Raw genomic sequence first — 55,647 nt, 5'->3', positions numbered from 1 at the left:
GCCCATGTGCTGCAGCTGGTCGAGAACGCCATCGCCCATATCTGCGAAGAACATTGAACGAAAAGGAAAAACCATGTCGAACTGCACCCATCCCCATCACGAAAACCACGACCACCAGCATGGCGCGGGTTGTGGCCATACCGCCGTCCGCCACGGCGATCATGTCGATTACCTGCATGACGGCCACCTGCACCATCCCCACGCCGACCATGTCGACGAGCATGTGATCGAGGTCAGCGCGGCGAACCCCGATACCTGCACCCCTGATCACCGATGCGCCAGCCATGAGCCGGACCACGTTCACGGGCCGGGCTGCAGGCATGAGGCCGTGCCCCATGGCGGTCACGTCGATTACCTGGTCGACGGCCACCTGCATCATCCGCACGGCGATCATTGCGACAACCACGGTCCCCTGGAAGTCGTCATTCGTTGACCGGGCGTGACGCCTGACGATACGCTCTCGGTTGCCATCGCAACCTGCGCGGCCTGGCCCGATCCCGGGCCGGGCCTTCTGCCGTTGATCGAGGCCCTGACCGCAAGGGGTTTCGACGTGACCTGCCTGCCCTGGCAGAGCGTCGATGAGCAGGCCTTCCTGACCGCGCGGGTCATCCTGCCGCTTTGTGCCTGGGACTATGCCGCCGCCCCGCGGGCGTTCCGCGACTGGATCGCCCGGATCGCGGCAGGGGGTGGCCGCTTTGCCAACGCGCTGGACCTGATGTTGTGGAACATGGACAAGTCCTACCTGCTGGACCTTGCCGCGCGCGGCGTTCCTGTGCCCCGGACCCATGTGATCGCCGATCCCTCTGCCGGGACGGTCGCGGCGCGGATGCGGGAAGAGGGCTGGGGCAGGGCGGTCCTGAAACCCGCCATCGGGCAGAGCGGGAACGGCGTCACGCTGCTTGAACTGGCCCGGATCGGGAACTGGCCGCAGATGCCGCCGGGCGCGCATGTCCTTCAGGAGTTTCAGGCCGATATCGGCGAGACGGGCGAGACCACGCTAACCTTTTTCGGCGGCGCATTCTCCCATGCCGTTCTGCGCCGTCCCGCTGCAGGAGAGTGGCGGGCGAACTCGCAATATGGCGTTGCGCTGGAACGGATCCGGCCCGACAAGGCCGTCATCGAGGTGGCCCGCCGCGCGCTTGCGGCGCTGCCCACGCCCCCGGCCTATGTGCGGGTGGATGGCATCGCCCGGCCAGGGCGTGAATTTCTGGTGACCGAGATCGAGCTGATCGAACCCGCGCTGTTCCTGCATCTCTGCCCCGGAAAGGCGGAAAGGATTGTGGATCTCCTCTGCTGCGCCGCCTGACGTCGCGGATCGCGCTGATCCTGGTCGCTACTTGCCGCCATTCTTGTCGTCTCTCGGCCTGACGTAGATCTCCAGCCGGTGGCCAACGATTTCGAAACCGTGTTCGCGGGCGATCCTGTCCTGCAACTGCTCGATCTCGTCGCAGCGGAATTCGATCACCTCGTCCGTCTCGACATTGATGAAATGGTCGTGGTGTTCCGAGCCGCTGGTTTCGTAGCGCGCGCGCCCGTCGGCGAAGCTGTGGCGTTCGATCAGCCCGCAGCTTTCGAGCGTGCTGACCGTGCGATAGACCGTGGCGATCGAGATCCCCGGCGCGATCTTGCTTACCCGCCGATGAAGTTCCTCGGCGTCGGGATGGTCGGCTGAATCGCTCAGAACCTGCAGGATCACCCGGCGCTGGCCGGTCAGGCGCATGCCCTTTTCCTTGCAGAGTTCGGCCAGCTTCTTTTCGAGATTCACGGTCATTCGCTCTATTTCGCCCTGTTGGTCCCCCGGCGGGTGAGCAGGCACGATAGCAGTTCGGCCTGCGGGGGTCATCACCCTATCCCGCCCGGCATCCGGGACCGTTCCGGCCGGCCTGGGTCGGGGTGTCCGCACCCTGCCGCCGCTGGGCCGGATGACGAAGCACGACGCGGCATAGGGCGACTGCCGCTGCGAATCCGTCGCTGGGGGTAAAGGTTAGCCCGGCGCCTGCCTTCAGCCCTTGGAGGCGCCGATTCCATCTCGGCCGCGATCAGGCCGTCAGGTCATCCATCCGCCTGCCCGCGTCGGGTGAGCAAATCGTCTCTATGGACCAGAACGGCGCATTTCGGCGCCCGTTCTTTCTGGCGAATGCCACAGCATTGTCGAAGGGGGCGTCCGCGCCGACGATCTGGAGCGTGCCGAGAAAGCGATAGTCGTCCAGCTTTTCGTGGTCGATCACCGCCACGGCGATCTTCGATCCGCTTTGCGTCGTCTTCGGCGTCTGGCCGCCGGTTTTTCGTCGAAGATCGGCGTGTCGTCATGGACCCACAGGCTGCGCTTGGGTCGATGGTCGGGATGCCGGTTTTCGTCACCGTCGCCTGGATCGGCGTCTGTTTCGCCAGCATGTCCTTCATCGCATCGGTCAGGGCCTTCATGCCCCTCGACCCTTCTGGCTTGGGTCAATGGTTCCCGGCCTGCATCCTGCGGGAGGTGCCGTCCTGGTCCGGCAATCCCGATGCCGACCGGGCGGATCAGTTGAGCAGGCGGCAATGCCCGCAGGCCGATTGCGCGATGCGGCGCAGATGCTCGACGGCATGATGGACCGAAAGCGCGGCGGCTTTCGCGCGGGCGACATGGCCGTCGATTTCCGCCCCGGTCGCGCCTTGCTTGCCGATATGCGCCGCCAGTTCGGCCAGGGCATATTTCAGATGCTGCGCACAGCTGATCCGCAACGCTATCGGGGCGGAGCGCCGGCTCGCGGTCCCGGTCAGCAGGTCGAAGGCGCGGGCAAGGGGTTCCGTCGCCTCGGCGTCCTTGCCCTCATGGACCAGAAGCGCCGCCAGGTTGTGGCACGAGACATTGACGATCACCGGCAGGGGAACGGTCAGCGCCTCGGGTCGTTGCAGCGCGAAAAGCCGCTCCGCCTCGGTCAGGGCCCGCATGTAGAGCGTCCTGGCCGCAGCATGTTCTCCGGCTGAAAACGCCTTGTTGGCGATGGCTGTCAGTTCGAGCCAGAGGTGGTCGCGGCCGGCCGGCGTCGCGGCGGCGGCGTTCATGGCATCGAGGTCTGTAAAGGCATTCATCGTCTTCTCCTTGGGAATGACCATGCCGGCGGCGCGACATCGCTCGGGCGGCGGGCGCCCTTCGGATCGGAAGGGGCGTCACCGTGTCTGTGCGCCGCGGCTTGCGCCCGGTCCGGCTTCCGACGCGGTGCGGCGGATGCGGCACAGCACGTCGATGCCCGCAAGCTCATAGCCCGGCGGGGCAGGGGGAAGCTCGGCGAGGTGGATCATCCCGGCCGGGATGTCGAGCAAGCGATCCTCTTCCTCGATGTAGAAATGATGGTGATCTTCGCCCTTCATCTCATACCAGACCGTGTTGCCATAGGCCGGCACGCGCCGCACCAACCCGGTTTCGCAAAAGCGTTTCAGGCTGCCATAGACCCTGCTCAGGGATCCCGGTGCGCCGCGGCTCTGCAATGCGTCGAAAAGATCTTCCGCCGAGACATGGCGCGGTGGCTGCCCGGACAGAATGTCCACGATGGCGAGCCGCTGGCGCGTCGCCTGCAGGCCCGCTTCGGCCAGGATGCTGCGGGCGCGGTGGGAACCGAATGGGCTGTCATCGCTGGCGGTCATTGGCGGCTCCGACTTTGTTGCGAGCAAGTCGCAACAATGGATGGCGAAAGCGCCGTCATTCGTCAAGCACAGATGTAAGTGAATTGCACTTGCAATATTGCTTCGAATCGATATTCCTTGCTGCGACTCGCTCGCAACTATGCTGCGGCTGGCCTTGCAGGCGGGCTTTCGACCATGGAAACAGGAAAGGAATTCCCATGTCTTCGACACTGGCGCGCCTGCTTGGTGCGGTGACGGCAACGGCGCTGATGGCGGGCGCCGCGACGGCCGAGGACAAGATGAAGGTGGTGACGACCTTCACCGTGATCGCCGACATGGCAAGACAGGTGGCGGGGGATGCCGCCGAGGTGGTGTCGATCACCAAGCCGGGGGCCGAGATCCACGGCTATGAGCCGACGCCGCAGGACATCATTGCCGCGCAGGATGCCGACCTGATCCTCTGGAACGGCATGAACCTGGAACTCTGGTTCGAGAAGTTCCTGGTCAACCTGGGCGATGTCCCCTCGGCCACGCTGACCGAGGGCATCGACCCGATCCCGATCGCCGCCGGCGCCTATGAAGGCAAACCCAATCCCCATGCCTGGATGGGTCTCGACAACGCGCTGATCTACATCGACAACATCACCGAGGCTTTCAGCGAACACGACCCGCAGAACGCGGCAAGCTATGTCAGGAACGCCAACGCCTACAAGAAGCAGCTTCGCGCCACGCTCGAGCCGCTGAAGGCCGAGATCGCCCGCATCCCCGAGGACCGGCGCTGGCTGGTGACCTGCGAAGGCGCCTTCAGCTATCTGGCCCGCGATTTCGGGATGCAGGAACTGTATCTCTGGCCGATGAACTCGGACCAGATGGGCACGCCGCAGCAGGTGCGTGCGGTGATCGACGGGGTGAAGGAGCATCAGATCCCCACCGTCTTCTGCGAAAGCACGGTGAATACCGCGCCCGCCGAACAGGTCGCGCGCGAAACGAGGGCGCATTACGGCGGCGTTCTTTACGTGGACAGCCTGTCCGAGTCGGACGGGCCGGTGCCGACCTACCTCGACCTGTTGAAGGTCACGTCCGAGACCGTGGCGAAAGGGCTCGCGGCCGGCGTGAGCTAAGGCCTGGCTTGCAAAAGGACTGCCCTGCCGCGGCGCCTTCCGCGCGGCGGGTTTCCCGTTCAAAGGGCGGCCGTCCCGTTCCGGCAGAAAGCGATGACCATGATGCGCGACGACAGAATGACCATGAGGGACAGCGATCCTGGGACGGACCCCGGCGGTGGCATCGTGGCGCGCGACGTGTCGGTAACCTACCGCAACGGCCTGACCGCGCTACGCAATGCCAGTTTCGCGATTCCCACGGGGACCGTCACCGCGCTGGTCGGCGTGAACGGTTCCGGGAAATCGACGCTTTTCAAGGCGATCATGGGTTTCGTGCCGGTGGCCAGGGGCGAGATCAGGCTGCTGGGCATGACGGTCCGCGAGGCGCTGCGTCGCAACCTGATCGCCTATGTGCCCCAGGCCGAGGAGGTGGACTGGTCCTTTCCGGTTCTGGTCGAGGACGTGGTGATGATGGGCCGCTACGGCCACATGGGTTTCCTGCGCCGCCCGTCGCAGACGGATCGCGACGCGGTGGATCGGGCTCTGGCCCGCGTCAGCATGCAGGACTACCGCCATCGCCAGATCGGAGAGCTGTCCGGCGGCCAGAAGAAGCGCGTCTTCCTGGCCCGCGCGCTGGCGCAGGACGGCCGCGTCATCCTGCTGGACGAGCCCTTCACCGGCGTCGACGTCAAGACCGAAGAGCAGATCGTGGCGCTGCTGCGCGAATTGAGGGACGAGGGGCGGGTGATGCTGGTCTCGACCCACAACCTGGGCTCGGTGCCGGAATTCTGCGACCGGGTGGTGCTGGTCAAGGGCACCGTGCTGGCCCATGGCCCGACCGAGACCACCTTCACCCGCGAAAACCTCGAGGCGGCCTTCGGCGGCGTGCTGCGCCATTTCACCCTGGGCGGGCAGGCGCTGCATGACGACGAGGACAGCCGCCACGTCACCATCCTGACCGACGACGAACGCCCGCTGGTGCAATATGGCGACCGCACCCACAGGCGCGAGGGCGTCCGATGAACCTGCTGCTTGAACCCTTCGGCTATCACTACATGACGAACGCCATGTGGGTCTCGGCGCTGGTCGGCGGGGTCTGCGCGTTCCTGTCGGCCTACCTCATGCTCAAGGGCTGGTCGCTGATCGGCGACGCGCTGTCCCATTCGGTCGTGCCGGGCGTGGCCGGCGCCTATATGCTGGGCCTGCCCTTCGCGCTTGGCGCCTTCATCTCGGGCGGGCTGGCGGCGGCGGTGATGCTGTTCCTGTCCGACCGCTCGGGGCTCAAGGTCGATGTGGTGATCGGCCTGATCTTCACCGCGTTCTTCGGGTTGGGGCTGTTCATGGTCTCGATCAACCCGATGGCGGTTTCCGTGCAGACCATCACCATGGGCAACATCCTGGCCATCACGCCCGAGGATACCTTGCAACTCGCCCTCATCGGCCTTGTTTCGCTGGCGGTGCTGGCGCTGAAATGGAAGGATCTGATGGTGGTCTTCTTCGACGAGGCCCATGCGCGTTCCATCGGATTGCGGCCGGGGCTGTTGAAGGGCGTGTTCTTCGTCCTGCTGTCGGCCTGCGTGGTGGCGGCGATGCAGACCGTGGGCGCGTTCCTGGTCATCGCCATGGTGGTGACGCCCGGCGCCACGGCCTATCTGCTCTGCGACCGCTTCCCGCGGCTGATCGCGCTTTCGGTCGCCATCGGCGCGGCCACCAGCTTCCTCGGCGCCTATCTCAGCTATTTCCTGGATGGCGCCACGGGCGGGATCATCGTCTTGCTGCAGACGCTGGTCTTTCTTGGCGCCTTCGTCTGGGCGCCCAAGCACGGGCTGCTGGCCGCCCGCGCCAAGGCCCGCGCGGCGCTTCTGGCAGAGGGAGGCGCGCAATGATCGACACGCTTCTGATGCCGTTCCAGTTCGGCTTCATGCAGAATGCCTTCCTGATCGCCGCCATCGTCTCGGTGCCGACGGCGCTGCTCTCGTGCTTCCTGGTGCTGAAGGGCTGGGCCCTGATGGGCGACGCCGTCAGCCATGCGGTGCTGCCCGGCGTGGTGCTGGCCTATATCTTCGGCTTTCCGCTGATCCTCGGGGCCTTCGGCGCCGGGATGGTGACGGCGCTGGCGACGGGCTATCTGTCGGCCAACAGCCGGGTCAAGCAGGACACGGTCATGGGCGTCGTCTTCTCGGGCATGTTCGGGCTGGGGATCGTCCTTTACACCTCGATCACCTCGGACGTGCATCTGGACCATATCCTGTTCGGCAACATGCTGGGGATCGTGCCGGCGGACCTGCGCACCGCGCTGTGGATCGCCGTGCCGGTTTCCGTCGTGCTGGCCCTGAAGTGGAAGGATCTGATGCTGCACGCTTTCGATCCGGTGCAGGCGCGGGCCTCTGGCCTGCCGGTCGGGCTGCTGCATTACGGGCTGCTGACCATCCTGTCGCTGGCCAGCGTCGCCACGATGACCGCCACGGGACTGATCCTGGCGGTGGGCCTCTTGATCGCGCCGGGGGCCATCGCCTTCCTGCTGGTGCGCAGCTTCGGACGGATGCTGATCGTGGCTGTCGCGGTCTGCATGGGGGCGATGCTGGCCGGGGTCCACGCCAGCTTCTTCCTGGACAGCGCACCGGCGCCGACCATCGTCCTGATCCTGACCGCGGCCTTCGTCGCGGCCCTCGTCCGGCGGACCTGGCAGATCAGGCGCGCCACGGCATCATTTGAGCTCACTTGAGTGTATATAGGGAAACGGCGGCGCACGAGGCACCGCCGTCACGGGGCTTTCGGTGCGAGGGGCGGGACCGCCCCGCCGCGTCAGAAGGTCGAGGTCAGCCCGATATAGAAGGCGCGCCCCGGTTCGTTGAAGGTGTTCGTTCCGTCGCTGGTATTGGTGCGCAGGATCCGCTTGTCGAAGAGGTTCGTCACCCCGGCCGACAGCCGCGCCGACTCGCTTACCGCCCAGTTAGCACCCAGGTTGACCAGCGTATAGCTGCCGCGGGTTTCGGGATCCTCGATCTCGTTGCCCATGCTGTTGCCGATCGTCGCCGGCTCGATCTTGCCGTAGTGGGTCGCACCCAGCGTCAGGGTCAGGTCAGGCGTGGCATACCAGTCGAGCGAGGCGTTGATCGTATAGTCCGGCACCAGGCTCAGCGGCTGGCCGTTCTCGTCCTCGGACTTGATCATCTTGGTGAAGTTCGTGTTGAAGGCGAAGCTTTCGCCCAGCGGGGTCGAGAAATTGCCCTCGATCCCCGAGATCACCGCGTTCTTCTGGTTTTCCCAGCGGAACAGACGGTTTGTCGTCGCATCCGGGTTGTGCTGGATCCGGCCCGAGGCGATGCGGTTGTCATAGTCGTTGTGGAACCAGGTCAGGCTGGCACTGATGTCGTTGTGACCGGCATAAGCGACGCCGATCTCCTTGTTCAGGCTGCGCTCGGCCTCCAGATCCGGGTTGCCCAGAACGTAGCAGGGACCGCTGAGGCGCACGCCGTCGACATAGGGGCAGCCATTGCCTCGGGTGACATAGACGTAGTTCGGGTTCAGCTGATACAGGTTCGGCGCCTTGAAGGCCCGCGCCACGCCCAGCTTCATCGTCCATTCGTCGTTGAAGGCATAGGTCGCGTTCAGGCTGGGCGACCATGCGCTGCCGAAATTGTCGTTATAATCGAAGCGCAGGCCGGGGGTCAGGGTCAGCTTGTCGTTCCATTGGATGTTCGCCTCGGCGTAAAGGCCGATGGTCTGCTGGTCGGTCTTGGGGTCGCGGTTCTCGCCGTCGGGATCGACGCCGGTATCGGGCACCAGCGACGGGTCGAGCCCGCCGCGGATCGACACGCCGTCCTCCATGAACTCGCCGCGATATTCGGCGCCGAAGGTCACGCGGCTGTCCCGGCCGGCAAGCTTCATCGGCAGGATCCATTCGCTCTTGGCGGTGATGTTGTCCAGCGTGATGGTGCTGAACGCCATCGCGTCGTTTTCCCCGTCGCCATCGGTATCGACGCAATTGGTGATCGCGCCTTCGCCTCCGCCGGCCGTGCCTTCGCAAAGCCGGGCATTGCGGGTGTTTTCCCATTGCAGATAGCTGAACGACTCGCCGAAATCGTACTCGCCGCGATGGGTCAGGGACAGGGCGCGGCGATACATGCGGTTGGTCTCGGTGCCGATCAGGTTGACGCCGTCCTGATCCTCTTTCACGCTGCCGAACATCGTGTCGCCGGCATAGATGTTGCCCTGGCGCGAGAAATTCGCCTCGAAGTCGATGACATGACCGGGCGCGACCTGCCAGCTCAGCAAGCCGCCCATATCCTTGTTCACCACGCCTTCGCGGCCCGCGAGGTTGAGATATTCCGGGTTGCCGTCGTCGTCCAGAACCGGACTTCCATCATCATCCAGCAAAGGAACGCGGTTGATGTCGGGGGCGTCGCCGTCGGTCTTGTTGTAGTTGCCGAACAGACGGAAGGTCAGGTTTTCACCCACGGGCCCAGCCAGCATGAAATTGTTGCGCACTGTGTCGCCTTCCTTGCGGCTTTCGGGCGAATTGTAATGCATCCCGACCTGGCCCGAGAAGGTCTCGGGGCGCTTGGTGATGATATTGACCACCCCGCCCGACGAGCCCGAGCCATAGCGCGCCGCCGCCGGACCGCGCAGCACCTCGATGCGCTCGATCATTTCGGCGGGCACCCAGTTCGAATCGCCGCGCGAATCCCGTTCGCCATTGCGGCTCATGCGGACCGAGTTGCGCGACATGACCGGCTTGCCGTCGATCAGGATCAGGGTGTTTTCCGGCCCCATGCCGCGAATGTCGATCTGGCGCTGGTTGCCGCGCTGGCCGCTGGCGGTGGCGCCGGTCAGGTTCACGCCGGGCATCTTGCGCACGACTTCGGAAATATCGTTGACCGGAGGGGCTTTCTCGATGTCCTCGGCTGTCACGGTCGAGGTGCCGAGCGCCTGCTTGGCCTGTTCCTCGGCGGTGATCACGATCGTTTCAAGGACGACCGTGTCTTCGGTGGTGGCCTCCTGTGCCAGGACGGAACCGGCGAAGACCGGCAGTGACATCAGCAGACAGAGTGCGGTGCCCGTGGTCGGGCGCGGGAAAAGCGTCGCCATCGCATGCTCCTGTTGGAAAGGGTCAGGGATGGCTGGCGTCTCGCGCGCTTGCCGGCTTCAACCATTTGTGAATTAAGTCTTCAACGCAAAGAATGCCGAGGCTGCGGCAATCGCGCCGCATCTGTGGCTGTTCTGCCACGGCCGAGCCTGCAAGAGCAGAGCTTTCGAAGTCTGGCCTCTGATTTTCGCAGCGTGGTGTCCGGCAGGAAATCGGTTTACAGGATTGGCGGCGAGGCAGGCAGCCTTGGACCGTTCGACCAAGGACAAGCCCTCCACCAGACGCAGCCCGGGCGTGCGGGCACTGCGGGTATTCTGGAAGCCTCGCCGTAACTGCGCGAATTGCGGCTTGAGGGCGATGAGGTCGCGTGGCGGAAATATGCAGGCGGCCACGACTATCTGGTCTGGCGTGGGGTGCCGGCGGATGGGCTGATCGCCCTCTTCGGCGCGGAGGGGGAGGTGGAGTTGCCCCGGCTGCCATCTGAGCAAGGCGGCCTGCGTTGTGCGAACTGCAGAGGTCAAGACCGACCGGATCGACCCGCCGTCGGCACGGATCTTCCGGCCGGCAATGCAGCCCCGCAGGGTTGCCAGGCGGGCCGCCCGCCGCCATCACGCGATTGACACAAGCGCCGAACAGTTGCAGTGCCATCGTAAGCGGGAGCGGCAGCGACAGGGGAGCACCCGTGCCGCCGATCCGGGTGCCGATGGTGGCCGTCGCCCCCGCAAGGACGCGCAATTCGCCGCCGCCCGCTTCTGTCTCCAGCATCCCGCCGCCGGCCAGGGCATAGCTGTCGGCGACGAATTGCAGGCCCTTGAAGGACAAATCGCCCTGGACTTCGACCAGCCCTCCGGTCTCGTTGAAGGCGCCGTGGCTGCCGGCCCAAGGCCATGGGGATGTCGCCGCCACGGTCCCGCCAGGCCAGGTTCGCCGCGCTCCAGACGCCGCTGCCGCCGCGCCAGATCTTCACCGCCGCATCGCCGCCGTGCCGACCACCAGGTCGACATGGCCGCCGCCGGTCACGATTTCATAGGTGCTTGTTCCCATTGCCGGCGTCGTCGCGATCCCAAGGCCATGGTCGGTCAGCCCGCCATAGCTCAGCAGCCGGTAATAGCCCAGGCCCGCGCCGCCCGCATTGGAAAGCCTGAGCACGCCGTCCAGGGTCAGCTGCCCGCCGACGGTGACGTGATCGCTTGTGCCGCCGCCGCTGGCCGGGCCGGAGGCGCCCAGGTCAAAGCCGAGGACGGAGCCGGTGCCGAGTTCCAGGTCGTCCGCGATCATCAGGGTGCCGATGCTGCCGCTTCCCAGTTGAAGCACGCCGCCGGCCACCAGGATGTCGCCGCTGTGGGTGTTGGTGCCGCTGAGGATCAAGGTGCCGCCGCCCTCTTTCACCAGCCCGCCCGTGCCCGAGATCGTGCCGCCGAAGCCCGTGTCGCTGCCGTCCCCGCCCGTGGTCAGCGTGCCCTGGCCAAGCGTGACGTCCCCGGCCCCGGAAAGCGAGCCGATGGTCTGGTCGAACCCGTCCAGGTCGAGCGAGGCCCCGGCATCGACGGCATGCGCGCCGAGGGTCGCAAAGCTGCCGGCAGCCCCCGCCTGCAGGCTGCCCCGAGAGGCATAGGCGCGGCCATGGCCGTTCGATCCGTTGCCCATGACGTTGACTCAGCCGGACTTGCCGGCCTCGCTGCCGATGACGCCGGGCTCTGTGTCCAGCCGGCCGCCCGCTTGGATCGCCAGCGTTCCGCCGCCGCCGTCGATGTCGATTGCATCCTGGGCGTTCACGCCCACGCAAGGCTCCAGGCCGCAAGCGGGGCGGCGGGATGCCGGGAAGCACGTCGCCGCAGGCGGGCCACGGTCTGCGCCAAGGCGACGGGGCTCTGCCCATGACCCTGCCGAGGACAAGGGCCAGCGCGGTCGAATACAGCGGATCGTAGACGGCCGATGCCCTACGCAGGCGGGCATTCGGGGCAACCCTCGCCAGCAGGGCCGTCGGAAGGGCATGTCGCGATGCCATCTGGCGGGCTTTCCCCCATCGTGTCGCCATTCATTGCGACCCTTCTGGCAAGGGAGCGTTAAGAGAAGGTTAAGCGGCATGCCGAAGCCCCGAGGCATTTCCGAAGGATTTGATCGATTCCGCACCCGCAGGGGCTTGCCGGGCGGGCCTCAGCCCGGTCCGGCATGGCTGAGGGGGCGGGACAGTTCGTGGCCGCGTTCGGCCAGCCTTGCCGACAGAAAGCCGATCACCGCGCGCACCCATTGCATCACCCGCAGGTCGCGGTGGCAGGTCAGCCAATAGGTCCGGGTCAGGCGGACCCGTTCGGGCAGTACGATCTGCAATTCGGGATATTTCGCGGCGATATACCAGGGCAGCACGCCGATCCCCAGCCCGCCCCGCACCGCCGCAAGCTGGTTGAAGATGCTGGAGCTTTTCACCCCGGCCCGGATCGCGGGATGGATCTCGCCCAGGTAGTCCAGGCCGGGGGCGAAGATCATCTCCTCGATATAGCCGACGAAGCGCAGCCGGGGCAGATCCTCGGGGCTGGCGATCGGCGGCAGGCCGCGCAGATGCTCGCGCGTGGCGTAGAGGTGCAGCGTATAATCCACCAGGCGCTCGGAGCGATAGGGGCCGCTCGTCACCGGGTCCAGCGTGATCGAGATGTCCGCCTCGCGCCGCGACAGCGACAGCACCTGCGGCATGGTGATGAGTTCCAGCGAGATCAGCGGAAATTCCGCGGCAAAGGCCGGCAGCAGATGGGTCGAGAACAGGCTGCCGAAGCCCTCGGGCATGGCCAGCCGCAGCGGCCGCGCCTGGCCGGTGGCGGCGGATTGCTCCAGCGGGATCAGCCCGGCGGCCTGCTCCATCCGCTCGGCCGCCTCGATCAGCCGCTGGCCGGCGGGGGTCGGCTCGTAGCCGCGGGGATTGCGCTCGAACAGGCGGGTGTTCAGCGCCTGCTCCAGCCGGTCGATGCGGCGCGAGACGGTGACATGCGAGGTGCCCAGCTGTCGCGCCGCGCGCGAAAGCTGCCCTTCGCGCACAACCGCCAGAAAGAATTGCAGATCGTCCCAGCTGAGATTGGCCATCTGTTCGAAAATGCACACGCCCTGTAAGAAATTAAACCTCTCTGAACACTTGTGTCAAAGCCGAATTGCCTGCATCGTTCCATGCGGGAGGGGCAAGGCGAGAGTCGCCCCCTCGCGGGTAACAGGACAGTATTCCCACCCGGCAGGCAGAAGCGGCCGGTGGAAGGGATGCGCCTTTGGGAGGACATAATGCGAAAGATTCTGCTGTCGACCGCCGCGGTCGGCCTTATTGCCACGCCTGCCCTGGCCGAGGTTTCGGACGGGGTGGTCAAGATCGGCATCCTGAACGACCAGTCCGGGGTCTATGCCGATTTCGGCGGCAAGTATTCCTATGAGGCCGCGCGGATGGCGGTCGAGGATTTCGGCGGCAAGGTGCTGGATGCGCCGGTCGAGGTCGTCACCGCCGATCACCAGAACAAGCCCGACATCGCCTCGAACATCGCACGGCAATGGTATGACACCGAGCAGGTCGATGCGATCATGGAACTGACCACCTCGTCGGTCGGCCTGGCGGTGCAGGCGCTGAGCCAGGAAAAGAAGAAGATCACCGTCAACACCGGCGCGGCCACGACCGAGCTGACCGGGCCGCAATGCACCCCCTATGGCTTCCACTGGGCCTATGACACCCATGCGCTGGCCGTGGGCACCGGCGGCGCGCTGGTGAAGGAGGGCGGCGACAGCTGGTTCTTCCTGACCGCCGACTATGCCTTCGGCTATTCGCTGGAAGAGCAGACCGGCAATTTCGTCAAGTCGCAGGGCGGCACGGTCGCGGGGGCGGTGCGCCACCCGCTGGCGACGACGGATTATTCCTCGTTCCTGCTGCAGGCCCAGGCTTCGGGGGCCAAGGTCATCGGCCTGGCCAATGCCGGCATGGACACGCAGAACGCCATCAAGCAGGCGGCCGAATTCGGCATCACCGCCGGCGGCCAGCGCCTGGCGGCGCTGCTCTTCACCCTGGCCGAGGTGCATGGCATCGGGCTGGATGCCGCGCAGGGGCTGACGCTGACCGAAAGCTTCTACTGGAACCGCACGCCGGAATCGCGCGCGTTCGGCGAACGCTTCAAGGAACGCACCGGCGTCATGCCGAACATGGTCCATGCCGGCACCTATTCCGCCGTCACCCAATACCTCAAGGCGATCCAGGAGGCAGGAACCGACGAGACCGAGGCCGTCGCCGCCAAGATGCACGAGATGCCGGTGGACGACATCTTTGCCCAGGGCGGCAAGGTCGGGCCCAACGGCCGGCTGATCAAGGACGTCTACCTGATGGAGGTCAAGGCGCCCGGCGACGTGACCGAGGACTGGGATTATTACAACGTCCTGGCCACGATTCCGGGCGATCAGGCCTTCCTGAACCCGGCCGAAAGCGGCTGCCCGCTGGTCCAGTGATGGCGGCGACGCTTGCAACGCAGTCCCAGCCGCGGGTGGTCTTGTCCGCCCGCGGCCTCGGCCGGGACTTCGCGGGTTTCACCGCCGTCAACAACGTGGATCTGGACGTGGAGCATGCGCGCATCCACGCGCTGATCGGGCCCAATGGCGCCGGCAAGACCACGGTCTTCAACCTCTTGACCAAGTTCCTGCAGCCGACGCGGGGCCAGATCACGCTCCTGGGCCAGGACATCACCAACACCCGGCCCGACAAGGTGGCGCGGATGGGGCTGGTGCGGTCCTTCCAGATCTCGGCGGTGTTCCCGCACCTGACCGTGCGCGAGAACGTCAAGGTCGCGCTGCAACGCCCCAACGGGCTTTCGACGCAGTTCTGGCTGCCGCTGTCCGCGCTCGACCGGCTGGATGCGCGCGCCGACCAGCTGATCGAGCAGCTGGGCCTGGCGCAATACCGCGACCACCGCGCCGCCGACCTGTCCTATGGCCGCAAGCGCGTGCTGGAGATCGCGACCACCCTCGCGCTCGACCCCGAGGTGCTGCTTCTGGACGAGCCGATGGCCGGCATGGGGCAGGAGGACGTGGCCATGGTCGCGGGCATCATCCGCGACGTCGCCGCCGAACGCGCCGTGCTGATGGTCGAGCACAACCTCAGCGTCGTCGCCGACATCTGCCACCACGTCACCGTGCTGCAGCGCGGCGAGATCATCGCGCGGGGCGACTATGCCACCGTCTCGGCCGATCCGCGCGTGCGCACCGCCTATATGGGGTCCGAGGCATGAGCGCGCCGCTTCTGAACGTCCGCGACCTGCAGGCCTGGTATGGCGAAAGCCACGTCCTGCACGGCGTGAACCTGCATGTGAACGAAGGCGAGACCATCTGCATCCTCGGCCGCAACGGCATGGGCAAGACCACGACGCTGCGCAGCATCATGGGCATCCTGCGCAAGCGCACCGGCCGCATCCAGTTCGCCGGGCGCGACATGATGGCGCTGCCCCTGCACCAGACCGCCCGCGCCGGGCTGGGCTTCGTCCCCGAGGAGCGCGGCATCTTCGCCAGCCTCTCGGTCGAGGAGAACCTGATGCTGCCGCCGAAGGTCGCCGAGGGCGGCATGTCGGTCGAGGAGATCTACGCGCTGTTCCCGAACCTCGAGGAGCGCCGCAATTCGCAGGGCACCAAGCTGTCGGGCGGCGAGCAGCAGATGCTGGCCATGGCGCGCATCCTGCGCACCGGCGCGCGCTGCCTCTTGCTCGACGAGCCGACCGAGGGGCTGGCCCCGGTCATCATCCAGGCCATCGGCGAGGTGCTGCAGAAGCTGAAGGGCCGCGGCATGACCGTGGTGCTGGTCGAGCAGAACTTCCGCTTTGCCGCCAAGGTCGCCGACCGCTTCTACCTGATGGACCACGGCCGCATGACGGCAGAGTTCCCGGTCGCCGAACTGCCGGCGCAGATGGACATGCTGCATCGGGAACTGGGGGTGTGAGATGACGATGATTTTCGGCGTGCCCCTCCAGGCCCTGATGGGGCAATTGCTGGTCGGGCTGATCAACGGCAGCTTCTACGCGCTGCTGAGCCTGGGCCTGGCGGTGATCTTCGGGCTGTTGCGCGTGATCAACTTCGCCCATGGCGCGCAATACATGCTGGGCGCCTTCGCGGCGCTGCTGCTCCTGACCGTAGGCGGCATCAACTACTGGCTGGCGCTGATCCTGGCGCCGCTGTTCGTGGGCCTGTTCGCGGCGCTGGTCGAAAGGACCATGCTGTCGCGGCTCTACAAGCTCGACCCCCTTTACGGGCTCCTGTTCACCTTCGGCTTGGCGCTGGCGATCGAGGGCACCTTCCGCTATTTCTTCGGCGCCTCGGGCAAGCCCTATGCGCCGCCCCCGCAGCTGACAGGGGCGGTGAACCTGGGCTTCATGTTCCTGCCGATCTATCGCGGCTGGGTGGTCATCGCCTCGCTGGCGGTCTGCATCGGGGTCTGGCTGCTGATCGAGAAGACCAAGCTCGGCGCCTACCTGCGCGCGGCGACGGAAAACCCGGTGCTGGTGCAGGCCTTCGGCGTCAACGTGCCCTTGCTGCTGACGCTGACCTATGCGCTCGGCGCCGGGCTTGCGGGCTTTGCCGGCGTGCTGGCGGCGCCGGTCTACCAGGTCTCGCCCCTGATGGGCTCGAACCTGATCATCATCGTCTTCGCGGTGGTGGTCGTGGGCGGCATGGGCTCGATCCTGGGCGCCATCGTCACCGGCTACATGCTGGGCGTGGTCGAGGGGCTGACCAAGGTCTTCTACCCCGAGGCCTCGAACATCGTGATCTTCGTCATCATGGCGATCGTCTTGATCCTGCGGCCCGCGGGCCTTTTCGGAAAGGATGCCTGACATGGCCGCAAAATCCGAAACCGTCGCCTCGGAGCATGTCGCGGCCCATCCGCGCGCGGGGCAGGTGCAGCTGGCGCTGGTCGCCATCGCCCTGGCCGGGCTGCTGGTGGCGCCGATGTTCCTCTACCCGATCTTCCTGATGAAGCTTCTGGCCTTCGCGCTGTTTGCCTCGGCCTTCAACCTGCTGCTGGGCTACACGGGGCTTCTGTCCTTCGGCCATGCCACCTTCTTCGGGGGGGCGGCCTATTTCACCGCCCATGCGGTGAAGGTCTGGGGCTGGTCGCCCGAGGCGGGCATCCTGCTGGGCGTCGCCGGCGCGGCCCTGCTGGGGCTGGTGATGGGCGCCATCGCCATCCGCCGCCAGGGCATCTATTTCGCCATGATCACGCTGGCGCTGTCGCAGATGTTCTTCTTCTTCTGCCTGCAGGCGCCCTTCACCCATGGCGAGGACGGCATCCAGTCGGTGCCGCGCGGGCACCTGTTCGGGCTGATCGACCTGAACCGGCCGATGAACATGTATTACTTCGTGCTGGCGGTGTTCGTGATCGGGCTCCTGATCATCCGGCGTTTCGTGAACTCGCCCTTCGGCATGATCCTGAAGTCGATCCGCGAGAATGAGCAACGCGCGATCTCGCTGGGTTATTCGGTGCAGCGCTACAAGCTGGGCGCCTTCGTGATGTCGGCGGCGCTGGCGGGGCTGGCGGGCGGGGTCAAGGCGCTGATCTTCCAGTTCGCGACGCTGACCGACGTGACCTGGCAGATGTCGGGCGAGGTGATCCTGATGACGCTGCTGGGCGGCATCGGCACGCTCCTGGGGCCCATCGTCGGCGCAGGGCTGGTGGTCACGTTGCAGAACTACCTGGCCACCTCGGACTTCCCGGTGACGATCATCACCGGCCTCGTCTTCATGGTCTGCGTCCTGCTGTTCCGCCGCGGCCTCGTCGGAGAGTTCTTCGCAACGAAAATCGGCCGGAAAATGGGGTTCCGTTCCGAATCGTGATGGTGCGGCCCCCGCGCCGGCGGGGGCCATCATGGAGTGTCTGATGGAAAGCTACGACTATATCGTGATCGGCGCGGGCAGCGCCGGCTGCGTGCTGGCCAACCGCCTCAGCGCCGATCCCGGCAACCGGGTGCTGCTGCTCGAGGCCGGGGGGCGCGACAATTACCACTGGATCCATATCCCGGTCGGCTATCTCTATTGCATCGGCAACCCGCGCACCGACTGGGGTTTTCGCACCCAACCCGAGCCGGGGCTGAACGGCCGCGCGCTGCTTTACCCGCGCGGCCGGGTGCTGGGCGGCTGTTCCTCGATCAACGGCATGATCTACATGCGCGGGCAGGCGGCGGATTACGACCATTGGCGCCAGCTCGGCTGCACCGGCTGGGGCTGGGACGACGTGCTGCCGCTGTTCAAGGCGCAAGAGGACCATTATCGCGGGGCCGACGACATGCATGGCGCCGGTGGCGAATTGCGGGTCGAGACGGCGCGGGTTCGCTGGGCCGTGCTCGACGCCTTCATGGAGGCGGCCGAGCAGGCCGGCATCCCACGGACCGAGGACTTCAACCGCGGCGACAACGAGGGCGGCGGCTATTTCGACGTGACCCAGCGCCGCGGCTGGCGCTGGAGCGCGGCGAAGGCCTTTCTGCGCCCGGTGCGCCACCGCCCGAACCTGCGCATCCTGACCGGGGCCGAGGTCGAGCGGCTGGTGATCGAGGCGGGCGAGGTCGCGGGCGTGGTCGTTCACCACCAGGGCCAGCGGCGCGAGGTCCGCGCCGCGCGCGAGACGGTGCTGGCCGCGGGCGCCATCGGCTCGGTGCAGATCCTCGAACATTCCGGCGTCGGCCGCGGCGAGGTGCTGCAGGCCGCCGGCATCGCGCCCCAGGTCGAGGTGCCCTCGCTGGGCGAGAACCTGCAGGACCACCTGCAATTGCGGCTGGTCTACAAGGTCCGCGGCGTGCCGACGCTGAACGAAAAGGCCTCGCGCCTGATGGGCAAGGCGTCGATCGGGCTGGAATACCTGCTGAAACGCTCGGGCCCGATGTCGATGGCGCCCAGCCAGCTTGGCATCTTCACCCGCTCGGGGCCGGACAAGGCGACGCCGGACCTGGAGTTCCACGTCCAGCCGGTCAGCCTCGACAAGTTCGGCGACCCGGTGCATCCCTTTCCGGCGATGACCGCCTCGGTCTGCAACCTGCGGCCGGAAAGCCGCGGCTCGGTCCATGTCGCCGGGCCGGATTTCCGCGCCCATCCCGCGATCCGGCCGAATTACCTGTCGACCCAGGCCGACCGCGACGTGGCCGCGCGCGCCATCCGCCTGACCCGCAGGATCGCCGCGCAGCCCGCCTTCAACCGCTTCGACCCCGAGGAGCATATCCCCGGCATCGCCTTCCAGAGCGACGAGGATCTGGTCCGCGCCGCCGGCGCCATCGGCACCACGATCTTCCACCCGGTCGGCACCTGCCGCATGGGCGCCGACGACGCGGCGGTGGTCGACCCGCGGCTGCGGATGCGCGCGCTTGGCCGGCTGCGCATCGCCGACGCCTCGGTCATGCCGACCATCACCAGCGGCAACACCAACGCCCCGGTGATGATGATCGCCGAAAAGGCCGCGCGGATGATGCTCGAGGACGCCAGGGCCTGAGCCCGGCTTTGACTTTTCGCGTCCCATGCCCATATCTTGGCACAGGGCTGGAAGCGCGGAGGCAAGCCATGCTCAGGACCATCTGCCTGTCCCTTTCCCTGGCGCTCGCCGCGCCTGCCGCCATGGCCGGGCCGGCCGCATCGGCCGGGGGAAACGTCACCGTCACCTATGTCGCGCCCGAGAGCTTCCGCGACCGCGAGTTCCGCCGCGAACGCAGCCGGACCTCGGCCCTGGCCGAGTTCGACCGCTGGTTTGCCGAGCTTGGCGCGCGCTACCTGCCCGCCGGGCAAAGCCTTGCCATCGAGGTGCTGGACATCGACCTTGCCGGCGAGTTCGAACCCTGGCGCAGCGGCTTCAACGACGTGCGCTTCCTGCGCGACACCACGCCGCCGCGCATCCACCTGCGCTATCGGCTGATGCAGGGCGACACCGTCATCCGCGCGGGCGAAGAACGGCTGACCGACATGAACTATCTCTCGGACCCGCGCGGGCATGGCGACAGCCGGCGCTTCGTCTATGACAAGCTGATGGTGCAGGACTGGTTCCGCAAGACCTTCGCCACGCCGCGGCAACCCGCCCGTCCGGATCTTTCCGGCTGACCGGCAAGCCCCGGCAGGCCGCAAGCGGCCCGCCCTCAATCCTCGATCATGCGGCGGCTGCCGTCGATGTCCAGCCCGCCGGAAAACACCCGGCTCGCGCGAATATCGCTTTCGGTGATGGTGGACAGCGCCCGCGCATCGACCGGCACCTCGCCGGAAAACAGCCGGTTCGCCTGCCGCAGCCGCGCCCGGTCCAGCGCATTGCGGATCGAGCGGGCATTGGCGAAATGCGGCTGCTCGCGGCGCAGGCGGATATATTCCTCCATCGCCGCCCGCCCGGCCTCGTCGAAGACATAGCCCTGGTTCTCCAGCATCGAGGCCGAGATCCGCCCCAGCTCCTCGTCGGTATAGTCGGGAAACTCAATGTGATGGGCGATGCGCGAGCGAAAGCCGGGATTGGCCGAGAAGAAGCGGTCCATCCGGTCGGCATAGCCGGCCATGATGACCACCAGGTCGTCGCGGTTGTTCTCCATCACCTGCAGCAGGATCTCGATCGCCTCCTGGCCATAGTCGCGCTCGTTGTCGGGCTTGTAGAGGTAATAGGCCTCGTCGATGAACAGGACGCCCCCCATGGCCTTCTTCAGCACTTCCTTGGTCTTGGGCGCGGTATGGCCGATATATTGCCCGACCAGGTCGTCGCGGGTCACGCTGACCAGGTGGCCCTTGCGCACATAGCCCAGCCGATGCAGCAGCCCGGCCATCTTCAGCGCCACCGTGGTCTTGCCGGTGCCGGGATTGCCGGTAAAGCTCATGTGCAGCGTCGGCACCTCATGGGCCAGCCCCAGGTCGCGCCGCGCCCGGTCTACCAGCAGCAGCGCCGCCGTCTCGCGGATCCTCTGCTTCACCGGCGCCAGCCCGATCAACTCGCGGTCCAGCTCGTCCAGGATCTCGCGCACACCCGAGGATTCATACTCGGCCTTCAGATCCACGGTCGCCAGCGTCTCGCCCATATCGCCGTCCATCAGCCTTTCTCCGTTTCACAAATACTCTCGGGGGGTCCGGGGGGCAGACAGCCCCCCGGTCCGGCAGTGCCGTCAGCCGATCATCTCGTGGGTATAGCGGATATGGCGGCCATCGGCCTCCATGCGCCAGGTCTTGAAGCTCGGCTCGTTTTCCGGGCGGTTGACGATGAAGGACATCATCACCGTCTCCCATCCGCGCGTGCTGTCGAAGGCGTTGATGCGGATATACTTGTCGCCATGCGCCTTGCGGCAGTCGTCCAGCTCCATCATCACGCCCTTGGCGTCCTTGAGGTCGAACATCGGGTTGCCCCACATCTCCCAATAGGTGTTGCGGGGATGGGGCTCGGAGGTCCATTCGATCCCGACCGCCCAGTCGCGCGACAGGATGTATTCCACCTGGTCGCGGATCTGTTCGTCGGTCAGGTCGGGCAGGAAGGAAAAGCAGCCCTGAGTGATACGCATCTGATCTCTCCCTTAGCTGACGGACGCGGTCGGAACGAAGTCCGAGGTGTCGGTCGAGGTATAGTTGAAGGTGATGTTGCCCCAGGTATCCAGCGCCGCCTCCAGCGGCTTGCACCACTTGGCGGCCTTGCGCAGCACCTCGGGACCCTCATTGGCGATATCGACGCCCTCGTTGCGCGCCAGAACCATGGCCTCCAGCGCCACGCGGTTCGCGGTCGCGCCCGCCTGGATGCCCATCGGGTGGCCGATGGTGCCGCCGCCGAATTGCAGCACCACGTCGTCGCCGAACAGGTCCAGCAGCTGGTGCATCTGCCCGGCATGGATGCCGCCCGAGGCGACCGGCATCACCTTTTTCAGGTTGGCCCAGTCCTGCTCGAAGAAGATGCCGCGCGGCAGGTCGACCGCGTTCACCGTCTCGCGGCAGACGTTGTAATAGCCCTGCACGGTCATCGGGTCGCCTTCCAGCTTGCCGACGGCGGTGCCGGTATGCAGGTGATCGACCCCGGCCATGCGCAGCCACTTGGCGATGACGCGGAAGCTGATGCCGTGGTTCTTCTGCCGGGTATAGGTGCCGTGGCCGGCGCGGTGCATGTGCAGGATCATGTCGTTCTGCCGGCACCAGTTGCTGATCGACTGGATCGCGGTCCAGCCGACGATCAGGTCCACCATGACGATGACAGAGCCCAGCTCCTTGGCCAGTTCCGCGCGGCGATACATCTCTTCCATCGTGCCGGCGGTGATGTTGAGGTAATGGCCCTTGGTCTCGCCGGTGGCGGCGGTGGCCTTGTTCACCGCCTCCATGCAGTAGAGGAAGCGGTCGCGCCAATGCATGAAGGGCTGCGAGTTGATGTTCTCGTCGTCCTTCATGAAGTCGAGCCCGCCCTTGAGCCCCTCGTAGACCACGCGGCCGTAGTTCTTGCCCGAAAGGCCCAGCTTGGGCTTGGTGGTGGCGCCCAGGAGCGGGCGGCCGAACTTGTCCAGGCGCTCGCGCTCGACCACGATGCCGGTGGGCGGGCCGGCGAAGGTCTTCATGTAGGCGACCGGGAAACGCATGTCCTCGAGCCGCGCGGCCTTCAGCGGCTTGAAGCTGAAGACGTTGCCGATGATCGAGGCGGTGACGTTGGCGATCGAGCCTTCCTCGAACAGGATCAGGTCATAGGCGACATAGCAGAAATACTGCCCCGGCGTGCCCGGCACCGGCTCGACCTTATAGGCTTTCGCGCGATACTGGTCGCAGGCGGTCAGCCGGTCGGTCCAGACCACGGTCCAGGTCGCGGTCGAGCTTTCGCCGGCCACGGCCGCCGCCGCCTCGATCGGGTCCACGCCTTCTTGCGGGGTGATGCGGAACAGCGCCAGCACATCGGTGTCCTTGGGCTGGTAGTCGCCGTCCCAGTAACCCATCTGGGCGTATTTCAGCACGCCGGCGGCGTAGCGCTTTTTCTTGTCCGTGATTTCGGACTTGCTCATCTCGTTCATCGGGCTTCCTCCTCCTCAGGCGGCTTTCGCGCCAGTGATTGCCGGGTCCAGCGCCCCCGACGCATAGCGTTTGGCCATCTCGTCCATCGGGATGACCCTGATCTTGCTGGCATGGCCCGCGGTGCCGAAACGCTCGAAGCGGTCGCGGCACAGCGCCGTCAGCTCCTTCATGGCCGGGATCATGAACTTGCGCGGATCGAACTCTTCGGGCTTGTCGCGGGCGATCTTGCGGAACTGCCCGGTCATCGCCATGCGGCAGTCGGTGTCGATGTTCACCTTGCGCACGCCGTGGCGGATGCCGCGCTCGATCTCCTCGACCGGGACGCCATAGGTCTGCGGCATCGCGCCGCCGGCATCGTTGATCAGATCCTGCAGGTATTGCGGCACCGAGCTGGAGCCGTGCATGACCAGATGCGTGCCGGGCAGGCGCTCGTGGATCGCCTCGATCACATGCATGGCCAGGATGTCGCCATCGGGCTTGCGGCTGAACTTGTAGGCGCCATGGCTGGTGCCGCAGGCGATGGCCAGCGCGTCGCAGCGGGTGCGCGAGACGAAATCCACCGCCTGGTCGGGGTCGGTCAGCAGCTGGCTGTGATCCAGCTTGCCCTCGGCGCCCGAGCCGTCCTCGGCCGCGGCCTCGCCGGTCTCCAGGCTGCCCAGCACGCCCAGCTCGCCCTCGACCGAGGCGCCGACGGCATGGGCGGCCTCGGCCACCTTGGCCGTCACCGCGACGTTATAGTCGTAATCCGCGGGCGTCTTCATGTCCTCGTGCAGCGAGCCGTCCATCATCACGCTGGTGAATCCGTGGCGGATCGCCGACATGCAGGTGGCCAGGTTGTTGCCATGGTCCTGGTGCAGGCAGATCGGGATGGTCGGGTTCATCTCGGCCAGGGCCTCGACCATGCGGCGCAGCATGATGTCGCCGGCATAGGAGCGGGCGCCGCGGCTGGCTTGCAGGATCACCGGGGCATCGACCTCGGCCGCGGCCTTCACGATGGCCAGGCCCTGTTCCATGTTGTTGATGTTGAAGGCGGGCACGCCGTAGCCATGTTCGGCGGCGTGGTCCAGAAGCTGTCGCAGCGTGATGAGGGCCATCACTTTCCTCCCTGGATAAGCTGGTTGGCAAGGTCGGCGGCACGTTCGGCGGTGATGCCGAAATGCCGGTAAAGCGCGGGGGCAGGGGCCGAGGCGCCAAAGCCCGCCATGCCGATGAAGCCGTCGCCGGGGCGCAGGAACAGCCCGTCCCAGCCCTGGCGGATCAGCGCCTCGATGGCGATGCGCGGGGCGCGGCCCAGCACCGCCTCGCGCTCGGCCTCGGGACGCCGGGCGAACAGCTCGAAGCAGGGGGCCGAGACGACGGCGGCGCGCACGCCCTGCGCCGCCAGCAGGTCGGCGGCCTCCAGCGCGATCTCGATCTCGGAGCCGGTGGCGATCAGGGTCACGTCGCGCGCGCCCTCGGTCTCGCGCAGGACATAGGCGCCCTGGCGGCTCAGGTTCTCGTCATCGGCCTCCAGCCGCACGGCGGGCAGGTTCTGGCGCGACAGGCACAGGACCGAGGGCGTGGCGGGCGCGGTCAGCGCGATCTCCCAGGCCTCGGCGGTCTCGACGGCATCGGCGGGGCGAAAGACCATCAGGTTCGGGATCGCCCGCAACGCCGCGACATGCTCGACCGGCTGGTGGGTCGGGCCGTCCTCGCCCAGGCCGATGCTGTCATGGGTCATGACATGGATCACCGGCACCCCCATCAGCGCGCCCAGCCGGATGGCCGGGCGGGAATAGTCGGAAAAGGCCAGGAAGGTGCCGCCATAGGGGATCAGCCCGCCATGCAGCGCGATGCCGTTCATGATCGCGGCCATGCCGTGTTCGCGGATGCCGTAATGGACATAGCGGCCCAGGCGCTCGGCCGGCGTCACCGAGACCATGCCCTTGCTGCGGGTGTTGTTCGAGCCGGTCAGGTCGGCCGAGCCGCCCACCGTGTTCGGCAGCGTGGCGTTCACTACCTCCAGCGCCATCTCGGACGCCTTGCGGGTCGCCACCTTGGGCCGGTCGGCGGCCAGTCTGGCGGTATAGTCGCGGATGGCGCTGCGCAGCGCCGCCGCATCGGGCGCGGCCAGCATGGCGTTGAAACGGCCCTGATCTGGGGACGTTTCCAGCCGCTTCTGCCATGCTGACCGCGCCTCGGCCCCTCGCGCGGAGACATTGCGCCAGGAGTCCAGGATGTCTTGGGGAATTTCGAAGGGCGGATGGCTCCAGCCCAGATGCGCGCGCGCCGCGGCGATCTCGTCGGCGCCCAGCGGCGCGCCATGCACGTCGTGGCTGCCCTGCTTGTTCGGCGCGCCATAGCCGATCACCGTCTTGCAGGCGATGAGCGAGGGGCGCTCGTCCGCGCGCGCGGCCTCGATGGCGGCGGCCACAGCCTCGCGGTCATGGCCGTCCACCGCCTGCACATGCCAGCCCGCGGCGGCAAAGCGCGCCAGCTGGTCGGTCGAGGTGGACAGGTCGGTGTGCCCGTCGATGGTGATGCCGTTGTCGTCCCACAGCAGGATCAGCCGGCCCAGCCGCTGGTGGCCGGCAAAGTCGATGGCCTCGTGGCTGATGCCCTCCATCAGGCAGCCGTCGCCCGAGATGACATAGGTCCAGTGATCGACCAGCCCGTCGCCGAAGCGGGCGTTCATCATCCGCTCGGCCAGCGCCATGCCGACGGCGGTGGCGATGCCCTGGCCCAGCGGGCCGGTGGTGGTCTCGATCCCCTTGGCATGGCCGTATTCGGGATGGCCGGCGGTGCGTGCGCCCAGCTGGCGGAAATTCCGCAGCTGGTCCATGTCCATGTCGTCATAGCCCAGCATGTGGTTGATCGCATAGACCAGCATCGAGCCATGGCCGGCCGACATCACGAAACGGTCGCGGTCGGGCCATGCGGCATCCGCCGGGTCGATCTTCATGAAGCGGTTGAACAGCACCGCGGCCACGTCGGCCATGCCCATGGGCGCGCCGGGGTGGCCGGATTTCGCCGCCTCGACCGCATCCATCGCCAGCGCACGGATGGCATTGGCCATCTGCGCCTCCATGCCGGTGTCGATCCTTGCCATCTGGTTCATGTTCTTCCCTCCCTTCAGGCGCGCTTCGATTCGTTGACCAGACGCAGGATCATCGGCGTCAGGATCAGCTGCATGGCGAGGTCCAGCTTCGGCCCCGGAATGACGATGGAATTGGCGCGGCTCATCCACGAGCCCTGGATCATCGAGGTCAGATAGGGGAAATCGATGCCGCGCGGGTTCTTGAAGCGGATCACCACCAGGCTTTCGTCCGCGGTGGGGATCCAGCGCGCGATGAACGGGTCCGAGGTGTCCACCACCGGCACGCGCTGGAAGTTGATGTCGGTTTCGGTGAACTGCGGGCAGATCACATGCACATAGGCGTGCATCCGGCGCAGGATCACGTCGGTCACGGCCTCGGTCGAATAGCCGCGGCTGGCCTTGTCGCGGTGGATCTTCTGGATCCACTCCAGGTTGATGACCGGCACCACGCCGATCTTCAGGTCGGCCTGGCCGGCGATGTCGATGCCGTCCGACCTGACCGCGCCATGCAGCCCCTCGTAGAACAGCAGGTCCGAGTCGGGGGCGAAATCCTCCCATGCGGTGAACTGGCCGGGGGGCGTGCCGTATTTCTCGGCCTCGCGGTCGTCGTGGACGTAATGCCGGGTCTGGCCGGTGCCGGTCTCGCCGTAGTGGCGGAACACCTGCTCAAGGCGCTCCAGCTCGTTGGCCTCGATGCTGAAATGGCTGAAGGTGTGGTCGCCCGTCTCGGTCCGGCGCGTCAGTTCCGCCTTCATCGCCGCGCGGTCGAAGCGGTGGAAGGCGTCGCCCTCGATGCTGACGGCGGTGATGCTTTCGCGGCGGAAGATCTGGTCGAAGGTGTTCTTGATCGTGGTGGTGCCTGCGCCCGACGAGCCGGTGACAGAGATGATCGGGTGTTTCTTGCTCATGGTGTCCCTTCTTTTTCCAGATCAGGCCCGGAACAGGCCGCGATGGCCGAACAGTGCCGAAACCTCGGTCTCGGGCAGTTCGTGATAGGCGGCGATGCGGGCGACCTTCTCGGCCGAGCCGAAGACGAAGGGCGTGCGCTGGTGCAGGCTCGCCGCGCCCTGGTCGAGGATCGGGACCAGCCCGTTGGTGGCGCGGCCGCCGGCCTGTTCGACCAGAAAGGCGATGGGCGCGCATTCGTAGAGCATGCGCAGCCGGCCCGAGCCGTAGCCCTTGCGCGCGTCGCCCGGATACAGGAACACGCCGCCCCGGATCAGGATGCGATGGGTTTCCGCCACCAGCGAGGCGATCCAGCGCATGTTGAAGTTCTGTTCCCGCGGGCCGTCGCTGCCGGCCAGGCAATCGTCGATATAGGCCCGGATCGGCTGCGGCCAGTGCCGGTAGTTCGAGGCGTTGATGGCGAATTCCAGGGCGCTTTCGGGCATCTCCTGCCGGGCCGTGACCAGCCGGAAGCCGTCGCTGTCGGGGTCCAGCGCGTAATGCTGCACGCCGTCGCCGAACGTCACCATCATGGCGCAGCGCGGGCCGTAGATGATATAGCCGCCGGCGATCTGCTGGCGGGCCGGGCGCAGGAAGCTGGCCTCGGCCGTCGCCTCGGCGGGGTAGATCGAAAAGATCGTGCCGATCGAGACATTGGTGTCGATGTTCGAGGAACCGTCCAGCGGGTCGATGGCGACGGCCAGGCGCCCTGCGGGGTCCAGCGCCACGGCCTCGTCCTGTTCCTCGGAGGCGAGCCAGCGCACCCCCGCGCCGGCCAGCGCCTGGCGGAACAGGTCGTCCGCCATCACGTCCAGCGCCTTCTGCCCGTCGCCATCCGCATTGGTCCCGACCGGCGAGGCAAGGTCGCCGCCCCGGCGGATGATCGCGGCAAGCCGGGCGCCGGCCTCGGCCATCGCCTGCATCACGGGCCGAAGCTCCTCGGGAATGCGGTCGGTCTGGATTGTCTCGGCGGTCATCTGCCCCTCCTCTGGCGCGTCCCGTCTTCTTGTTGACATGTCCAGATTTTAAGGAACATTTAATAATGCAAAAAAGTATTTCGGAAATTCTGAATGAAGCGGATCAGTGCCATAACCCTGCGCCAGCTGCGCGTGCTGCGCGCGGTGATCGACAGCGGCTCTCTGACGGGCGCCGCGGGGCAGCTTAGCCTCAGCCCGCCCGCGATCCACAGCCAGCTGCGCGCGCTGGAAGACCTGATGGGCGCGCCCATGGTGATCCGGGGCGAGCATGGCGCCTTCCTTGCCACCGAGGAGGGGCGGACGGTGCTGGAGGCCGAGGCGCAGATCGCCATCGCCCTGGAAACCTGCGCGCGGCGGGTGGCGGCGCTGCAAAGCGGCCATACCGGCAACGTCTCGCTGGGGGTGGTCTCGACCGGCAAGTATTTCGCGCCGCGCCTTGTCGCCGACCTGCGCCGCGCGCTGCCCGAGGTCGAGGTGACGCTGCGCATCGGCAACCGCGACGCGGTGATCCAGTGGCTGACCTCGCGCGCGCTGGACCTGGCGATCATGGGCCGGCCGCCGCGCAACCCGGCGGTGGTGGCCGAGCCCATCGGCCCGCATCCCCATATCATCGTCGCGCCCCCCGATCACCGGCTGGCCGCGGCCGATCCGGCGACGCCGCGGGATCTGCTGGCCGAAACCTATCTGGCGCGCGAGCCGGGCTCGGGCACGCGCATCCTGATGACGCGCTTCCTGGACCGGATCGGCGACGGCACGCCCTGGCGCATGGTCGAGATGGGCACGAACGAGACCATCAAGCAGGCGGTGATCGCCGGGCTGGGGATCGCGCTGATCTCGCAGCATACCGTGACCGAGGAATTGCGCGCCGGCCGGCTGGTGGCGCTGAAGGCCGAGGGGCTGCCGATCCAGCGCAACTGGTTCCTGATCCGGCGCGAGGACATGGCGCTGTCGCCGGCGGGGCGGCGGGTGCATGACCATATCCTGGGGCTGAAGGGCACCTTCCTGCCCGCGGTCGAAGCGTAGGGGCCGGCCGCGGCGGATCGCCGGCGGCCGGCCCCCTGGGCCTTGCCTTTGACCTTGCGCGATCAGTCCTCCAGCGGCTTGCCGGCGGTCTCGCGCGCCATCAGCATGGCGACCAGCGCCAGCGCGGCGGCGCCGACCAGATACCAGGCCGGCGCCAGCTTGCTGCCGGTCACGCTGATCAGCCAGGTCGCGACGAAGGGCGCGGTGCCGCCGAACAGCGCATTCGCCGCGTTGAAGCTGAAGGCGAAGCCGGAATAGCGCACGCGGGTCGGAAAGATCTCGGACAGGAAGCAGGGCAGGGTGCCGTCGTTGATGGTCAGCAGCGCGCCGAAGGCGATCTGGATCAGCACGATGGTGAGGAAGCTCGCGCCGTCGAGCATGCTGAACAGCGGCACGGTCAGCGCCATGAACAGCACCGAGGCGGTGATCAGCGCCGTCTTGCGCCCCAGCCGGTCCGACAGCATGCCCATCAGGAAGATCAGGAAGATGTAGCTGGCCAGCGAGATGCTGGTGGCCAGGAAGGCCTGCGCCTTGCCCATGCCCATCTCGGTCGAGAGATAGGTGGGCATGTAGCTGAGGATCAGGTAGAAGCCCACGGCGTTGAGGCAGGTGACGCCGAAGGCGATGGCGATCTGCCGGCGATGGTTGCGAAACAGCTCGCGCACCGGGGTGGCCTCGACGTGATGGGTCTTTTCCAGCTCGCGGAATTTCGGCGTATCCTCCAGCCGCAGCCGGATATAGAGGCCGATGAAGCCCAGCGGCAGCGCCAGCAGGAAGGGGATGCGCCAGCCGAAGCTTTGCATCTGCGCCTCGTCCAGGAAGGCGAAGAGCCCCGCCGACATCAGCGAGCCGGCCAGCAGCCCCGCGGCGGTCGAGGCCGGCACGATGCTGGTGTAAAGGCCGCGGCGGTGGGTCGGCGAATATTCGGCGATGAACGAGGTGGCGCCGGCATATTCGCCCGCGGCGGAAAAGCCCTGCACCATGCGCACCAGCAGCAGAAGCACCGGCGCCAGCAGGCCGATCTGGTGATAGGACGGCAGCAGCGCGATGACGGTGGTGGCGCCCGACATGATCAGGATCGACCAGGACAGCGCCGTGCGCCGCCCGACCCGGTCGCCGATCGCGCCCCAGATGATGCCGCCGACCGGGCGGATGATGAACGAGATGGCGAAGACCGCGAAGGTCGCCAGGAGCGCGCTGGTCGGCGCGATCTCGGGGAAGAAGGCATGGGCGATGACGGTGGCGAAATAGCCGTATGAGGCATAGTCGAACCATTCGACGAAATTGCCGACGAAGCTGGCGCCCAGCACCTTCCTGACGACATCGCGCGAGACCTCGGCGTCCGGCGCCGCATCCTGCGGCATGCCGGCCGCCGCGGCGAGCGTTGGATTGGACATTGATTACCCTCCCTTGGGTGTTCCTGCCGGCCTCCTCTGCCGGCAATGGCCTTTCCGCCCGGCCCGCGGGGGATGCGGGCCGGTGGCGGCGGTCGGAACCGCCGTTACGCGATCCGCCCGCCGGGTGGACCGGCGGGCGGCGGGGGGTCAGGCGGCCTTGGCCTTGCCCTTGACGATCAGATGCTCGGGTCCATAGGGGAAGCCGGTGATGTTGCGGTTCCCGCCTTCCTCGATCACCAGGATGTCATGCTCGCGATAGCCGCCGGCGCCGGGCATGTTCTCGGGGATGGTGATCATCGGCTCCATCGAGACGACCATGCCGGGCTCCAGCACCGTCTCGCAATCCTCGCGCAGTTCCAGCCCCGCCTCGCGGCCGTAATAGTGGCAGAGCACGCCGAAGCTGTGGCCATAGCCGAAGCTGCGGTATTGCAGCAGGTTCTCGGCCGCATACATCTCGTTCAGCTCGGCCGCGATCTCCGAGCATTTCTTGCCCGGCACCAGCAATTCCTTGCCGCGGTCGTGGACCTTGCAGTTGAACTCCCACAGGCGGATGTGTTCGTCGCTGGCCTCCTCGGCGAAGAGCGTGCGCTCCAGCGCGACGTAATAGCCCGCGACCATGGGGAAGCAGTTCAGCGACAGGATGTCGCCGCGCTGGATCTTGCGGCTCGTCACCGGGTTGTGGGCGCCGTCGGTGTTCACGCCGGACTGGAACCAGGTCCAGGTGTCCAGCAGCTCGGCATGCGGCCAGGTCCTGGCGATCTCGCGCACCATGGCGGCGGTGGAATGCAGCGCCACCTCGTGCTCGGGCACGCCGACGGCGGTCGCTTCGACGCAGGCCGCGCCGCCGACATCGGCGATGCGGGCCATCTCGGTGATATGGGCGATCTCCTCGGCCGACTTGATCATGCGCAGCCGCATGGCGGGGGCGGCGATGTCGACGAACGCGACGCCGGGAAATTCCGCCTTCAGCAGGTCGAGCAGGTCGATGTTCACATGGTCGAATTCGATGCCGATGCGCTTGGCGTTGCCGGCAAGCTGGCGCAGGGCATGAAAATAATTGTCCTTCTGCCAGTCGGTATAGGTGACGTTGCCGCCGAAGCTGCGCCGCCAGGGCTGGCCGCCGTCGATGCCGGCGCTGATCGTCGTCGCCTTGTCATGGTCGATCACCAGCCCATAGCGGCGGCCGAACTGGCAATAGAGGAAATCCGCGTAATAATTGATGTTGTGATACGAGGTGAACAGCGCCGCATCGACGCCCGTCTGCGCCATATGCGCGCGGATTGCGTCCTGGCGGCGCTGCATTTCCGTGGCCGAGAAGGTCGGGGCCGCCTTCTCGCCATTGCCGACGAAACTTTGAAGCCTGTCGCGTTGCATGGGATGTCCTCTTTGTTCTTTGGGGGTTCGGATGGCGTCAGGATCGGGCGTGCAAGGGGTCTTGTCAAAAGACCGTTTCTCATGCTTCGCTTGAGAAAATCTCAATCGTTGCGGGTCGCTTCCCATGTCGCTTCTGCCGCTCAATGCCCTGCGTGCCTTCGAGGCCGTCGCCCGGCTGAAAAGCTTCAAGGAGGCAGCGAAGGCGTTGTTCGTTACCCAGTCGGCGGTCAGCCACCAGGTCCGCCATCTCGAGGAATTCCTGGGGGTTGCGCTGTTCGACCGCTCGGGGCCGCGGCCGCGCCTCCTGCCGCGCGGGCAGGAGCTGGCGCGCACGCTGAGCCTGTCGCTGGCCGAGATCGAGGCGGCCTGCAAGCGGGTGCGCATGGCCGGCGGCGCGCAGCCGCTGGTGATCGCCGCCATCCCCTCGGTCGCGATCTGCTGGCTGATCCCGCGGCTTTCGCGCTTTCGGCAGGCGCATCCCGACCTGGCGCTGCGCGTGGTCTATGCCATGCACGGGCAAGAGATCGACTTTCGCAGCACGCATTTCGCCTTCGTCTTCTCGGATGGCCCGCCGGTCATGCCGGGGGTGCGGGTGCTGGCCTTCCTGCCCGGCGAAAGCGCGCCGGTCTGCAACCCCTCGCTGCTGTCCGGCTTGGGCGAGGCGCCGCCCTCGGCTGCCGGGATCAGGGCCGCGGGGCTGCTGCACGACACCGACACATCCGCCTGGCGCGCCTGGCTGTCGCGGATGGGCGAGGGCATCGGCCCGGACGAGGCCGGGCCGGTGTTCGAGGATTTCAACTTGCTACGCGCCGCCGCCCTGGCCGGGCAGGGGGTGGCGCTATGCCCGCTGGCGATGATCCGCGACGACCTGGACAGCGGCCGGCTGGTGCAGCTGTCCCCGGTCACGGTGCTGGAAAACTATGGCTATTACCTGCTGGCCAACGATCCACAGCCCGCCGACCTGGCCGAGAACGCCCAGGCGTTCCAGGACTGGGCGTTCCGCGAAAGGGATGCCGGGCCGGACGGCTGATCCGGGTCAGGACCGTGCCGGTTCGCGCGCCGCGACCGGGTGCAGCAGATGCGAGAAATCCGGCCGCCGCGCCAGCACGTCGGCCAGGCTGTAGCCGTCCAGCACCGCCATGAACCCCGCCATCGCCTCGTCCAGCACCGAGGTCAGCCCGCAGGCCGGCGCGATGATGCAGGTGCCGCAGCCGACCAGGTCGAAATCGTCCTCGGTATGGCGGACCAGCGCGCCGATGTTGATCTCGGCCGGCGGACGGGCCAGGCGGATGCCGCCGTTGCGCCCGCGCAGGCTGGCCAGGAAGCCGGCATGGACCAGGTCGTTGATGACCTTCATCAGGTGGTTTTGCGAAATGCCATAGGCCTGCGCGATCTCGCCGATCGAGCAGAGCCGTTCGGGCTCGCGGCCCAGATACAGCAGCACGCGCATGGCATAATCGGTATAGCGCGTCAGGCGCATTGCAGGCTCCGATAAAACATGTATCCTGATTGCATGTTTCTGGCGGCAAAGATACATGTATCCACAATACATGTTTTGAGTCGCGGCCGATCCCCTGCCGCGCCCCCTTGCAGGAGAAGCCGAATGCCGCAGCCGCTGAGCGCGCAGACCATCGCCCTGGTCAAAGCCACCGTCCCCGCGCTTGAGGCGCATGGCCTTGACATCATTCGCGAAATGTATGCGCGCATGTTCCAGAACCCGGACATCCGCGACCTGTTCAACCAGACGCACCAGGGCGGTTCGGAATCGCAGCCACGCGCGCTGACCGGGGCGATCCTGGCCTATGCCAACAATATCGACAACGTGACGGCGCTGGTTCCCGCGGTCGAGCGCATCGCCCAGAAACATGTCGGCCTGCAGATCCTGCCCGAACATTACCCCCATGTCGCCGAGGCGCTTCTGGGCGCCATCCAGGCGGTGCTGGGCGATGCCGCCACCGACGAGGTGCTGGATGCCTGGGGCGAGGCCTATTGGTTCCTTGCCAATATCCTGATCGCGCGCGAACGGCGGATCTATGACGAGCAGCTGGCGGTCGAGGGCGGCTGGAACGGCTGGCGCGACTTTCGCATCGACGAGGTGATCCGCGAAAGCAGCACCATCGCCTCGTTCATCCTGCGCCCGGTCGATGGCGGGCCGGTGATGGCGCACAAGCCGGGCCAATACCTGACCTTCTGGCTGGAGATCCCCGGCCATGCCCCGGCCAAGCGCAACTATTCGATCTCGGCCGCGGCGAACGGCCAGACCTATCGCATCTCGGTCAAGCGCGAGCCGCAGGGGCTGGTCTCGGGCTGGCTGCACCAGCAAAGGCCGGGCACGGTGCTGAAGGTCGCGGCCCCCGCGGGCGAGTTCTTCCTGCCCGAACGGCCCGAGCGGCCGGTGGTGCTGCTGTCGGGGGGCGTGGGGCTGACGCCCATGGTCGCCATGCTGGAGGCGCTGGTGCAATCGGATGCGCCGGTGCCGGTGCATTACATCCACGGCACCCACGACCGCGACACCCATGCGATGCGCGCCCATGTCCGCGCGCTGGCCAAGCGGCGGCCGCAGATCACCGTCACCGATTTCCACCAGACGCCGCTGGCGGACGAGGTCGCGGGCCGCGACTACGACCATGCCGGGCTGATCACCGAGGAATGGCTGCTGGCCAATACCCCCTCGGAGGCGGCGGATTACTATATCTGCGGCCCGCGGCCCTTCCTGCGCGCGGCGGTGGCGGCCTTGTCGCTGGCGGGCGTGCCCGCGGACCGCATCCATTACGAGTTCTTCGGCCCGGCCGACGAATTGCTGGCCGCCTGAGGCGGCCTTGGGCCGACGCTACCCGGCCCCTTGCCAAGGGGCTTGGCAGCGCGCCGCGGCTTGTGGCAATGCGGAACGGACGCCCGGTCCCCCGGCCGGGTGCAGCATCCGGGAAACCATCGTGCCGCAATCTGTTGCTGACGACAGCGAACGCTATATCGCGCGGGGCATCGCCCATGTGAAGCTTGCGACGCCGGTCCGGGCGCCGATCACCGTATCCTTCGTGCTGATGCCGCGCTTTACCATGCTGGCCTTCACCTCGGCGATCGAGCCCTTGCGGGTGGCCAACCAGCTGACCGAGCAGGTGCTGTTCAAATGGCGCATCCACAGCGAAAGCGGCGCGCCGATCACCTGCTCGAACGGGGTGCCGCTGCTGCCCGACGCGCCGCTGTCCGAGGCGCCGGCCTCGGATTACGTGCTGGTCTGCGGCGGGGTCGAGCCGGATGCGGGTTGCAGCGCCGAGCTGACCGACTGGCTGCGCAAGCAATGGCGCCATGGCGGCACCGTGGGCGGGCTTTGCACCGGCGCCTATGCGCTGGCCCGCGCCGGCATCCTCAACGGCCGCTGCTTTACCCTGCATTGGGAAAACATCCCGAACTTCACCGAGAAATATCCCGACCTGGTGCCCGAGCGGCGCATCTTCTGCATCGACGAGCGCATCGTCACCTGCGCCGGCGGCGTCGCCTCGGCCGAGCTGGCGCTGAAGCTGATCGAGGATTACTACGGCGCCGAGCTGGGCCAGGCGGTGATGAACATGTGCCTGCTGGGCCAGATCCGCCGCGGCGAGGACGAACAGCTGAGTTCGCTTTCCGTCCGACTGGGCACGCGCAACGACCACCTGATCCGCGCCGTGGCCTATATCGAGGCCCATGTCGAGGACGAGATCGACCTGGCCGAATGCGCCCGCCACCTGGGCATCTCGCGCCGCCAGCTCGAGCGGCTGTTCCAGCGCTACCTGGACACGACGCCGCTGCAATACCTCAACAGGGTGCGGCTGCAGCATGCTCGCTGCTGACCGAGACCAATCTCAGCGTCATGCAGGTGGCGGTGGCCTGCGGCTTCGGCTCGTCCTCGTATTTCTCCAAGGTGTTCCGGGGGCAATACGGCATGTCGCCCTACAAGTTCTCGCTGACGCGCAAGCGGCCGGGTTAGGGCCTGGCCCGCGCCCTGCGCTATGATCGGCCGAATCGCCAGCGCAGGAGGACGGGGGATGGACAAGGGCAGGGCGGCGGCGGGACGCATCCGCATCGGCATCGGCGGCTGGACCTATGAGCCCTGGCGTGGCAGCTTCTATCCCGAGGGGCTGGCGCAGCGGCGCGAGCTGGAACATGCCAGCCGCCGGCTGACCTCGATCGAGGTCAACGGCACCTATTACGGCGCGCAAAAGCCCGAGAGCTTTCGCAAATGGCATGACGAGACGCCCGAGGATTTCGTCTTTTCGCTGAAGGCGCCGCGCTATGCCACCAACCGCAAGGTGCTGGCCGATGCGGGCGAAACCATCGCGCGCTTCCTGTCCGGCGGGGTGATGCTCTTGGGCGACAAGCTGGGGCCGATCAACTGGCAGTTCATGGCGACGAAGAAATTCGAGCCGGCGGATTTCGAGGCTTTCCTGAAGCTGCTGCCCGCCTCGGCCGAGGGCAGGGCGCTGCGCCATGTGGTCGAGGTCCGCCACGAGAGCTTCCGCACGCCCGCCTTTACCGAGATGCTGCGCGAGCATGGGGTGGCGGCCGTGGTCGCCGCGGACGGCAAGTATCCCCAGATCGCCGATCCGACCGCGCCCTTCGTCTATGCGCGCATCATGGGCACCAGCGCGGACGAGGCGCTGGGCTATTCGCCGGCCGCGCTGGATCTTTGGGCGGAAAGGGCGCGGATCTGGGCCGCGGGCGGGCTGCCCGAGGGGCTGGATCATGTCGGGCCGAACGCGGTCCCGGGGCCGCGCGACGTCTATCTTTACGTCATCGGCGGCCACAAGGCGCATAACCCGCAAGCCGCGATGGCGCTGATCGAGCGGCTGGGCTGAAGGCCGCGGAGGGTCCGGCCGCGGACCGGGGGTCTTGCCGGCAAGGTCCGGCCCTGCCAAGCTGCAAGGCAGGGAGAACGCGCATATGGACGGACAGCAGAACAGCCGCAAGTCGCTGGACACGGCGGAAATCGGCGCGCTTGCGCATCTTTACCGGGCCGAAATCTATCGCTCGACCATCTGGCGCACGCGGCTCGACACCACGACGAACTGGTCGGTGGTGACGCTGGGGGTGGCGCTGTCGATCACCTTTTCCTCGCCCCAGGCATCGCCGTTGCCGCTGGTTCTGGTCGGCATCCTCATCATCTTCTTCCTGATGCTGGAGGCCCGGCGCTATCGCTATTTCAACGTCTGGCGCGCGCGCTGCCGCTGGATGGAGCTGAACTTCATGGCGCCGATGCTGCGCGACGGCGATTTGCGGCTGGAAACCGGCTGGCAGGACCGGCTGGCCGAGGATTACCGCCGCCCCGCCTATCACGTCAGCCTGCGCACCGCCATCGGCCGGCGCATCCGGCGCAATTACTTCTGGATCCTGCTGATCCAGACCGCGGCCTATCTGGGCAAGCTGGGGGTGCATCCGACCCCGCTGCAATCGGCGGGCGAATTGCTGGAGCGCGCCGCCATCGGCCCGATTCCGGGTTGGCTGGTGCTGGCCTTGGGGCTGGCCTATTGCCTGTCCTGGGGCGCCATCGCCCTGTGGAGCCTGCGCGAGGACCGCAAGCGCGCCCGCTGGCGCCAGGATCCGCTGGGCATGGGGTGAGGGCCCGTCGGGCCGATGCAAGCGCGCGCTTTTCCTGACGCATTCCCCCGGCTGAATGCAGGATGCATGGCGGGGCGATCCAGGATCGAGGGTGTGGCCGGGGCGGCCGGTGTTTGTGTCCCGGCGGTGCGGCCGGGTGCCGGACGGCCGCGCCGGGATCGGCTGCGCCGCTGGCGTCGGGGGGCGTTGCCCCCCGCGTTTCCTCCACCCCTCGATGGGGTGGAGGAAACGTCCCCCCAGGATATTTGGGCACGAAAGAAGGGCAGGCGCCGCCGCCGGTGGTCGAGGCGGCCAGGCCTCCGCAGGCTGGAGCCGGCGCAATGCCAGCCCATCGGCCCAAGGCGCCGAGGGATATGGCGCCGGCAGCCGCGCTGCACTAGGCTGGCGGGATGCTGGTCGATCCCAAACACCCGTTCTTCCGCCCGCTCTGGGTCCGCGTCCTCTGCGTCCTGCTGCCCCTGCTTTGGGCGGCGTTCGAGGCGGCGGGCGGCGCCTTCTTCTGGGCCATCCTGTTCGGTGCGGCGGGGATCTATCTTTTCGCGGCGCTTTTCCTGGGTCGCGGCGACGGCGGATGATGTCCCGCCGCCGGCGCGGACCTGCCCGCTGCGCCGATCCGCGGATGTCGGGCCGAGAATCATCCCGCCCAGGGCCGGAACCGGCGGCGCGGCAGCGTCTGAACGGTCCGGTTCTGTCTGTTTTTGCGGCGGGGGCCCTCCCATGGCTGCCCGGTGGAACGCCAAGATTCGCCCGATGATTCCGGCGTTTCGCAGCGTCATCGCGGCAAATCGACGATCAGACCCGGCAAAGCACTTGACCTGTCAGGCAGATTCGTTTGCATCGGGACAGGGAATATCTCTAGACATGGGAGGCATTATGTCACTCTTCTCCACCCGGATGCTTGCGGCATCGGCTTTCGCCTTGATGGCTGCGGCGCCGCTGCATGCCAAGACCTTCGTCTATTGCTCGGAGGGCTCGCCGGAAGGGTTCGACGCCGCGCCCTATACCGCGGGCACCACCTTCGATGCCTCGGGCCATGCGGTCTACAACCGCCTGGTGCAGTTCAAGCCGGGCACCACCGAGATCGAGCCGGCCCTGGCCGAAAGCTGGGACGTGTCGGAGGACGGGCTGGAATACACCTTCCATCTGCGCCAGGGCGTGAGGTTCCATTCCAACGACAAGTTCACGCCCTCGCGCGACTTCAACGCCGACGACGTGATCTTCACGTTCGAGCGCCAGGCCAGCGCCGACCATCCCTGGCACGAATACATCCCCGGCATCACCTATGAGTATTATTCCTCGATGGAGATGGACAAGCTGATCAAGTCCATCGAAAAGGTCGACGACCATACGGTGAAGTTCACCCTCAACCAGCCCGAGGCGCCGTTCCTGGCCAATGTGGCCATGCCCTTCGTCTCGATCGTGTCCAAGGAATATGCCGATGCGCTGGACGCCGCCGGCACCCGCGAAGACCTGAACAACGCCCCCATCGGCACCGGCCCCTTCAAGTTCGTCGCCTACCAGAAGGACGCGGTGATCCGCTATCAGAAGAACGCCGACTACTGGGGCGAGGCGCCCAAGATCGACGACCTGGTCTTTGCCATCACCCCCGACGCCTCGGTGCGGCTGCAAAAGCTCAAGGCCGGCGAATGCCACCTGATGCCCTATCCCGCGCCCGCCGACCTGGACGAGATCCGCGCCGACCCGAACCTCAAGCTGGACGAGCAGCCCGGCCTGAACGTGGGCTACCTGGCCTATAACACCACCGTCGCGCCCTTCGACAACCCGCAGGTCCGCAAGGCGCTGAACATGGCCATGGACAAGCCGGCGCTGATCGATGCCGTCTACCAGGGCAATGCCGAGGTCGCCAAGAACCCGATCCCGCCGACCATGTGGTCCTATAACGACGCCATCGAGGACGACAAATACGATCCCGAGGCGGCCAAGGCGATGCTGGAGGAAGCCGGCGTCAAGGACCTGACCATGGAAGTCTGGGCCATGCCAGTGCAGCGCCCCTACATGCCCAACGCCCGCCGCACCGCCGAGATGATCCAGAGCGACTTCGCCAAGGTCGGCGTCAAGGTCGAGATCGTCAGCTACGAATGGGGCGAATACCTGAAGAAATCGATGGAAGAGGGTCGCAAGGGCGCCGTCATCCTGGGCTGGACCGGCGACAACGGCGATCCCGACAACTTCCTGTCAGTGCTTCTGTCCTGCGCCGCGGCCACGCCGGGCGGGGCGAACCGTGCCTTCTGGTGCAACCAGGAATTCTCGGACCTGCTGGCCAAGGCCAAGGCGACCTCGGACCATGACGAGCGGGTCAAGCTTTACGAAGAGGCGCAGGTCATCTTCAAGCGCGAGGCACCCTGGGCCACGCTGGCGCATTCGACCCAATACGTGCCGATGGCCAAGAACGTCACCGGCTTCGTGCAGTCGCCGTTGGGCGATTATGTCTTCGACACCGTGGACCTGACCGAATAAGGTCGCGCCCGGATTGAAACTCTCGCGGCCGTGCAGGGAAATTTCCTTGCACGGCCCTTAGGTTAGGGTTCGATGCTCAGATTCATCCTCAAGAAACTGCTTTACCTGGTCCCGACGATGATCGGGATCACGCTGGTGGCCTTCGGCTTCATCCGCCTGCTGCCGGGCGATCCGGTGCTGCTGATGGCCGGCGAGCGCGGCGTCTCGCCCGAGCGCTATGCCCAGATCGCGGCGCAGCTTGGCTATGACAAGCCGGTCTGGCAGCAATACCTGCATTATCTCGGCAACCTGCTGCAGGGCGACCTGGGCAATTCGCTGGTGACGAAGAAGCCGGTGCTGACCGAGTTCCTGGCGCTGTTCCCGGCCACGGTCGAGCTGGCGCTGGTGGCCATCATCATCGCCACGGTGATCGGCGTGCCGGTGGGCGTGATCGCGGCGATCAAGCGCGGCAGCTGGTTCGACCAGGTCTCGATGACCGCGGCGCTGGTCGGGTTTTCCATGCCGATCTTCTGGTGGGGGCTTCTGCTCATCATCCTGTTTTCCGGCGTGCTGGGCTGGACCCCGGTCTCGGGCCGCATCTCGCTGATGTATTTCTTTCCGCAGGTCACGGGCTTCATGCTGATCGACAGCCTGATTTCCGGGCAGAAGGGCGCCTTCGCCTCGGCGCTGAGCCACCTGATCCTGCCCTCGATCGTGCTGGCGACCATTCCGCTGGCGGTGATCGCGCGGCAGACCCGATCCGCCATGCTGGAGGTGATGGGCGAGGATTACGTCCGCACCGCCAGGGCCAAGGGCCTGTCGACCCGCCGGGTGATCGGGGTCCATGCGCTGCGCAATGCCATGATCCCGGTCATCACCACCATCGGCCTGCAGGTCGGCGTGCTGATGGCGGGCGCCATCCTGACCGAGACGATCTTTTCCTGGCCCGGCATCGGCAAGTGGATGATCGATTCGATCTCGCGCCGCGACTATCCGGTGGTGCAGTCTGGCCTGCTGCTGATCGCCGCCATCGTGATGATCGTGAACCTGATCGTCGACCTGACCTATGGTCTCATCAACCCGAGGATCCGGCACAAATGACCGATACCACCGTCAAGATTTCGGACGCGGCCATCCGCCGCCGGATGCTGCGCGAGTTCTGGTTCTATTTCAGCCAGAACCGTGGCGCGGTGATCGGCCTCGTCGTCTTCGTCCTGCTGGTGCTGACCGCGATCTTCGCGTCGCTGATCGCGCCGCATGACCCGACGCAGCAATATCGCGACGCGCTGCTGGTGCCGCCGATCTGGCAAGAGGGCGGGCGCGCGGGCTTTCTGCTGGGCACCGATGCCGTGGGCCGGGACATGCTGTCGCGGCTGATCCATGGCGCGCAATATTCGCTGTTCATCGGCATCGTCGTCGTCGCCATCGCCCTGACCGGCGGCATCATCATCGGGCTGGTCGCCGGTTTCTTCGGCGGCTGGGTCGATACCGTCATCATGCGCGTCATGGACGTGGTGCTGGCCTTTCCCTCGCTCTTGCTGGCGCTGGTGCTGGTCGCCGTGCTGGGGCCGGGGCTGACCAATGCGATGATCGCCATCGCCATCGTCTACCAGCCGCATTTCGCCCGCCTGACCCGCGCCGCGGTGATGGGCGAGAAGGCGCGCGAATATGTCACCGCCGCCAAGGTGGCGGGCGCCGGCAACCTGCGGCTGATGTTCAAGACCATCCTGCCCAATTGCCTGGCGCCCTTGATCGTGCAGGCGACGCTTTCCTTCAGTTCGGCGGTCCTCGACAGCGCCGCGCTGGGTTTCCTCGGCATGGGCGCGCAGCCGCCGGCGTCCGAATGGGGCACCATGCTGGCCGAGGCGCGCGAGTTCATCCTGCGCGCCTGGTGGGTCGTGACCTTCCCCGGCCTCGCCATCCTGGTCTCGGTGCTGGCGATCAACCTGATGGGCGACGGGCTGCGCGACGCGCTCGACCCGAAACTGAAGCGGAGCTGACCGATGGCGCTTCTGACAATCCGCAACCTGACCGTGCGCTTCGCCACCTCGACCGGCAGCTTCACCGCCGTGGACGGCATCGACGTGACCGTGGACAAGGGCGAGGTGCTGGCCATCGTGGGCGAGTCGGGCTCGGGCAAGTCGGTGTCGATGCTGGCGGCGATGGGGCTTTTGCCCGACACCGCCACCGTCACCGCCGACGAGATGACCTTCGACGGGCAGGATCTGCTGCGCATGACCCCGCGCCAGCGCCGCCGCATCATCGGGCGCGAGATCACCATGATCTTCCAGGAACCCATCGCGTCCCTGAACCCCAGCTTTACCACCGGCTACCAGATCGAGGAGGTGCTGCGCTTCAACGCGGGCCTGTCGAAACGCGCCGCCCGCGCCCGCGCGCTGGAGCTGTTTCGCCAGGTCGGCATTCCCGACCCCGAGGAAAAGCTGAAAAGCTATCCGCACCAGATGTCCGGCGGGCAATGCCAGCGGGTGATGATCGCCATGGCCATCGCCACCGGCCCGCGCCTCTTGATCGCGGACGAGCCGACGACGGCGCTGGACGTGACGATCCAGAAGCAGATCCTCGACCTGCTGATGAAACTGCAGGAACAGACCGGCATGGCGCTGATCCTGATCACCCACGACATGGGCGTGGTGGCCGAGACGGCGGATCGCGTGCAGGTGCAATACAAGGGCCGCAAGATGGAAGAGGCCGACGTGCTGACGCTGTTCGAGGCGCCTTCGCATCCCTATACCCGCGCGCTGCTTTCGGCCCTGCCCGAGAACGCGACGGGCGACCGGCTGCCCACCGTCGGCAGCTTCCTTGAACCGGAGGTGCAGCCATGAGTGTCGTCGAAGGGCGCAACCTGATCCGCGACTATTACGTCCCCGGCTCGCTGACCCGCGCCGCCAAGATGGTGCGCGCGGTCAAGGGCATCAGCTTCTCGGTCGACCGCGGCAAGACGCTGGCCATCGTCGGCGAATCCGGCTCGGGCAAGTCGACGCTGGCGCGGATCATCGCGCTGATCGACCCGGCTTCGGGCGGCGAGCTGCTGATCGACGGCAAGCCCGTGGACATCGGCAAGGCGCGGCTGACGCGCGAGATGCGCTCCAAGGTGCAGATGGTGTTCCAGAACCCCTATGGCAGCCTGAACCCGCGCCAGAAGATCGGCGACGTGCTGATGGAGCCCCTGCTTCTGAACACCGACACCCCCGCCGCCGAGCGCCGCCGCCGCGCCGAGGAGATGCTGGCCAAGGTCGGCCTGCCGCCCGAGGTGTTCAACCGCTATCCGCACATGTTCTCGGGCGGGCAGCGCCAGCGCATCGCCATCGCCCGCGCGCTGATGCTGAACCCGACGCTGCTGGTGCTGGACGAGCCGGTCTCGGCGCTGGACCTTTCGGTCCAGGCGCAGGTGCTGAACCTGCTGGCCGACCTGCAGGACGAGTTCAACCTGGCCTATGTCTTCATCAGCCACGACCTGTCGGTGGTGCGCTATATCGCCGACGACGTGCTGGTGATGAACAAGGGCGAGGCGGTCGAGCAGGGCAGTCGCGAAGAGGTCTTCGCAGACCCCCGCCACCCCTATACGCGCGAGTTGTTCGCCGCGACCCCGGTGACGGACATCGAGGCGATCCGCGAGCGCGTGGCGCGCCGCAAGGCGCTGCGCGCGGCGATGGCCTGACGCGACGAGGATGCCGGGGCGCGCAGGTCACAGGCGTCCCGGCAATGCCTTGGCCCCTGGCAGGCTGCTGGAAAAGGATCCTGGGCCTTTTCTGTAAAGGAATTGGTCCCCGATCTGGCGCAACTGGTCCAGGAATTTGAGGTTTCCGGGTCATTTTGCGGCGAATTTCCCGGCTTCCAGAGCCGGATCGAGACACCTAGGCAGTTTTTCCGCAGCCCGCCTAGGTCGACAGGCTGGGGCCGGCGCAGCGCTTGGGGTGCATGTTGCGGAAGGTCTCCCATGCCTCGTTCAGCGCGCGGGTGCGCGCCTCGGCCAGGCGGATCGCCTCGGGCGGCAGGCCGCGGGCCAGGGCGCGGTCGGGATGGCTTTCGCGCACCAGTTCGCGCCAGCGCCGCCGCGCCTCGGGCAGCGGCGTGTCGGGCGTCACGCCCAGCACCTCGCAAGAGGGGCAGCCCTGCCGGCGGTCGTGGCGGGCGCGGATGGCCGCCACCTGCGCGGCGGGCAGGCCGAAGATGCGCGCCACCTCGTCGATGAAAATGATCTCGGCCTCGTGCAGGTCGCCATCGGCGACGGCGATGATGAACAGCCCCTCGACCACATCGGCCAGCACCGGGTCGCCCGCCGGGAACATGGCCGCGATGCGCCGCGCCCAGGCGTCGAAGCCCGCCACGTCCTGCCGCGCCAGGTCGAAGACGCGGGCGGCGTTCTTTTCCTCGGACCGCGGGATGATGAAGACGCGGCGAAAGGCCGCCACCTCGGACCGCGCCACGGCACCGTCGGCCTTGGCGAGCTTGGCCCCCAGCGCGATCACGGCGATGGTGAAGGCCACCGATTTCTCGGGCGGGGTGGCGGGGCGGCGCGCGCCGACGATCGCCGCCAGCCGGTCGGCAATGCGCTGCCAGAAGCTGCGGGGCTTCGGCAGTTCGGGGCAGGGCTGTTTCTGGTCCTTGATCGCGGCGTCCATGGCCTGCAGCCTAGGCGGGGTGGCGGGTCAAGTCCACTGACATTCCCGCCAGTTACGAGCCGTCATCTGCGGCTTTCCAACGCGGCCTTGACGACCAGCACCACCAGCGCGATCACGGTCAGCGTCGAGGCGGCGGCAAAGGCGCCGGTGGTGTTGAGGTCGTTGAACATCAGCTCGATTTGCAGGGGCAGGGTGTTGGTCTGGCCGCGGATCGAGCCCGAGACGACCGAGACGCCGCCGAACTCGCCCACCGCCCGCGCCGTGCAAAGCACCGCGCCGTAAAGCAGCGCCCAGCGGATATTGGGCAGGGTGACGCGGGAAAACACCTGCCAGCCGCGCGCGCCCAGCGTGACCGCCGCCTGTTCCTGTTCCGAGCCCTGCGCCTGCATCAGCGGCAGCACCTCGCGCACGACGAAGGGGGCGGTGACGAACATGGTCACAAGCACGATGCCGGGCAGGGCGAACATGACCTTCAGGTCATGCGCGGCCAGCCACGGGCCCAGCAGGCCCTGCCGGCCGTAAAGCAGCAGGTAGCAGATGCCGGCGATGATCGGCGAGATCGAGAAGGGGATCTCGATCAGCACCATCAAGAGCTTGCGCCCCGGAAAGCGAAAGCGGGCGATGGCCCAGGCGACGGCGATGCCGAAGGCGATGTTGACCGGCACCACGATCACCGCGACCAGCGTCGTCAGCCAGATCGCATGCAGGACCAGCGGATCGGCGATGTTCTTCAGATAGACCGCCCAGCCCTCGGCAAAGGCGCGCCAGAAGATGAAGGCCAGGGGCGCCACCACGAAGATCGCGGTCAGCGCGAAGGCCAGCCCGATCAGCAGCCGCGGCACCGCGCGGCTTTGGCCGGGGGCGTGGGTCAGCGCGACGGTGCTCATCAGCGGGCCTCCAGGTGGCGGGCGGCGCGGAACTGGATCAGGTTCGAGACCACCAGCAGGATCAGCGCGAACAGCAGCAGCACCAGCGCGATGGCGGCGGCGCCCTGGTAGTCGTATTCCTCCAGCCGGATGAAGGCCAGCAGCGCCGCGATCTCGGTCTTGAAGGGCAGGTTGCCGGCGATGAACACCACCGCGCCGAACTCGCCCAGCGAGCGGGCGAAGGCCACGGTCGAACCCGCCAGCCAGGCCGGCAGGATCGCCGGCAGCACCACGCGGCGGAAGATGGCAAAGGGCCGGGCGCCCAGCGTCATCGCCGCCTGCTCCAGCGCCGGGTCCAGATCCTCCAGCACCGGCTGGATGGCGCGCACCACGAAGGGGATCGAGGTGAAGGTCATCGCCAGGATCACGCCGCCCAGCGTATAGACCAGCTCGATCCCGGCGCCGGCCAGCGGCGCGCCGAACCAGCCGTTCGCCGAATAAAGCGCGGTCAGCGAGATGCCGGCGACGGCGGTCGGCAGGGCGAAGGGAATGTCCATCAGCGCGTCCAGGATGCGCTTGCCGGGAAAGTCGTAGCGCGTCAGCACCCAGGCCATCAGCAGGCCGTAGAAGGCGTTGAAGACGGTGGCCGCGGCGGCGGCGGTCAGCGTCACCCGCAGCGCCGCCAGCGTGCGCGGCGCGGTGACGATGGCCCAGAACCGCGCCGGCCCGATCTCGGCCCCCTTCAGCACCAGCGCCACCACCGGGATCAGGATCACCAGCCCGACGTAAAGCAACGTCGTGCCGAGGCTCAGCGAGAACCCCGGCAATACGCGTTTCGCGCGGATGGGCGCGGCGGCGGCGCTCATTGGTTGACGAAGACCTTGTCGAGGATGCCGCCCTCGGCCAGGTGCTCATCCTGCACCTTCTGCCAGCCGCCGAAGACCTCGTCCACGGTCAGGAGCTTCACCTCGGGGAACTCGGCGGCGTATTTCGCCGTCACCGCCTCGTCGGTGGTGCGATAGTGGTTCTCGGCCAGGGTGTCCTGTGCCTCGGGCGAGTAGAGCCAGTTGAGATATTCCGTCGAAACCTCGGTCGAGCCGTTCTTTTCGGCGTTCTCGGCCACCACGGCGACCGGGAAGGCGGCGAAAAGGCTGGTCGCGGGGGTCACGGCCTCGAAGCCCTGGACCTCGTATTGCTTGGCGATGCCCTTGGTCTCGGCCTCGAAGGTGATCAGCACGTCGCCGATATTGCGCTCGGCGAAGGTCTGGGTGGCGGCGCGGCCGCCGGTGTCGAAGACCGGGACGTTGGCAAAGATCTTGCCGACGAATTCCTGCGCCGTCTCGGGCGTGCCGCCCTCTTGCGTCAGGGCATAGGCATAGGCGGCCAGATAGGTATAGCGGCCGTTGCCGCTGGTCTTGGGGTTGGGGAACACCGCCTGCACGTCGTCGCGCGCCAGGTCCGACCAGTCCTTGATGCCCTTGGGATTGCCCTTGCGCACCAGGAAGGCGGGCAGCGAGTAATAGGGCGAGGCGCCGTTCGGCAGGGCCTCGCGCCAGTTCTCGGCCACCAGGCCGTTCTGGGCCAGCACGTCCACGTCGGTTTCCTGGTTGAAGGTGACGATATCGGCCGGCAGCCCTTCGAGGATGGCGCGCGCCTGTTTCGACGAGCCGCCGTGGCTTTGGTCGATGGTCACGTCGCGGCCGGTCTTTTCCTTCCAATGCGCCTGGAACTCGGGGTTCAGCGCCTCGAACAGCTCACGGGCGATGTCATAGCTGACGTTCAGGATCTTGTCCTGGGCCAGCGCCGGGCTGCTGCCCAGCATCAGCGCCAGCGCGGCGACGTGAAGCTTGCGGATCGTCATAGGCTTTTCTCCTTGCGGGGGAATGCGGCGGTGGCGGCCTGCGAAGCCAGGGCGCGCGGGCCGGGAAAGATCGTGCCCGCCTCGGGGCGCAGGTTGACGCGGGCGCCGGGGACCAGCCCCTGCGCCTCGGGCGCGCGGCGGGGCAGGTCGATGCCGAACTGGCCGGTGCCGTCGGTCAGCTCCAGCCGCAGCAGGGCGCCGTTGCTGGTGCGATGGGCGACCTGCCAGCGCCCGGCGGGATCGGCCAGGGGCGTCACGTCGGCGGGGCGCAGGAACAGCGTGGCCGGCCCGTCGGGCAGGGCGCGGCGCGGCAGGCGGCTGGGGTCCAGCCCCTGCGCCTCGGCCCGGCCGGCCTGCAGCATCACCGGCAATTCGATGGTCGCGCCCATGAAGCGGGCGACGAAGGGGCTGGCGGGATGATCGTGGATCTGGTCGGCATTGCCGATCTGCTCGATCCGGCCCTCGCCCATCACCACGACGCGGTCGGCCAGTTCGAAGGCTTCCTCCTGGTCGTGGGTGACGAAGATCGTGGTCGAGCCGGTCTCGTCATGCACCTGGCGCAGCCAGGCGCGCAGGTCGCGGCGCACGGCGGCGTCGAGCGCGCCGAAGGGCTCGTCCAGCAACAGCACCGTGGGCTCGATGGCCAGCGCGCGCCCCAGCGCCACCCGCTGGCGCTGGCCGCCCGAAAGCTGCGCCGGGTAGCGGTCGCCCAGATGCGCGATCTGCAGGAACTCCAGCAGCTGGTCCACCTTGGCGGCGATGACCGCCTTGCCCGGCCGCTGGGCGCGCGGGCGCACGCTCAGGCCGAAGGCGATGTTGTCGCGCACGCTCATATGCGGGAACAGTGCGTAATGCTGAAAGACGAAGCCGATGCGGCGGTCCTGCGCCGCCAGGTGCAGCCAGTCGGCGCCATGCACCGCCAGCCTGCCGGAATTCGGCCATTCCAGCCCGGCGATGATCTTGAGAAGCGTGGTCTTGCCCGAGCCCGAGGGTCCGAGCAGTGCCACCAGCTCGCCCGATTCGATGGTCAGGTCGATGCCGCGCAGGACAGCGGTGCCGTCGAAGCTTTTGGTCATGTGCTCGATGACGATGGACATGGGCGCCTCCGTTTCCGCGCCAGAGGTAGCGGGCGGGCCGGGGCCGGGCAAGCCGGGCGGGCCCCGGCCGCCTTGGCGGGCGGCGAATGTTTTCCCAAGGCTGGCCGGGCGGCGGACCGCTGTTCCCCTGCCGCCGGCCCGGCGCGGAAAGCGTCCGGGCCGCAAGGGGCTGGCGCGCGCATTCTTCCTTATTTTTCATGCCGCCGGGCCGCGCGGGGCTTCGCAATCGCGCCGGCCGCTGCTAGGGTCCGGCGCGCAGCAGCAAAGGGATGGCGCGATGGGTGGCGGGGATCTGGTAATCGGGCGGGAAAGCCCCCTGGGCGAGGATCTGGCGCTGCTGTTCCGGCGCCATACCGCCGACATGCATGCCGACACGCCGCCGGAATCGATCCACATGCTGCCGCGCGCCGCGCTGGAGGGCCCCGAGATCGCCTTTTTCGTGCTGCGCGAGGGCGGCGTGCCGGTCGGCATGGGCGCGGTCAAGCGCATCGCCCCCGATCATGGCGAGATCAAGTCCATGCATGTGCTGGCCGAGGCCCGCGGGCGCGGCCATTCCCGCCGTATGCTCGAGGCGCTGGTCGCCCATGCGCGGGCCGAGGGCATGGCGCGGCTGAGCCTGGAAACCGGGGTGCAGCCGACCTTCATCGCCGCGCGCGGGCTTTATGCGCGGGCGGGTTTCGTCGAATGCCCGCCCTTTGGCGACTACCACCCCGATCCGAACAGCGTCTTCATGACGATTGCGCTGCGCGGTTCGGATTGAACGGTTGATTCAGCCGCCGTCCTGCGCCATGACTGCCGCCATGCGGCCCCGTAGCTCAACTGGATAGAGCAAGCGCCTTCTAAGCGCTAGGTTCCGGGTTCAAGTCCTGGCGGGGTCGCCATCCTATCAAGAAATGCTTTGAATATCAGGCGCTAGACGCCCGGCTTCCATTCTGCCTCTGATCGGTTCCCCGTTTCCATGCCTGATCCGCCGCGCAGGGGATGCGCTTGCGGCCCGCGCCTTGCTTTGCGTCGCCGGGCTTCGGGCGGGCCCGCCTGGCCGGCCGGGCCGCGATCCGATGCGCCTCAGCGCGGCGCAGCCTGCCAAGGCGGCAACGGCGACTTGCGGATCATGTCCGCGGCCTTCTCGGCGATCATGATGGTCGGGGCGCTGGTGTTGCCGCGGGTGATGCGCGGCATGACCGAGGCGTCCACCACGCGCAGCCGGCCGATGCCGTGAACGCGCAGCTGCGGATCGACCACCGCCATCTCGTCCCTGCCCATCTTGCAGGTGCTGGTCTGGTGCCAGCCCGTGCTGCCGGCCTGTTTCAGATGGTCCAGCAGCTGGTCGTCGGTGACGGCATCGGGTCCGGGCGCCAGTTCGCTGACGATCCGCCGCGACAGTGGCTCGGTGGCGAGGATCCTGCGAAACAGCCTCATGCCGATCAGGGTGCGGCGGATGTCGTCCTCGTCGCCCAGATAGTTCGGGTGAAAGGCCGGGGCCGCCAGCGGGTCCGCGGATTTCAGCGCCATATGGCCGGTCGATTTCGGGCCGACCAGCACCGTCGCCCCGCTCATCCCCGGTTCGGGGTCGACGACGACCTGGCCGCTGGGCAGGAAGTTCGAGGTCATCGGCCGGATCGCCAGTTGCAGGTCGGGCTGCGGCTGGTCGGGCGTGGACCGGACATAGGCGCTGACCGCCGAGGATCCCATCGCCAGGTAGCCGCGACGGGTCAGCAGGTAGCGCATCCCCTCGACATATTTGCGCCATCCGACGAGGTGGCCGTTATAGGAGCTGTCGGGCGTCACCCGCATCAGGAAGGGGGCGAACCAATGGTCCTGCAGGTTCTGCCCGACGCCGGGCAGGTGCCTTGCCGCCTGGATGCCGAACTTGCGAAGCTGCCCGGCATCGCCGATCCCCGAATGCATCAGCAGATGCGGCGAGGCCAGCGCGCCGGCGGACAGGATGACCTCGCGCGCGGCGTGGATGATCCGCCTGGCGCCGTCCTGGATCACCTCGACGCCGGTCGCCTCGCCGTTTCGGAGGACGATGCGCAGAACCTGGACCCCGGTCAGCACGGTCAGGTTGCGGCGATGCAGGACCGGCTTGACGAAGGCGGTATAGGCGGATTCCCGGCGGCCGCCGCGAATGGTGAATTGCTGATACGAGACGCCTTCGTAGGGCGGCGCGTTCAGGCCGCGGATCTCGGGGATGCCGTTCCTGACGGCGGCGGCGACGAAATCCTGGGTCGAGGGGTGGCGGATCACCGGGTCGCTGACCGCCAGCGGGCCGTCGCCGCCGAAAAACGCGTCTGCGCCCCGCTCGTTGCACTCGGATTTCCTGAAATAGGGCAGGACATCGCGGTAGCTCCAGCCCTCGTTGCCGAGGCTGGCCCAATGGTCGTAATCCATCGGATGGCCGCGCGAATAGACCATGCCGTTGACGGAACTCGATCCGCCCAGCGTCTTGCCGCGGGGCCAATAGACCGTGCGCCCGCCGAGGGTCGGAACGGTTTCGGTGGTAAAGGCCCAGTTGTAGCGCTTGTTGAGGAAAAGCGGGCCCATGCCGGCGGGGGTGTTGATCCAGAAATAATCCGCCGACGGTCCCGCCTCGATCAGCAGGACGCTTTTCCTGGAATCCTCGGACAGGCGGCTCGCCATCACGCAACCGGCGGAACCGGCGCCGACAACGAGATAATCGCATGGTTCCATATCAATCCCCTCCCGGAATGGCGGACGCATGGGGATGCGTCCGGGCTGTCCTGTTTCGTCCCGTCAGTTGGTTTGGCCGGCGGCGATATGGGTCTCGAGCCTCTGGCTGCCGGAGGCGGCCCCGTCGGGCTCGATCGACGCGATGCGCGCGTTCCGGCGCCCCTTCACGCCCGGCGGTGCGGTCGCGAACAGCGCATGCATGCCCAGCAGGCCGCCTTCCTGCGCCGGCGACCGCGGCCGGCCGAGCCTGTCGCAGGTGTCCCTGGTGATCCGCGGCCGGTCGAGGCCGCCGCTCGGCAGCATCCTGTCCGGGCTGGAGGGCGCGGGAGCCAGGGCGACGTCGGCCATGCCCGACGACAGCACCGAAAGCTGGCCCTTGCCCAGCTGCCTGGTATGGAACCCGGCCCGGCCGCCGGTCGCTTCGGCCACGGCATCGACAAGAACCTGGCCACCCTCCTGCCGCATGGAGTTGCTTGCCGGCCACGGATCGGAGACCTTAAGCGCTTGCGCCGCCGCATTTCCGGCGGTCATGAGCGGCAAGAGGCCCAGGGCGGCAAGCTTCGCCGGTCTTTTCATCGCCTTTTCCTCCCGCTGGTTACGAATTCGCCGGGCCAGGACAAGCCGGCCCGCCAAGGGGTTGTCGCAGCGGCCGGATCGCCGGGTTCAGCCGGCCGGGCCCTGGGGCGCCCTGGGGTCGAGATAATCCGCCAGGCCCAGGCGGCGCCGGGCGAAATACTGCATCTCGATCATCAGGCAGCCCGACGCCGAGACCAGCGGCCCGTGCGGCGTTCCCGGCGGGCGGATGACATAGGCCGGGGCGCGCAAGGTGATGCCGCTTTCCTTCTGCGTCAGCGCGCCCTCGATCAGCAGGGCCTCTTCCCAATGCGGATGGGTGAAGGCCGCGAAGGTCTCGCCGCCCGGTTCGAAGCGGACATAGCGGGTGCGAAACCCCTCGGCTTCCGCCTCGTCCCAGGCGCCGCTGAGCGGCTTGAGGAATATGCCGGCGGTGCCGGCGACCGGCTCCCAACCCGTGGCCAGATCGACTTCGAACATGCCGCGCCTTCCTTTTTCCCGGCGGTTCCGGGACGGGATGCCCGTCCCGGAGCGCATTCATTCAGCCTGCCGGAATGCCTCGAGGATCTCGGTGCCCGGCTTGCGGTTGTCGTTCATGCGCGCCGCCCAACCCTCGGCCACCGTCGCGGTCTTTTCGTTCCACAACGCGATCTCCTCGTCGCTCAGGATCGTCGGCTGATAGCCGTATTTGTCGATCATGTCCTGGCGGACCCTGGCTTCTTCGCCCTCGGTCCATCGGCACAGGTTCTCCTGCGCCTCGGCGGCGGCGGCGGTGATCTCTTGCCGGATGTTTTCGGGCAGGGATTGCCATTTGCTTTCCGCCATGGCGAAGACGATGGTCGCGGAACCCAGGTTCGGCCCCTCGGCGCCGTATTTGAACAGCGATTCAAGCTCATAGGGCGGCGCGGCGTGATAGGGCCAGATCGCGCCGTCGATGGTGCCGCGGCGCAGGGAATCGTTGATCTCGCTGGCCGTCAGCTGGATCGGAACCGCACCCAGGGCACGGACCGTCTGCTCCATGGCGGCACCCGAGGCCCGGATCTTCAGGCCCTGAAGGTCGGCCAGCGACCGGACCGGCTTGGTGGTGGTGGGAACCTTGTAGCCGGGAAGGATGGTCACGAACAGCGCGCGCATGCCCTGGGGCTTGTATTCCGCTTCGGAAAGCACGCCGCCGGGCCTGGCGATTTCCCAAAGCTTGCGCGTCGCATCGCAGGCGTCCTCGTATTTCACCGGCAGTTCCGCCACGGTCGTCAGCGGCATCTTGTCGGATGCATAGGACGGGATCAGGACCACGATATCCGCCAGCTTGCTGTTGAGGACCGAGACATAGTCCTTGCCAAGCTGACCGGCGGGATAGACCTCATAGGACACCGTGCCGTCGCTGGCCTCGACCACGGCATTCGCCATGCGCCCCAACCCCTCGACCCAGGCGTAATGGGTCGAGGAAAGCGGATGCGCAAAGCGCAGCTTCACCTCTTCCTGCGCCTGCAGCGGTTGCCCCAGCGCCAGGACGCCCGCCATCGCGACAGCGGCCATTTTCGTCGTCTTGTGCAGCATTTCTCCTCCAATCTGCTGGGATGAAGCCGTTTTCGCTCAACGGTCTGTCTGTTGCCCGCCGTTCCCAGGGGGCGGCGTCGCGGTCATTCCCGGCTGCGATACGAGGAAACGGCAGGCATTTCGCATCACGCCATGCGATGCCGTCTCACAAGGATGGCGCAGGCCGGTCCTGGTGCCGATCAGGCGCTTTTCCGAAGCTCCGCTTCGGTGGCGTCGCGGCGCGTGTTCAGGGCAGGGCGGCTGGACGCCGCCCGCATTCGCCAGGGCGCGCTTAGAACGAGGCGGCGCCGGCGGTGATCCCGCCATCGACGGGAACGACGGCCCCGGTCATGAAGCTGGCATCCTCCGACAGCAGGAAGGCGATGACCGAGGCGACTTCCTCGGGGCGCCCCTCGCGCCCGATCGGATGGGCGGCGCGCATCTTGCGGGCGCGTTCGGGGTCGGCGAACATCGCCTCGGTAAAGGGCGAGTTGATGATGCCGGGCGCGACGCAGTTCACCCGGATGCCGCGCGGCGCCAGGTCCATCGCCGCGGCCCGCGTCAGGCCGATGACCCCATGTTTCGAGGTCACATAGGGCAGGCGGGCGGGCAGCCCCTCGAGCCCGGCCTGGGACGAGATATTGACCACCGCGCCGCTGTCGCGTCCCTCGCTGGCCTGGGCATAGGCGCGGCAGGTATGGAAGGAGCCGTCCAGGTTCGCCCCCATGTTGCTCCGCCACAACTCGTCCGTGGTGTCCGAGGCGCTGCCCCAGCCCTTGATGCCGGCGGCATTGACCAGATAGTCCACCGCGCCGAAGCGCTGCCTTGCCGCCTCGAAGGCCGCGACCACCTGGCCGTCGTCCGAGACATCCACCGCCACCGCCAGCAGCCGGTCGCCGCCGCCCAGTTCCGCCACCACCCGGTTCGCGTTTTCCTGTTGCAGGTCGGCGACGACGACATTGGCGCCCTCGTCGAACAGCCTGCGGACCGTGGCCGCGCCGATCCCGCTGCCGCCGCCGGTGATGAATGCCGTCTTTCCTTCAAACCGTGCCATTCTCGTCCTCCTCTCCGAGAGTTCTGGTCTTTCGCGATGCGTCGGGGGAAGCGGCCGGACCGAGTGCGCCGTCACCCCGCCGGCCGGAAGTCCCGCAGCGGAACCTCCAGCTTTCCGGCCAGCCCGGCGGGGATGCCCACCGACTTGACCTCGACATAGGAATCGAAGGCCTCCAGCCCCGCCTCGCGCCCGATGCCGGATTTCTTGAAGCCGCCCACCGGGCAGTAATATCCCGGCCCCACGCCGTTGATGTCCGTGGCCCCGGTCCTGATGCGGCGGGCGATGCGCAGGGCATGTTCGTCCTCGGCGGCGAAGATCGCGCCATGCAGCCCGTATTGGGTGCCGTTGGCAATCTCGACCGCCTCGTCCTCGCCGTCGAAGGGGATCACGGCGATGACGGGGCCGAAGATCTCTTCCTGCGCGATGGCCGCCCCCGGCGCCACGTCCGAAAAGATCGTCGGCTCGACGAACCAGCCGTGGTTCAGATGGCCCGGCCGGCCGCCGCCCAGGACCAGGCGTGCGCCCTCGGCCTTGCCCTTGGCGATATAGCCCTCGACCCGGTCGCGCTGGCGGGCGCTGACCATGGGGCCGATCTCGGTCGCCGGGTCCATCGGATCGCCCACCGGCATCGAGGCGACCATGGCGGAAAAGGCGTCCAGGAATTCGGCCTTGCGGTTGGCCGCGACCAGCACGCGGGTCTTGTTGCTGCAGATCTGGCCCGAGTTGCGCAGCGAGGCGACGCGCAGCGATTCCACCGCCTTGGGAATGTCGGCGCCGTCCAGGATGATCGCCGCCGACTTGCCGCCCAGCTCCAGCGTGATGCGGCGGATCTCGGCGCCGCAAAGCCCGCCCAGGCGCTGCCCGGCCGCGGTCGAGCCGGTGAAGCTGACCTTGTCCACGCCCGGATGCAGGCACAGGTATTCGCTGGTCTCGCGGTCGGCGGGGACGACGTTCACCACCCCCTTGGGCAGGCCCGCCCGCTCGAACAGCTCGGCCAGCAGATAGGCGTCGACCGGGGTTTCCGGCGCCGGCTTGAAGACGGCGGTGTTCCCCGCCAGCAGCGCCGGCGCCAGCTTGAGCATCGCCACCACCAGCGGGCCGTTCCACGGCGCCACCGCCGCGACCACGCCCAGCGGCTCGCGCAGGACCAGCCCGTAGCCCGAGGGCGACTGGCGCAGTTCCTCGAACGGATAGCGGTCCACGACATCCAGCGCGATGTCCAGCATCGCCCGCGCCCCCGCCGACTGCATCCATCTCGACAGCGTGATCGGGCTGCCCATCTCTTCGGTCACGAGCTGGGCGATCAGGTCTTCCTGCGCCTTGAGCCCGTCGCTCAGGCGGCGCAGGGTCTCGCGCCGCTCGGCCAGCGACATGCGCGGCCAGGGGCCCTGGTCAAAGGCGTTGCGCGCCGCCGCCACCGCCCTGTCGATATCGGCGCGATCGGCCGTGACGACGCTGGTCAGCCTTTCCTCGGTGAAGGGCGAGATCACATCGACGAATGCCGTCGAATGCGGCCGCACCCATTCCCCGCCGATGAAAAGCCGGTCGTGCCTTCCTTCCCAGATCATGATTTCCTCCTCCCATTCCTGCGGCGCCCCCTGTGGTGTGGTGTGCCTTGTTCATTCTGCGCATCGGAAGACGGGCAGGGTTTGTCTGCCGCGCTTGATGAAGGCGACCTCGACGGGGCGGCCGATGCGCATGTCCTCGGGCTTGCCCTCGAT

At 67.1% G+C, this 55,647-nt stretch carries 55 protein-coding genes, 1 tRNA gene and 1 pseudogene (1 of these 57 only partly in view); 28 read left to right on the top strand and 29 right to left on the bottom strand.

What is annotated here, in order from left to right; all coding sequences use genetic code 11:
* The 3 genes in view from IT40_RS29655 to IT40_RS16890 are tightly spaced (at most 16 nt apart) and all read left to right on the top strand, a layout consistent with a single transcriptional unit that may run on beyond the window.
* On the top strand, positions 1-57 hold the 3' end of the coding sequence (locus IT40_RS29655) for an ArsR/SmtB family transcription factor (protein WP_208021374.1). Its footprint begins 246 nt before the window's first position; only the last 57 of its 303 coding nucleotides appear in the window; its start codon lies off the left edge, out of view; its stop codon occupies positions 55-57.
* 16 nt (positions 58-73) lie between these two features.
* Positions 74-433 (top strand): hypothetical protein, encoded by a 360-nt coding sequence (locus IT40_RS29650; RefSeq protein WP_036757668.1) that lies wholly within the window; start codon positions 74-76, stop codon positions 431-433.
* Between the two features lie 6 nt (positions 434-439).
* The gene (locus tag IT40_RS16890) at positions 440-1,306 is read left to right on the top strand and encodes an ATP-grasp domain-containing protein (protein WP_036757666.1); all 867 of its coding nucleotides are present in this window, start codon (positions 440-442) and stop codon (positions 1,304-1,306) included.
* Between the two features lie 27 nt (positions 1,307-1,333).
* Here IT40_RS16890 and IT40_RS16885 read toward each other — a convergent pair whose 3' ends face one another.
* The 4 genes from IT40_RS16885 to IT40_RS16870 form a co-directional block, all read right to left on the bottom strand.
* The gene (locus tag IT40_RS16885; RefSeq protein WP_181180826.1) at positions 1,334-1,771 is read right to left on the bottom strand and encodes a Fur family transcriptional regulator; all 438 of its coding nucleotides are present in this window, start codon (positions 1,769-1,771) and stop codon (positions 1,334-1,336) included.
* A gap of 268 nt (positions 1,772-2,039) precedes the next feature.
* A complete protein-coding gene (locus tag IT40_RS29645; RefSeq protein WP_208021373.1) occupies positions 2,040-2,234 on the bottom strand; it encodes a hypothetical protein in 195 nt (64 codons plus the stop codon).
* Positions 2,235-2,520: 286 nt separating this feature from the next.
* Positions 2,521-3,072 carry a hypothetical protein gene (locus IT40_RS16875; protein WP_147307310.1) on the bottom strand — a complete coding sequence of 184 codons (552 nt, stop codon included), beginning with the start codon at positions 3,070-3,072 and terminating at the stop codon, positions 2,521-2,523.
* Between the two features lie 78 nt (positions 3,073-3,150).
* Positions 3,151-3,624, bottom strand: a complete 474-nt coding sequence (locus IT40_RS16870; protein WP_052096081.1) for a Fur family transcriptional regulator — start codon at positions 3,622-3,624, stop codon at positions 3,151-3,153.
* A 197-nt stretch (positions 3,625-3,821) separates the two neighbouring features.
* Between IT40_RS16870 and IT40_RS16865 the strand changes: the two genes are divergently transcribed.
* From IT40_RS16865 to IT40_RS16850, 4 genes are all read left to right on the top strand, one after another.
* Positions 3,822-4,724: a metal ABC transporter substrate-binding protein gene (locus IT40_RS16865; protein WP_036757662.1), complete on the top strand. Its 903-nt coding sequence runs from the start codon at positions 3,822-3,824 to the stop codon at positions 4,722-4,724.
* 123 nt (positions 4,725-4,847) lie between these two features.
* On the top strand, positions 4,848-5,726 hold the full coding sequence (locus IT40_RS16860) for a manganese/iron ABC transporter ATP-binding protein (protein ID WP_036757693.1): 879 nt from the start codon (positions 4,848-4,850) through the stop codon (positions 5,724-5,726).
* The gene (locus tag IT40_RS16855) at positions 5,723-6,589 is read left to right on the top strand and encodes a metal ABC transporter permease (protein WP_036757661.1); all 867 of its coding nucleotides are present in this window, start codon (positions 5,723-5,725) and stop codon (positions 6,587-6,589) included. The genes IT40_RS16860 and IT40_RS16855 overlap by 4 nt, the downstream gene beginning before the upstream one ends.
* Positions 6,586-7,428: a metal ABC transporter permease gene (locus tag IT40_RS16850; RefSeq protein WP_036757660.1), complete on the top strand. Its 843-nt coding sequence runs from the start codon at positions 6,586-6,588 to the stop codon at positions 7,426-7,428. The genes IT40_RS16855 and IT40_RS16850 overlap by 4 nt, the downstream gene beginning before the upstream one ends.
* An 80-nt stretch (positions 7,429-7,508) precedes the next feature.
* On the opposite strand, the gene IT40_RS16845 is transcribed toward IT40_RS16850, so the two are convergent.
* From IT40_RS16845 to IT40_RS16835, 4 genes are all read right to left on the bottom strand, one after another.
* Positions 7,509-9,794 (bottom strand): FepA family TonB-dependent siderophore receptor, encoded by a 2,286-nt coding sequence (locus IT40_RS16845; RefSeq protein ID WP_052096080.1) that lies wholly within the window; start codon positions 9,792-9,794, stop codon positions 7,509-7,511.
* Between the two features lie 961 nt (positions 9,795-10,755).
* Positions 10,756-11,439 carry an autotransporter-associated beta strand repeat-containing protein gene (locus IT40_RS16840; protein WP_036757659.1) on the bottom strand — a complete coding sequence of 228 codons (684 nt, stop codon included), beginning with the start codon at positions 11,437-11,439 and terminating at the stop codon, positions 10,756-10,758.
* Positions 11,440-11,448: 9 nt separating this feature from the next.
* Positions 11,449-11,574 (bottom strand): hypothetical protein, encoded by a 126-nt coding sequence (locus tag IT40_RS30535; protein ID WP_275600364.1) that lies wholly within the window; start codon positions 11,572-11,574, stop codon positions 11,449-11,451.
* 375 nt (positions 11,575-11,949) lie between these two features.
* Positions 11,950-12,867, bottom strand: coding sequence for a LysR family transcriptional regulator (locus tag IT40_RS16835; protein ID WP_036757658.1), 918 nt, complete (start codon positions 12,865-12,867; stop codon positions 11,950-11,952).
* Between the two features lie 189 nt (positions 12,868-13,056).
* Between IT40_RS16835 and IT40_RS16830 the strand changes: the two genes are divergently transcribed.
* The 7 genes from IT40_RS16830 (at position 13,057) to IT40_RS16800 (ending at position 19,863) form a co-directional block, all read left to right on the top strand.
* A complete protein-coding gene (locus IT40_RS16830; RefSeq protein ID WP_036757689.1) occupies positions 13,057-14,256 on the top strand; it encodes an ABC transporter substrate-binding protein in 1,200 nt (399 codons plus the stop codon).
* A complete protein-coding gene (locus IT40_RS16825) occupies positions 14,256-15,032 on the top strand; it encodes an ABC transporter ATP-binding protein (protein ID WP_036757688.1) in 777 nt (258 codons plus the stop codon). The genes IT40_RS16830 and IT40_RS16825 overlap by 1 nt, the downstream gene beginning before the upstream one ends.
* A complete protein-coding gene (locus IT40_RS16820) occupies positions 15,029-15,733 on the top strand; it encodes an ABC transporter ATP-binding protein (RefSeq protein WP_036757657.1) in 705 nt (234 codons plus the stop codon). The genes IT40_RS16825 and IT40_RS16820 overlap by 4 nt, the downstream gene beginning before the upstream one ends.
* Position 15,734: 1 nt before the next feature.
* Entirely contained in the window at positions 15,735-16,622 is an 888-nt protein-coding gene (locus tag IT40_RS16815; protein ID WP_036757656.1) for a branched-chain amino acid ABC transporter permease, read from the top strand.
* A 1-nt stretch (position 16,623) separates the two neighbouring features.
* On the top strand, positions 16,624-17,622 hold the full coding sequence (locus IT40_RS16810) for a branched-chain amino acid ABC transporter permease (protein WP_036757655.1): 999 nt from the start codon (positions 16,624-16,626) through the stop codon (positions 17,620-17,622).
* 43 nt (positions 17,623-17,665) lie between these two features.
* Positions 17,666-19,264 (top strand): GMC family oxidoreductase, encoded by a 1,599-nt coding sequence (locus IT40_RS16805; RefSeq protein ID WP_036757654.1) that lies wholly within the window; start codon positions 17,666-17,668, stop codon positions 19,262-19,264.
* Between the two features lie 68 nt (positions 19,265-19,332).
* Positions 19,333-19,863, top strand: a complete 531-nt coding sequence (locus IT40_RS16800; protein ID WP_036757653.1) for a DUF3016 domain-containing protein — start codon at positions 19,333-19,335, stop codon at positions 19,861-19,863.
* A gap of 35 nt (positions 19,864-19,898) precedes the next feature.
* Here IT40_RS16800 and cbbX read toward each other — a convergent pair whose 3' ends face one another.
* The 7 genes from cbbX to IT40_RS16765 all read right to left on the bottom strand — a co-directional run bounded on the left by cbbX (position 19,899) and on the right by IT40_RS16765 (position 27,762).
* Positions 19,899-20,825, bottom strand: coding sequence for a CbbX protein (gene cbbX / locus IT40_RS16795; RefSeq protein WP_036757652.1), 927 nt, complete (start codon positions 20,823-20,825; stop codon positions 19,899-19,901).
* A 72-nt stretch (positions 20,826-20,897) separates the two neighbouring features.
* On the bottom strand, positions 20,898-21,287 hold the full coding sequence (locus IT40_RS16790; protein WP_036757651.1) for a ribulose bisphosphate carboxylase small subunit: 390 nt from the start codon (positions 21,285-21,287) through the stop codon (positions 20,898-20,900).
* Positions 21,288-21,299: 12 nt separating this feature from the next.
* A complete protein-coding gene (locus IT40_RS16785; RefSeq protein WP_036757650.1) occupies positions 21,300-22,763 on the bottom strand; it encodes a form I ribulose bisphosphate carboxylase large subunit in 1,464 nt (487 codons plus the stop codon).
* 15 nt (positions 22,764-22,778) lie between these two features.
* On the bottom strand, positions 22,779-23,858 hold the full coding sequence (gene fba, locus IT40_RS16780; protein ID WP_036757649.1) for a class II fructose-bisphosphate aldolase: 1,080 nt from the start codon (positions 23,856-23,858) through the stop codon (positions 22,779-22,781).
* Positions 23,858-25,861, bottom strand: coding sequence for a transketolase (gene tkt / locus IT40_RS16775; RefSeq protein WP_181820471.1), 2,004 nt, complete (start codon positions 25,859-25,861; stop codon positions 23,858-23,860). The genes fba and tkt overlap by 1 nt, the downstream gene beginning before the upstream one ends.
* Positions 25,862-25,875: 14 nt before the next feature.
* Positions 25,876-26,748 carry a phosphoribulokinase gene (locus tag IT40_RS16770; protein WP_036757648.1) on the bottom strand — a complete coding sequence of 291 codons (873 nt, stop codon included), beginning with the start codon at positions 26,746-26,748 and terminating at the stop codon, positions 25,876-25,878.
* A 21-nt stretch (positions 26,749-26,769) separates the two neighbouring features.
* On the bottom strand, positions 26,770-27,762 hold the full coding sequence (locus IT40_RS16765) for a class 1 fructose-bisphosphatase (protein ID WP_036757647.1): 993 nt from the start codon (positions 27,760-27,762) through the stop codon (positions 26,770-26,772).
* 93 nt (positions 27,763-27,855) lie between these two features.
* On the opposite strand from IT40_RS16765, the gene cbbR reads away from it, so the two are divergent.
* Positions 27,856-28,785, top strand: a complete 930-nt coding sequence (gene cbbR, locus IT40_RS16760) for a LysR family regulator CbbR (protein WP_036757646.1) — start codon at positions 27,856-27,858, stop codon at positions 28,783-28,785.
* A gap of 62 nt (positions 28,786-28,847) precedes the next feature.
* On the opposite strand, the gene IT40_RS16755 is transcribed toward cbbR, so the two are convergent.
* Positions 28,848-30,182, bottom strand: coding sequence for an MFS transporter (locus IT40_RS16755; protein WP_036757645.1), 1,335 nt, complete (start codon positions 30,180-30,182; stop codon positions 28,848-28,850).
* Positions 30,183-30,329: 147 nt separating this feature from the next.
* Positions 30,330-31,556, bottom strand: coding sequence for an aminopeptidase P family protein (locus tag IT40_RS16750; RefSeq protein ID WP_036757644.1), 1,227 nt, complete (start codon positions 31,554-31,556; stop codon positions 30,330-30,332).
* Positions 31,557-31,680: 124 nt separating this feature from the next.
* On the opposite strand from IT40_RS16750, the gene IT40_RS16745 reads away from it, so the two are divergent.
* Complete coding sequence (locus IT40_RS16745) at positions 31,681-32,586, top strand: LysR substrate-binding domain-containing protein (RefSeq protein WP_036757643.1); 906 nt, start codon at positions 31,681-31,683, stop codon at positions 32,584-32,586.
* 6 nt (positions 32,587-32,592) lie between these two features.
* On the opposite strand, the gene IT40_RS16740 is transcribed toward IT40_RS16745, so the two are convergent.
* Positions 32,593-33,036: an Rrf2 family transcriptional regulator gene (locus tag IT40_RS16740; protein ID WP_036757642.1), complete on the bottom strand. Its 444-nt coding sequence runs from the start codon at positions 33,034-33,036 to the stop codon at positions 32,593-32,595.
* A 123-nt stretch (positions 33,037-33,159) separates the two neighbouring features.
* On the opposite strand from IT40_RS16740, the gene hmpA reads away from it, so the two are divergent.
* The 10 genes and pseudogenes from hmpA to IT40_RS16690 all read left to right on the top strand — a co-directional run bounded on the left by hmpA (position 33,160) and on the right by IT40_RS16690 (position 43,284).
* Complete coding sequence (gene hmpA / locus IT40_RS16735) at positions 33,160-34,368, top strand: NO-inducible flavohemoprotein (RefSeq protein ID WP_036757641.1); 1,209 nt, start codon at positions 33,160-33,162, stop codon at positions 34,366-34,368.
* A gap of 229 nt (positions 34,369-34,597) precedes the next feature.
* Positions 34,598-35,497, top strand: a pseudogene (locus IT40_RS16730) (GlxA family transcriptional regulator); the annotation flags it as partial.
* Between the two features lie 81 nt (positions 35,498-35,578).
* Positions 35,579-36,388, top strand: coding sequence for a DUF72 domain-containing protein (locus IT40_RS16725; protein ID WP_036757640.1), 810 nt, complete (start codon positions 35,579-35,581; stop codon positions 36,386-36,388).
* A gap of 85 nt (positions 36,389-36,473) precedes the next feature.
* A complete protein-coding gene (locus tag IT40_RS16720; RefSeq protein WP_036757637.1) occupies positions 36,474-37,148 on the top strand; it encodes a DUF2270 domain-containing protein in 675 nt (224 codons plus the stop codon).
* A gap of 389 nt (positions 37,149-37,537) precedes the next feature.
* Positions 37,538-37,723 carry a hypothetical protein gene (locus tag IT40_RS16715; RefSeq protein ID WP_036757635.1) on the top strand — a complete coding sequence of 62 codons (186 nt, stop codon included), beginning with the start codon at positions 37,538-37,540 and terminating at the stop codon, positions 37,721-37,723.
* A gap of 298 nt (positions 37,724-38,021) precedes the next feature.
* Positions 38,022-39,626, top strand: coding sequence for an ABC transporter substrate-binding protein (locus tag IT40_RS16710; protein WP_036757633.1), 1,605 nt, complete (start codon positions 38,022-38,024; stop codon positions 39,624-39,626).
* 72 nt (positions 39,627-39,698) lie between these two features.
* Complete coding sequence (locus IT40_RS16705) at positions 39,699-40,706, top strand: ABC transporter permease subunit (RefSeq protein ID WP_036757631.1); 1,008 nt, start codon at positions 39,699-39,701, stop codon at positions 40,704-40,706.
* Positions 40,703-41,605, top strand: a complete 903-nt coding sequence (locus IT40_RS16700; protein ID WP_036757630.1) for an ABC transporter permease subunit — start codon at positions 40,703-40,705, stop codon at positions 41,603-41,605. The genes IT40_RS16705 and IT40_RS16700 overlap by 4 nt, the downstream gene beginning before the upstream one ends.
* Before the next feature lie 3 nt (positions 41,606-41,608).
* Positions 41,609-42,448: an ABC transporter ATP-binding protein gene (locus IT40_RS16695; RefSeq protein WP_052096078.1), complete on the top strand. Its 840-nt coding sequence runs from the start codon at positions 41,609-41,611 to the stop codon at positions 42,446-42,448.
* On the top strand, positions 42,445-43,284 hold the full coding sequence (locus IT40_RS16690; RefSeq protein ID WP_036757629.1) for an ATP-binding cassette domain-containing protein: 840 nt from the start codon (positions 42,445-42,447) through the stop codon (positions 43,282-43,284). The genes IT40_RS16695 and IT40_RS16690 overlap by 4 nt, the downstream gene beginning before the upstream one ends.
* A gap of 220 nt (positions 43,285-43,504) precedes the next feature.
* Here the strand turns inward: IT40_RS16690 and IT40_RS16685 are convergent, their stop codons facing one another.
* The 5 genes from IT40_RS16685 to IT40_RS16665 all read right to left on the bottom strand — a co-directional run bounded on the left by IT40_RS16685 (position 43,505) and on the right by IT40_RS16665 (position 48,072).
* Complete coding sequence (locus tag IT40_RS16685) at positions 43,505-44,248, bottom strand: molecular chaperone DjiA (RefSeq protein WP_036757628.1); 744 nt, start codon at positions 44,246-44,248, stop codon at positions 43,505-43,507.
* Between the two features lie 62 nt (positions 44,249-44,310).
* On the bottom strand, positions 44,311-45,135 hold the full coding sequence (gene cysW, locus IT40_RS16680; protein ID WP_052096077.1) for a sulfate ABC transporter permease subunit CysW: 825 nt from the start codon (positions 45,133-45,135) through the stop codon (positions 44,311-44,313).
* The gene (gene cysT / locus IT40_RS16675; protein ID WP_036757627.1) at positions 45,135-45,980 is read right to left on the bottom strand and encodes a sulfate ABC transporter permease subunit CysT; all 846 of its coding nucleotides are present in this window, start codon (positions 45,978-45,980) and stop codon (positions 45,135-45,137) included. The genes cysW and cysT overlap by 1 nt, the downstream gene beginning before the upstream one ends.
* Positions 45,977-46,975, bottom strand: coding sequence for a sulfate ABC transporter substrate-binding protein (locus IT40_RS16670; RefSeq protein ID WP_036757626.1), 999 nt, complete (start codon positions 46,973-46,975; stop codon positions 45,977-45,979). Before IT40_RS16670 ends, cysT begins: the two co-directional genes overlap by 4 nt.
* Positions 46,972-48,072 carry a sulfate/molybdate ABC transporter ATP-binding protein gene (locus IT40_RS16665; protein WP_036757625.1) on the bottom strand — a complete coding sequence of 367 codons (1,101 nt, stop codon included), beginning with the start codon at positions 48,070-48,072 and terminating at the stop codon, positions 46,972-46,974. The genes IT40_RS16670 and IT40_RS16665 overlap by 4 nt, the downstream gene beginning before the upstream one ends.
* Before the next feature lie 277 nt (positions 48,073-48,349).
* Between IT40_RS16665 and IT40_RS16660 the strand changes: the two genes are divergently transcribed.
* Together IT40_RS16660 and IT40_RS16655 are read left to right on the top strand one after the other, a co-directional pair.
* A complete protein-coding gene (locus IT40_RS16660; RefSeq protein ID WP_036757624.1) occupies positions 48,350-48,832 on the top strand; it encodes a GNAT family N-acetyltransferase in 483 nt (160 codons plus the stop codon).
* 44 nt (positions 48,833-48,876) lie between these two features.
* Positions 48,877-48,953, top strand: a tRNA-Arg gene (locus IT40_RS16655).
* 184 nt (positions 48,954-49,137) lie between these two features.
* Here IT40_RS16655 and IT40_RS16650 read toward each other — a convergent pair.
* The 6 genes from IT40_RS16650 to IT40_RS16625 form a co-directional block, all read right to left on the bottom strand.
* Entirely contained in the window at positions 49,138-50,763 is a 1,626-nt protein-coding gene (locus IT40_RS16650) for a GMC family oxidoreductase (protein WP_036757623.1), read from the bottom strand.
* A gap of 63 nt (positions 50,764-50,826) precedes the next feature.
* Positions 50,827-51,339 carry a type 2 periplasmic-binding domain-containing protein gene (locus IT40_RS26850; RefSeq protein ID WP_052096076.1) on the bottom strand — a complete coding sequence of 171 codons (513 nt, stop codon included), beginning with the start codon at positions 51,337-51,339 and terminating at the stop codon, positions 50,827-50,829.
* A gap of 87 nt (positions 51,340-51,426) precedes the next feature.
* A complete protein-coding gene (locus IT40_RS16640) occupies positions 51,427-51,816 on the bottom strand; it encodes a cupin domain-containing protein (protein WP_052096073.1) in 390 nt (129 codons plus the stop codon).
* A gap of 57 nt (positions 51,817-51,873) precedes the next feature.
* Complete coding sequence (gene dctP / locus IT40_RS16635) at positions 51,874-52,872, bottom strand: TRAP transporter substrate-binding protein DctP (protein WP_166443849.1); 999 nt, start codon at positions 52,870-52,872, stop codon at positions 51,874-51,876.
* Positions 52,873-53,164: 292 nt separating this feature from the next.
* The gene (locus IT40_RS16630; RefSeq protein WP_036757619.1) at positions 53,165-53,926 is read right to left on the bottom strand and encodes an SDR family NAD(P)-dependent oxidoreductase; all 762 of its coding nucleotides are present in this window, start codon (positions 53,924-53,926) and stop codon (positions 53,165-53,167) included.
* Between the two features lie 71 nt (positions 53,927-53,997).
* Complete coding sequence (locus IT40_RS16625; RefSeq protein WP_036757617.1) at positions 53,998-55,494, bottom strand: aldehyde dehydrogenase; 1,497 nt, start codon at positions 55,492-55,494, stop codon at positions 53,998-54,000.
* Positions 55,495-55,647: the final 153 nt, after the last annotated feature.

This window comes from Paracoccus versutus (assembly GCF_000763885.1).
GTDB lineage: Bacteria > Pseudomonadota > Alphaproteobacteria > Rhodobacterales > Rhodobacteraceae > Paracoccus > Paracoccus versutus.
Note: the sequence above shows the minus strand (reverse complement) of the source record. Positions and strands in the feature narration are given on the sequence as shown.

Coding starts and splice junctions, on each gene's coding strand:
- IT40_RS16805 (WP_036757654.1), top strand. CDS start 17,666: ATGGAAAGCTACGACTATATCGTGATCGGCGCGGGCAGCGCCGGCTGC.
- IT40_RS16650 (WP_036757623.1), bottom strand. CDS start 50,763: ATGGAACCATGCGATTATCTCGTTGTCGGCGCCGGTTCCGCCGGTTGC.
- cbbR (WP_036757646.1), top strand. CDS start 27,856: ATGAAGCGGATCAGTGCCATAACCCTGCGCCAGCTGCGCGTGCTGCGC.
- tkt (WP_181820471.1), bottom strand. CDS start 25,861: ATGAACCAGATGGCAAGGATCGACACCGGCATGGAGGCGCAGATGGCC.
- IT40_RS16740 (WP_036757642.1), bottom strand. CDS start 33,036: ATGCGCCTGACGCGCTATACCGATTATGCCATGCGCGTGCTGCTGTAT.
- dctP (WP_166443849.1), bottom strand. CDS start 52,872: ATGGCCGCTGTCGCGATGGCGGGCGTCCTGGCGCTGGGGCAACCGCTG.
- IT40_RS16665 (WP_036757625.1), bottom strand. CDS start 48,072: ATGTCCATCGTCATCGAGCACATGACCAAAAGCTTCGACGGCACCGCT.
- IT40_RS16835 (WP_036757658.1), bottom strand. CDS start 12,867: ATGGCCAATCTCAGCTGGGACGATCTGCAATTCTTTCTGGCGGTTGTG.
- IT40_RS16660 (WP_036757624.1), top strand. CDS start 48,350: ATGGGTGGCGGGGATCTGGTAATCGGGCGGGAAAGCCCCCTGGGCGAG.
- IT40_RS16885 (WP_181180826.1), bottom strand. CDS start 1,771: ATGACCGTGAATCTCGAAAAGAAGCTGGCCGAACTCTGCAAGGAAAAG.
- IT40_RS16755 (WP_036757645.1), bottom strand. CDS start 30,182: ATGTCCAATCCAACGCTCGCCGCGGCGGCCGGCATGCCGCAGGATGCG.
- IT40_RS16875 (WP_147307310.1), bottom strand. CDS start 3,072: ATGAATGCCTTTACAGACCTCGATGCCATGAACGCCGCCGCCGCGACG.
- IT40_RS16865 (WP_036757662.1), top strand. CDS start 3,822: ATGTCTTCGACACTGGCGCGCCTGCTTGGTGCGGTGACGGCAACGGCG.
- IT40_RS16785 (WP_036757650.1), bottom strand. CDS start 22,763: ATGAACGAGATGAGCAAGTCCGAAATCACGGACAAGAAAAAGCGCTAC.
- IT40_RS16695 (WP_052096078.1), top strand. CDS start 41,609: ATGGCGCTTCTGACAATCCGCAACCTGACCGTGCGCTTCGCCACCTCG.
- IT40_RS16855 (WP_036757661.1), top strand. CDS start 5,723: ATGAACCTGCTGCTTGAACCCTTCGGCTATCACTACATGACGAACGCC.
- IT40_RS16810 (WP_036757655.1), top strand. CDS start 16,624: ATGGCCGCAAAATCCGAAACCGTCGCCTCGGAGCATGTCGCGGCCCAT.
- IT40_RS16625 (WP_036757617.1), bottom strand. CDS start 55,494: ATGATCTGGGAAGGAAGGCACGACCGGCTTTTCATCGGCGGGGAATGG.
- IT40_RS16700 (WP_036757630.1), top strand. CDS start 40,703: ATGACCGATACCACCGTCAAGATTTCGGACGCGGCCATCCGCCGCCGG.
- IT40_RS16825 (WP_036757688.1), top strand. CDS start 14,256: ATGGCGGCGACGCTTGCAACGCAGTCCCAGCCGCGGGTGGTCTTGTCC.
- IT40_RS16820 (WP_036757657.1), top strand. CDS start 15,029: ATGAGCGCGCCGCTTCTGAACGTCCGCGACCTGCAGGCCTGGTATGGC.
- IT40_RS16720 (WP_036757637.1), top strand. CDS start 36,474: ATGGACGGACAGCAGAACAGCCGCAAGTCGCTGGACACGGCGGAAATC.
- cbbX (WP_036757652.1), bottom strand. CDS start 20,825: ATGGACGGCGATATGGGCGAGACGCTGGCGACCGTGGATCTGAAGGCC.
- IT40_RS16815 (WP_036757656.1), top strand. CDS start 15,735: ATGACGATGATTTTCGGCGTGCCCCTCCAGGCCCTGATGGGGCAATTG.
- IT40_RS16715 (WP_036757635.1), top strand. CDS start 37,538: ATGCTGGTCGATCCCAAACACCCGTTCTTCCGCCCGCTCTGGGTCCGC.
- IT40_RS16830 (WP_036757689.1), top strand. CDS start 13,057: ATGCGAAAGATTCTGCTGTCGACCGCCGCGGTCGGCCTTATTGCCACG.
- IT40_RS16670 (WP_036757626.1), bottom strand. CDS start 46,975: ATGACGATCCGCAAGCTTCACGTCGCCGCGCTGGCGCTGATGCTGGGC.
- IT40_RS16630 (WP_036757619.1), bottom strand. CDS start 53,926: ATGGCACGGTTTGAAGGAAAGACGGCATTCATCACCGGCGGCGGCAGC.
- fba (WP_036757649.1), bottom strand. CDS start 23,858: ATGGCCCTCATCACGCTGCGACAGCTTCTGGACCACGCCGCCGAACAT.
- IT40_RS16640 (WP_052096073.1), bottom strand. CDS start 51,816: ATGTTCGAAGTCGATCTGGCCACGGGTTGGGAGCCGGTCGCCGGCACC.
- IT40_RS16765 (WP_036757647.1), bottom strand. CDS start 27,762: ATGACCGCCGAGACAATCCAGACCGACCGCATTCCCGAGGAGCTTCGG.
- cysT (WP_036757627.1), bottom strand. CDS start 45,980: ATGAGCGCCGCCGCCGCGCCCATCCGCGCGAAACGCGTATTGCCGGGG.
- IT40_RS16750 (WP_036757644.1), bottom strand. CDS start 31,556: ATGCAACGCGACAGGCTTCAAAGTTTCGTCGGCAATGGCGAGAAGGCG.
- IT40_RS16845 (WP_052096080.1), bottom strand. CDS start 9,794: ATGGCGACGCTTTTCCCGCGCCCGACCACGGGCACCGCACTCTGTCTG.
- IT40_RS16860 (WP_036757693.1), top strand. CDS start 4,848: ATGAGGGACAGCGATCCTGGGACGGACCCCGGCGGTGGCATCGTGGCG.
- IT40_RS26850 (WP_052096076.1), bottom strand. CDS start 51,339: ATGAAAAGACCGGCGAAGCTTGCCGCCCTGGGCCTCTTGCCGCTCATG.
- IT40_RS16745 (WP_036757643.1), top strand. CDS start 31,681: ATGTCGCTTCTGCCGCTCAATGCCCTGCGTGCCTTCGAGGCCGTCGCC.
- IT40_RS16870 (WP_052096081.1), bottom strand. CDS start 3,624: ATGACCGCCAGCGATGACAGCCCATTCGGTTCCCACCGCGCCCGCAGC.
- IT40_RS16705 (WP_036757631.1), top strand. CDS start 39,699: ATGCTCAGATTCATCCTCAAGAAACTGCTTTACCTGGTCCCGACGATG.
- IT40_RS16800 (WP_036757653.1), top strand. CDS start 19,333: ATGCTCAGGACCATCTGCCTGTCCCTTTCCCTGGCGCTCGCCGCGCCT.
- IT40_RS16850 (WP_036757660.1), top strand. CDS start 6,586: ATGATCGACACGCTTCTGATGCCGTTCCAGTTCGGCTTCATGCAGAAT.
- IT40_RS16790 (WP_036757651.1), bottom strand. CDS start 21,287: ATGCGTATCACTCAGGGCTGCTTTTCCTTCCTGCCCGACCTGACCGAC.
- IT40_RS16690 (WP_036757629.1), top strand. CDS start 42,445: ATGAGTGTCGTCGAAGGGCGCAACCTGATCCGCGACTATTACGTCCCC.
- hmpA (WP_036757641.1), top strand. CDS start 33,160: ATGCCGCAGCCGCTGAGCGCGCAGACCATCGCCCTGGTCAAAGCCACC.
- IT40_RS16725 (WP_036757640.1), top strand. CDS start 35,579: ATGGACAAGGGCAGGGCGGCGGCGGGACGCATCCGCATCGGCATCGGC.
- IT40_RS16770 (WP_036757648.1), bottom strand. CDS start 26,748: ATGAGCAAGAAACACCCGATCATCTCTGTCACCGGCTCGTCGGGCGCA.
- IT40_RS16710 (WP_036757633.1), top strand. CDS start 38,022: ATGTCACTCTTCTCCACCCGGATGCTTGCGGCATCGGCTTTCGCCTTG.
- IT40_RS16840 (WP_036757659.1), bottom strand. CDS start 11,439: ATGGGCAACGGATCGAACGGCCATGGCCGCGCCTATGCCTCTCGGGGC.
- cysW (WP_052096077.1), bottom strand. CDS start 45,135: ATGAGCACCGTCGCGCTGACCCACGCCCCCGGCCAAAGCCGCGCGGTG.
- IT40_RS16685 (WP_036757628.1), bottom strand. CDS start 44,248: ATGGACGCCGCGATCAAGGACCAGAAACAGCCCTGCCCCGAACTGCCG.
- IT40_RS29650 (WP_036757668.1), top strand. CDS start 74: ATGTCGAACTGCACCCATCCCCATCACGAAAACCACGACCACCAGCAT.